The organism is Rhodococcus sp. NPDC019647, from assembly GCF_044389235.1.
In the GTDB taxonomy this organism is placed as follows: Bacteria; Actinomycetota; Actinomycetes; order Mycobacteriales; family Mycobacteriaceae; genus Rhodococcus_F; species Rhodococcus_F oxybenzonivorans.
Genome location: NZ_JBIRXS010000008.1, coordinates 111,998 through 169,668, shown reverse-complemented (window position 1 = coordinate 169,668; position 57,671 = coordinate 111,998). Strand labels below are relative to the sequence as shown.

Below are 57,671 nucleotides of genomic sequence, written 5' to 3'. Positions count from 1 at the left end.
AGGTGACTGCTCCGACGTGACGTCACCAGCGGTAGTGGGCGAATGCCTTGTTGGCTTCAGCCATCTTGTGAGTGTCCTCACGGCGCTTCACAGCGGCACCGAGGCCGTTGCTGGCGTCGAGGAGCTCATTGGCGAGACGCTCGACCATCGTCTTCTCACGGCGCTGCCGCGAGAAGGTCACGAGCCAGCGGAGCGCGAGGGTGGTGGAACGGCCCGGACGGACCTCGACCGGCACCTGGTAGGTGGCGCCACCGACACGGCGGCTGCGAACCTCGAGGGCAGGCTTGACGTTGTCCAGAGCGCGCTTGAGGGTGACGACCGGATCGGTGCCGGTCTTCTCGCGTGCCTGCTCGAGCGCCTGGTAGACGATGCGCTCGGCGGTGGACTTCTTGCCGTCCAGGAGGATCTTGTTGACGAGCTGCGTCACCAGGGGCGAACCGTAGACCGGGTCGTTGATGAGCGGGCGCTTCGGAGCGGGGCCCTTACGTGGCATTAGCTCTTCTCCTTCTTGGCGCCGTAGCGGCTGCGTGCCTGCTTGCGGCCCTTGACACCCTGGGTGTCGAGGGAGCCGCGGATGATCTTGTAGCGCACACCGGGGAGGTCCTTCACACGACCACCGCGGACGAGCACCATGGAGTGCTCCTGCAGGTTGTGGCCCTCACCCGGGATGTAAGCGGTGACCTCGACGGAGCTGGTCAAGCGCACACGCGCGACCTTACGGAGCGCCGAGTTCGGCTTCTTCGGGGTGGTGGTGTACACGCGGGTGCACACGCCACGACGCTGCGGGCTGCCCTTCAGAGCTGCCGTCTTGACCTTGGCGGTCTTGTCGCGGCGGCCCTTGCGGACCAACTGATTGATGGTTGGCATTTACCGGCTTTCTTCGTGTTGAACAGACTGCTCTGGACAAGCAACCTTGGCTGTTCTGAAATTAGGGATCTAGCAGTTGGGGCAAGGAAGCTACTGCCCCGCACTCGATCGACGGTGCGTGACGTGCACGCACCCCACGGTCGGGTGTGTCGCATACCCCCACACAGGCAGCCGGATGCTCGTTCCATGCAGCAAATCTGCACGAACGCGCGCACGGCAATACCTCGCTAGGCACACAGATCGGCCCGGGCATGCCGGACACGACCCACAACGATACCCGGCGGCGCGCCGGAAGGTCAAAGCGGGCGGGCGGTGGTAAGGGCTGTGAGGTGAGAGGAAGGGCTTTCGGTTCGAGTGCCAGCACACTAGCTGCTCAGGTTGAGCGTCAGATCGGCGAGGGTGGACGCCGCCTCACACGGATCCGCCGCGGCAGCGGTGAACTGCACCCACCAGCCGACCACACCCGAGGACGGCGATCCCACGCTCACCCCGCAGGCTCCGGGATCGTTCGGTGGCCGCATCACCACGGCTCTGCGGCCCTGGATGGTCGACGCCTCCACCTTGTAGCCCAGCTCCTCGCCCGTCTCCTTCTCGGTGTCGAGCGACCCTGTCTCGAACCAGTTGAAGGTGATCTTCACCGGACCATTGGCGCCGACGGCATCCCAGCGGCAGATCGCGCCGAAGAAGCCACGCTCGATGGCGTCGGCCGCGACGGATTCGGCGATCTGCTCGTCGGTGACTGCGTCACACTCCTCGAGGAGGGCGGTGAACCTCTCCGTGTCACCGGTGACAGAGGCACCTTCGGGTCGGGCCGAACCGTCGATCGACGACCCGCATCCCGCGATCAGCCCGGCCACCGACACGATCGCGGCCGTAACCTCTGCCGCGCGGCGACGTCCGCCGCTCATCACTCCTCCGCTCATCATCTGGCCCCCGCTCACTTCGCCCTCGACACGCTGAGTTCGGCGAGGTCCCGCGCAACCTTGCAGGGGTCGGCGGCCGGCCGGGCGTCGGCATACATCACCGACCAGTGAATGAAATCGCCGCCGAACTCCACACCGAGTTCGCACAGGATCCCCTCCGAGGAGGCGATGAAGCCGGGGTTTCCCTGGACGTCGATGTCGGTGGCCGGTCGGCCGATCAGTTCCGATCCCGCCCGTTCGCGGCCGATCGGACTGCCGCGGTACCAGGAGAACGTCACGCTGGGCCCGCCGATTCCCGCGGTTTCCCATTCACAGCCGACGGAGTTGCGGGTGACGCCGGTGAAGGAGGGCATACCGAATGCCGTCGACACTTCATCGTCCGTGACGGAGCCACACTGACCGAAGAACGGTCCCGGTTCGGTGATCTGCCCGGTGGCGGGTGGGGCGGCAGAATCGGTCCCGGCGTCGTCGCCGCCCCCGCAGCCGGCCAGGGCAGCCACGACACCGACCGCGGCGAGCACTCCCCATTTCCTGCCCATGAACGCTGACTCTACCGATCCGGCCGGGGTGTGCCCGGTTCAGTCGACTGCCACCGCGTCGAGTGTCCGTTCGGCGCCGTCAGTGCCCCGTGGGAGCGCGGCGTCGAGTTGCGCAGCCCATTGACGAACCACCTCGGCGCGGCGTTTCGAGTCGTCGGTGAGAACGTCGGCGAGGCCGAGCCCGCGGGCCAGGTCGAGAGTGGCCTGCACGAGGCGGTGTGCCACCGGGTCGGAGTCGTCGAAGCCGAAATGCTCGACGGCGGTGCGGTGGGCGACCCGTCCGAAGCGTTCTTCGAGCGGCACGATCCGCGCCCGCAGCTCCGGGTCGGCCGCGGCTGCGGTCCACACCTGCAGGGCGGCTTTGAAGAGAGTGCCCGTGTAGTAGTCGACGAGCCGCGACACCACGGCCTCGGTGCGGCCCGCCCCCGACGGCAGGTCGGTGGCCTCCCGCCGGGCCTGCTCCATCCGGGCGTCGAACATGACCTCGAGGGCGGCGGTGATCAGATCTTCCCGGGTCGGGAAATGGTGCTGAGTGGCACCACGCGACACCCCGGCGCGTTGCGCCACCAGGCTGACGGTGGTGGCGCCCCACCCCAGTTCGGCGAGGCAGTCGATGGTGACCTCTAGCAGATGCTCACGCGTGACCCGGCTACGGTCCTGCTTCGGTTCGCGGGTCATGCAGTCACTTCCTCTCGTTGCGCTGTTCGCCCGTGCGCGGTCAACCGCGCACGGGGCCGGAGGCCCAGGTGGGCGGCCGCTTCTGCAGGAACGCCATCATGCCTTCCCGGGCTTCCTCGGACTCGAAGAGCCTCGCGGACTGCGCTGTCAGCTCGTCGGCGTAGCGGTCGAAATCGGCGAGCAGTGCCTTCGTGATCAGGGCCTTGCTCTCCGCCAGCCCCTGTGGTGACGCCTGCCGGAACTGGTCGAGAATTTCCTCGACGGTGTCGTCCGGGTCCTGCGCCGACTCACTGATCAGTCCGATCGCCTCGGCCTCGTGCGCGCCGAACTTCTCCCCCGTGAGGAAGTACCGGCCTGCCGCGCGTGCGTCGATGCGGGGAAGGACGGTCAACGAGATGATCGAGGCGGCGAGCCCCAGTCGCACCTCGGTGAGGGCGAAGGTGCTCCGAGGTCCGGCGACCGCGATGTCGCAGGCACCCACCAAACCCATGCCTCCCGCTCGGACGTGACCGTCGATCCGCGCCACCACCGGTTTGGGCAGCTCGACGATGGCGCGCAGTAGTTCCGCCATCTGACGGGTCCGGGACCCGACATCTCCACCGGTCTCACTGAGATCGGCCCCGGCGCAGAACGTGCCACCGGTGTGGGTCAGAACGACGCCGCGGACGTCGTTGTCCGCAGCGGCGTCCCGCAATCCCTGCAGGAGCTGCTCGACCAGCCTCCCGGAGATCGCGTTCCTGTTGTGCGGCGAGTCCAGGGTGAGAGTGGCGAACCCGCGACTCACCTCGTAGCGGACGTACCGGTCGGCGTGTACTTCGGTCATGTGCTGTCCGTTCGACATCAGTACGACTTCGGCAACCCGAGCGAGTGCTGGGAGACGAAGTTCAGGACCATTTCCCGGCTGACCGGCGCCACCCGGGCGATGCGGGCCGCACCGAGCATCGCTGCCAGGCCGTATTCCTTGGTCAGGCCTGCCCCACCGTGCGTCTGGATGGCCTGGTCGAGGGCTTTGATGCTCGCCTCTGCGGCGGCGTACTTGGCCATATTCGCGGCCTCCGCGGCACCGAAGTCGTCGCCGCTGTCGTAGAGCACCGCGGCCTTCTGCATCATCAGCTTGGCGAGTTCGAGCTCGATCTTTATTTGAGCAAGCGGGTGCGAGATCCCCTGGTGGGCGCCGATCGGCGTCTTCCATACCGTGCGCTCGTTCGCAAACTTCACGGCCGCGTCGAGCGCGTACCGTCCCATGCCCACGGCCATGGCCGCACCCAGGATGCGTTCGGGATTCAGGCCCGCGAACAATTGCATCAACGCGGCGTCGGCCTCGCCGACGAGTGCGTCCGCCGGAAGCCGCACGTTGTCGAGGAACAGCATGAACTGGTGGTCGGGCTCGACGATGTCCATCTCCATCGGCGTCTTGACAAAATTCTCGGCGTCGGTGGGGACGATGAACAGCGCAGGCTTCAGCTTGCCGGTCTTCGAGTCCTCTGTCCGCGCGACGATCAGAACGGCATCGGCCTGATCGACCCCGGAAATGTAGATCTTGTTCCCCGACAGCACCCAGCCCTCGGCTTGATCATCATCCCTCGCTCCGCTCGACCGGTCCCGCCGCGCGGTGGTCGTGATCTGGTGCGAGTTCGAACCCGCATCGGCCTCGGTGATGCCGAATGCCATGATCTTCGACCCGTCGGCGAGTCCTGGGAGCCACTTCTGCTTCTGCTCCTCGGTGCCGTACTTGCCGATGATGGTGCCGCAGATGGCGGGCGACACCACCACGAGCAGCAGCCCGGCACCGTGCGCGGCAAGTTCTTCCTGGACCAGCGCCAGTTCGTAGATGCCCGCTCCCCCGCCACCGTATTCCTCGGGGAGGTTGACGCCGAGGAAACCGAGCTTGCCCGCCTCGTTCCACAACTCCGTCAGTGGTTCACCGCGCCGCGCCCGAGGGAGCACGTAATCGACGTAGTTGAAGCGCTCCCCGAGCCTCGACACGGAGGCACGGAGTTCTTTCTGTTCTTCGGTCTCGATGAAGCTCATGATTCTCCTTCAGCCTGCGCTGCTTCGACTACTGCCAGTACCGTTCCCACGTCGACCTGCTGACCGACGGTCACCGACAGTTCGGTGACCACACCGGATGCCGGTGCCTTGATCGTGTGTTCCATCTTCATCGCCTCGAGCCACACGATCGGCTGGCCGACGGTCACGGAATCGCCGACCTCGGCGCCGAGGCGGATGACCGAACCGGGCATCGGGGCGAGGAGGGACCCCTCCGCCACCACGGTGCTCGGATCGGTGAATCGCGGCTCTGCGCGCAGGCTCACCGGCCCGAGCGCGGAGTCGACGAACACGTCTTCGCCGTAGCGCGCCACCTCGAACGATCTGCGCAGCCCGGCAACGTCCAGCACGACCCTGCGTGCGGTCGCCGCGACGAGGGTGACATCGTCGAAGCCGTCCGCCTTCAGCCCGTACCGGCCGAGCAGGTACCGGACCTCGATCTCTCGGTCACCTGTCGTGAACGTCTTGCTTTGCGGAGCGGACGGCAGGTTCCTCCACCCACTGGGGAGCGTGGCGTTCACCGCCGCGACCTCGCGGTTGTGCGCCGCGTCCGCCAGTGCGGCGGCGAGCGCCGACAACCTGTGGGTGTCGGCCGACGCGAGCGGCCGCGACAACACCTCGAGGTCGTGGGTCGCGAGGAAGGCGGTGTCCGTGTCGCCGGCAAGGAACGCCGGGTGCCGGAGGACATTGACCAACAGGTCCCGGTTGGTGCGCAGCCCGTGGATCTGTGCACGGCCGAGGGCCGACGCCAGCCGGGTAGCCGCCTGGGACCGCGTCGCCGCGAACGAAATCACCTTCGCGAGCATGGGGTCGTAGTGCACGCCCACCACCGAGCCGTCGACCACACCGGAATCGAGGCGGACGCCGGGCGAGCGCAGAACGTCGAACTCGGTGGTCGTGCCCGGCACGTCGAAGTGGTGGACGGTGCCGCTCTGGGGTTGCCAGTTCAGAGCCGGATCCTCGGCGTACAGCCGAACCTCGATGGAGTGGCCCGACACGGTGGGATGCTCCGCGTCGAGAGGAACACCCGACGCCACCTGCAGTTGCAGTTCCACGAGGTCGAGCCCCGTGGTGCATTCGGTGACCGGATGCTCCACCTGCAGGCGGGTATTCATCTCGAGGAAGAAGAACTCTCCCACCTGATCGGCAAGAAATTCGACCGTGCCGGCACCCTCGTAGTCGATGGCTTTCGCGGCGAGCCGGGCCGCCTCGAAAAGCCGCTCCCGCATCCCGGGTGTGGCCTCGACCAACGGGGACGGCGCCTCTTCGATCACTTTCTGGTGACGACGCTGGATGGAGCATTCACGCTCCCCCACCGCCCACACCGTTCCATGACGGTCGGCCATCACCTGCACTTCGATGTGCCTGCCCGTTTCCAGGTAGCGCTCGCAGAACACCGTCGGGTCACCGAAGGCCGACTGTGCTTCGCGGCGTGCACCTTCCAGTTGTTCCGCCAGGTCCGCGAGCTCGCGTACGACGCGCATACCACGCCCGCCGCCGCCCGCGGACGCCTTGACGAGTACGGGCAGATCGGCCTCGGTGACCGCGTCGGGGTCGAGTTCGGCCAGGACGGGGACCCCGGCGGAGGCCATCAGCTTCTTGGACTCCACCTTCGAGCCCATCATCTCGATGGCGGGCGAGGGTGGCCCGATCCAGGTGAGTCCCGCGTCGTGGACGGCGCGCGCGAAAACGGCATTCTCCGAGAGGAACCCGTAGCCCGGGTGAATGGCGTCGGCGCCGGCCCGGCGGGCAGCCTCGATGACGAGGTCGCCGCGCAGGTACGTGTCGGCGGGGCTGTTGCCGGGCAACCGGACCGCGGCGTCGGCCTCGGCGACGTGCGGGCTCGATGCGTCGGCGTCGGAAAACACGGCGACGGTACCGATTCCCGCCCGCCGGCAGGTGGCGAAGATGCGACGAGCGATCTCACCACGGTTGGCGACGAGGACGGACCGGATCAGGTGTGGGGCGTCGAGGGTTGTCATGTGCTGCCTCACATCCGGAAGACGCCGAAGTTCTCGGCGCCTTCGATCGGGGCGTTGGCAATGGCCGACAGGCACATTCCCACCACGGTTCGGGTGTCGCGGGGATCGATCACACCGTCGTCGTACAGGCGGCCGGACAGGAACATCGGGATCGATTCGGCCTCGATCTGGTTCTCGATCATGGCCCGCATGCCGGCGTCGGCCTCTTCGTCGAAGGCCTGGCCGCGCGCTTCGGCCGACGCCCGGCTGACGATGGAGATGACGCCCGCCAACTGCGCACCGCCCATGACGGCCGACTTGGAACTGGGCCAGGCGAACAGGAATCGCGGGTCGAATGCGCGTCCGCACATGCCGTAGTGCCCGGCCCCGTACGACGCCCCGAGGAGGATCGAGATGTGCGGGACGGTGGAGTTGGAGACCGCGTTGATCATCATCGAACCGTGCTTGATCATCCCGCCCTCCTCGTACTCCCTACCCACCATGTATCCGGTGGTGTTGTGCAGGAACAGCAGCGGGGTGTTCGAGCGGTTGGCCAGCTGGATGAACTGGGTGGCCTTCTGCGACTCCTCGCTGAAGAGAACACCGCGCGCGTTGGCGAGGATGCCGATCGGATACCCGTGCAGTTCGGCCCAGCCGGTGACGAGTGACGATCCGTACATCGGCTTGAACTCGTCGAAGTCGGAGCCGTCGACGATGCGGGCGATCACCTCTCGGGGATCGAACGGGATCTTGAGGTCGGCGGGGACGATGCCGAGCAGCTCCTCCGGGTCCGCGAGCGGTTCGATGACGTCGGCCCGGGGCGCGGGACCCTGCTTCTTCCAGTTCAGTCGCTTGACGATGCTGCGGCCGATCCGGATCGCGTCCTGCTCGTCGACGGCGAAGTAGTCGGCGAGACCGGACTTGCGGGCGTGCATTTCGGCGCCGCCGAGGGTTTCGTCGTCCGACTCCTCACCGGTGGCCATCTTCACGAGGGGCGGTCCGGCGAGGAACACCTTGGACCGTTCCTTGATCATCACGACGTGGTCGGACATGCCCGGGATGTACGCGCCACCGGCGGTCGAGTTCCCGAAGACGAGGGCGATGGTCGGGATGCCCGCCGCGGACAGCTGGGTGAGGTCGCGGAACATGCGACCGCCGGGAATGAACACTTCCTTCTGGGTGGGGAGGTCGGCGCCGCCCGACTCCACCAGTGAAATGACCGGGAGCCGGTTCTGCCGCGCGATGTCGTTGGCGCGGAACCCTTTCCGAAGTGTCCATGGGTTGCTCGTGCCGCCGCGGACCGTCGGGTCGTTGGCCACGATCAGGCACTCGACACCCTCGACTACCCCGATCCCAACTACGGTGCTGGCACCGACCGGGAACTCGCTGCCCCACGCCGCCAGCGGGCACAACTCGAGGAAGGGCGAGTCGGGGTCCAGCAGCAATTCGATGCGCTCGCGGGCGAGAAGCTTTCCGCGCTTCTTGTGCCGTTCGGTGTACTTCTCCCCGCCACCGGCGAGCGCCTTGGCGTGTTCGGTGTCGATCTCGGCGAGTTTGTCGGTCATGGCTTTCGCCGCGGCCGCGTACTCGTCCGAGCCGGTGTCGAGAGTCGACTTCAGCGTCGTCATGCCTGATACCCCAATCGCTTGGCGGCAAGCCCGGTCAGTATCTCCGTGGTGCCCCCGCCGATTCCCAGAATCCGCATGTCGCGGTACTGCCGCTCCACTTCGCTCTCACGCATGTAACCGAGCCCGCCGAACAGCTGAACAGCCTGGTTGGCCACCCATTCGCCCGACTCCACCGCGGTGTTCTTCGCGAAACACACCTCCGCGATGAAGTCCTCGTTCGACTCGAGCGACCGCTCGACCAGAGTCCGGGTGTACACCCGGGCAACATCGATCTTCCGGGCCATTTCCGTGACCGTGTTCTGCACTGCCTGCCTGCTGATCAGTGGCCGCCCGAATGTTTCGCGGTCGCGGACCCACGCCAATGTGAGATCCAGGCACCGCTGCGCACTCGAATACGCCTGGGCGGCAAGCGCGATGCGTTCGGTGAGAAATGCCTGGGCGATCTGTGAGAACCCGCTGTTCTCGGCGCCGACGAGGTTGGCGACCGGCACACGCGCGTCGACGAACGACAACTCCGCGGTGTCGGAGGCGCGCCATCCCATCTTGTCGAGCTTGCGGGCCACCTCGAAACCGGGTGTTCCCTTCTCGATCACGAGGAGGGACACACCGGCGGCGCCGGGTCCGCCGGTGCGTACCGCGGTGACCACGAAGTCGGCGCGGCACGCGGAGGTGATGAAGGTTTTGGAACCGTTGACGACGAAGTGGTCGCCGTCGCGCACCGCGGTGGTCCGCAGGTGTCCGACGTCGGAGCCGCCGCCCGGTTCCGTGATGGCGAGCGAGCCGATGAGGTCACCGCGCAGGGTGGGCCGCACCCACTTCTCGATCTGCTCCGGGTCACCGGCCGCTACCAGGTGCGGCAGGGCGATGCCCGAGGTGAACAGAGACGCGAACAGACCACCCGACGCGCCGGCCTGGTGCATCTCCTCGCAGATGAGGACCGCGTCTACCAGATCCCCGCCCTCGCCGCCGACGGACTCCGGGAATCCGGCGCCCATCAGCCCCAGTTCGGCTGCCTCACGGTGCAGTGCGCGCGGAATCTCACCGTCACGCTCCCAGTCCGCGAGGTGCGGAAGTATCTGTCTCTCGACGAAACCGCGCACGGTCTTGCGCAGCTCCTGCCGTTCCGGTGTGTCCCACACGTTCACGAACTTGTCCCTTCGGGGAGGAGTGCCTTCGGAATATCGACGTGCCTCGATCGCAGCCATTCACCGAGACCCTTGGCCTGCGGGTCGAATCGGGCCTGGGACGCCACGCCCTGCCCGAGAATTCCCTCGATGACGAAGTTGACGGCGCGCAATTTCGGCAGCACGTACCGCGTGACGGGGAGGTCGGTAGCCTCCGGAAGGAGTCGTTTCACTTCGTCGACTGTCAGGGTGTGGACCAGCCACCGCCACTGTTCGTCGGTACGGACCCACACACCGACGTTGGCGTTCCCGCCCTTGTCGCCGCTGCGGGCACCGGCAATGGTGCCGAGGGGGCAGCGCGTCGTCGGGCCACCGGCCGGTGGCCCCGGAAGTACCGGATCGTCGACGTCCTCGAGTTCACGCACCTCGGGAGACGGCTCGATGTCGACGCGGGCGCCGTCCGGCAGTACCGCGACGTGCGGAACTTCCTTGGCGTGCACGTACCCGGGCGTGAACACCCCATAGGGCTGCCCCTGCCCGGGTGGAGCGGTGAGCGTGAAGCCGGGATAGCTGGCGAGTGCGAGTTCGACTGCGAGCGAGGAGAAGCTGCGACCCACCGCGGCGGCGTCGGAATCGCGAACCACACACCGCAGCAGCGCGCTCGCGGCTTCCTCGGTATCAGCGTCCGGGTGGTCGGTGCGAGCGAGCGACCACTCCAGTTCGGCCGGACGGGTGGTCATCCCACTCTCGAGTTGTCTCCGCACCAGCGCCGCCTTGGCCTCGATGTCGAGGCCGGTCAGGACGAACACTGCCTCGTTCCGGAATCCGGCCAGCGTGTTCAACGAGACTTTCAGCCGAGGCGGCGGCGGCTCACCCGTGACCCCGCTGATGCGGACACGATCGGCACCGTCGTCGGACAGCTCGGCGGTGTCGATGCGGGCCGTCACGTCGGGTCCGGCGTACCGGCCGCCCGTGATCTCGTACAGCAGCTGCGCGGTCACGGTTCCGGCAGTCACCGCCCCGCCCGTTCCGGGGTGCTTGGTGATGACCGAGGATCCGTCCGCGTCGATCTCGGCGATCGGAAACCCGGGCCGGTCGAGGTCGGCGATCTCGGTGAAGAATGCGTAGTTGCCCCCGGTGGCCTGGGTGCCGCACTCGATGACGTGACCCGCCACCACCGCACCCGCCAGCTGATCGAAGTCGCCCCGTTGCCACCCGAAGTGCGCAGCCGCCGGTCCCACGATCACCGAGGCGTCGGTGACACGGCCGGTGACCACCACGTCGGCCCCGGCGTTCAGGCATTCGACGATTCCCCACGCTCCGAGGTAGGCATTGGCGGTCAGCGGACTGCCCAGTCCGAGTTCCGCGGCCCGCCCGATCAAGTCGTCACCCTCGACGTGAGCGATCCTTGCCTGCAGCCCCAGCGTGTCGTTCACTGCGCGCAGCGCCGCGGCCAGACCTGCGGGATTGAGGCCACCTGCGTTGGCGACGATGCGGACGCCCTTGTCCAGGGCCAGTCCGAGGCAGTCTTCAGCTTGGCGGAGAAACGTTTTGGCGTATCCCCGGTCGGGGTCCTTCATGCGGTCACGGCCGAGGATCAACATGGTCAGCTCGGCGAGATAGTCACCGGTCAGGTAGTCGAGTTCGCCGTCCTCGAGCATCTCGCGCATCGCCGACAGGCGGTCACCGTAGAAGCCGGAACAGTTGCCGATCCGCACCGTCATCGCGACCCCGCCTCCCGTCCCCCGCCGGCGGGTCCCGCGAAAGCCTGTGCGATGTTCAGCCATTGGTCGGCGTCCGGCCCGGTCGCGACGAGCTCGAGGTCTGCCCGATTCGCACGCTGGGTGACGAGCAAGCAGAAGTCTTCCGCCGGTCCGGTCACCCGCTGGGCGGCGTCCTCGGGTCCCCATGTCCACGAAGACGAACCACCGGGCGGGGTTAGTTCGACGCGGAATTCCTCGGACGGCGCAGGAAGCTCGTTGACGGCGTAGGCGAAGTCACGGGTGCGAACACCGAGGTGGGCGATGCTTCTCAGCCTCGCCGTGGGTGTCCGTGTCACTCCTAGAGCGTCGGCCACGTCCTGGCCGTGCGCCCAGGTCTCCATCAAGCGGGCCGTCGCCATGGACGCCGCCTTCATCGGCGGTCCGTACCACAGGATTTTCTGGTCGGGCGGCACCGCGGCCAGAGCGTCGGCGAGCTGTGCACGGGTCGTCCGCCAGTCCTCGAGGAGCCGCGCCGGCGGGAGGCTCGCGAATTCGCGGGCACCGGCGTCGACGAAACCTGCCGGGTCTGCCGCGGCGACCGCCAGCTGCGTGGTGAAGGCGTCGGGGTCGGTGATCGCCAGCAGAGCGGCTCGGTCGGTCCAGAGCAGATGCCCGATCTGGTGGGCGATCGTCCATCCCTCCGCGGGTGTGGGGTCTGCCCATCGGGAGTCCGGGAGGTCTGCGACCAGCGCATCCAACGCTTCGCTCTCGGCACACACGTCATCGATGAACCTCTGCAGTTCGGCCATGCGACCAGCATCACACCAGCCCCATTAAAAAGCAAGCACGATTGATTGTTTTCGTCCTTGCCGTGTCGCCGGGTGCATTGCGGGCAGTCTGCTGCCACGCTGGGGACGTGATCCGACAGTTGCTCACCCAGGCGGCACTGAATCCTCTCCCCTCGCCGCGGACACTCGCGACGCGCCTCGTACCGAAGTCGGGACATCGGGTAGCCGGGAAGCGCATCCTGGTCACCGGGGGTTCGTCGGGTGTCGGCGAGGCCGCGGCACGCCGACTGGCACATCTCGGGGCGGAGGTCGTGCTCGTCGCCCGAGGCGCCGAAGCCCTCGAAGCCGTCCGCGACGACATCCTGCGTGCAGGGTGCGACGCGCACGCCGTTCCCTGCGATCTGACCGACCCCGACTCGATCGACGCCATGGTGTCCCGGGTGCTCGGCGATATCGGCCCTGTCGACGTCCTCGTCAACAACGCCGGACGCTCGATCCGGCGGACGGTCGAAGATTCGCTCGACCGCTTCCACGACTACGAGCGCACCATGGCGATCAACTACTTCGGTTCGACCCGGCTCACTCTCGCGTTGCTTCCGTCGATGCTCGAGCGCCGCGACGGCCACATCATCAACGTGGCCACGTGGGGCGTGCCCGCGGGTGTGATGCCCAAGTTCTCCGCCTACCACGCGTCGAAGGCGGCGGTCGGCGCGTTCGGCCGCAGCCTCGGGGCCGAACTTCGCGATCGCGGCATCGCCGTGACCACCCTCGACCTGCCTCTGGTGCGGACGCCGATGATCGCCCCGACCGCGGACTACGACTCGATGGCGGCGTTGTCCCCGGAGCAGGCGGCCGAATGGTTCGTCACCGCCGTCCGGACGCGGCCGGTGGAGTTGCTTCCGGGGTACGGGGAGCTGTTCCGAGTTCTGGGCTTCTTCGCGCCGACCCTCACCGACGCGTTGGTGCGGCGGGCCGGCATCTAGCCGGAATGCAAGACTTGGCTCTGATCCGAAACCCGCACACCCAGAGGGAGCCGTACATGACCGACGCTGTGCTCACCACCCGCGATGGCGACATCATCACGTGGACGCTCAATCGTCCCGAGGCCCGCAACCCGATTTCCGAGCCCGACGTGATCGAGGCGCTCGAGAACGCGGTGGCCGAGGTCAACGGTGACCCCAGCGTGCGCGCCGCCATCATCACCGGTTCCGGTTCGGCGTTCTCTTCCGGCGGCAACGTCAAGCACATGCAGAACCGCGAAGGAATGTTCGGCGGCTCCCCCGCCGAAATCAGGCAGGGCTACCGCCACGGTATCCAGCGCATCCCCCTCGCCCTGTATCACTGCGAGGTACCGACCATTGCCGCCGTCAACGGGCCGGCAATCGGTGCGGGTTGCGACCTCTCGTTGATGTGTGACATGCGGATCGCCTCCACCGCCGCCGTCTTCGCGGAGAGCTTCGTCAAGGTCGGCCTCGTTCCGGGCGACGGGGGCGCCTGGTTTCTTCCGCAGGCCATCGGCATGGCGCGCGCCAGCGAGATGGCGTTCACCGGTGACGCGATCGACGCCGCCAAAGCCCTCGAGTGGGGACTCGTCTCCCAGGTGACCGAGCCCGACCAGTTGCTGCCGGCGGCGCGCGCGCTGGCCGACCGGGTGGCGGTCAACCCACCTCAGGTGCTCCGGATGACCAAGAAGCTGCTCCGCGAGGGACGTCAACACAGCCTCGAAAGCCTGCTCGAACTCTCGGCGGCGATGCAAGCGCTCGCACACCACACTGCCGACCACCACGAAGCCGTCGGGGCGATGCTCGATCGCCGGACACCGAACTTCACGGGGCAGTGAATCGGTTCCGCCCCGGCCGTAAGACAGGTTCACCGCACCGCTGCGGCGGAAACACAGCGCCCGTGACCGGAACGTCCCCCAGCCGGCTCGTCCCTGTCCTGTCGGTCCTCGGATCGGTGTTGTCCGTCCAGTTCGGCGCCGCCTTCGGGAGCACCTTGTTCGACACGGTGGGCGCGTCGGGCGCCGTGGCACTGCGGCTCACCGTCGCCGCGCTCATCCTCGGCATTCTGGTCCGTCCACGATGGCATCGGTGGACGCGACCGCAACGAGAGGGCATTATCGCCCTGGGACTTGCTCTCGCAGTGATGAATTCGGCCTTCTACGAGGCGCTGGCGCGGCTACCGTTGGGCACCACCGTCACCATCGAGTTCCTGGGGCCGCTCACCCTGGCCGCCGTCTTGTCGCGACGACTCCGCGACGGCGTGTGGGTGCTGGCGGCTCTCGCGGGAGTGTCGATCCTCGGATTGCGGGACACGGGCACCGAGGCGCTGGACGCCGTCGGTGTTGCGTTCGCCCTCATTGCGGGGGCGGCGTGGGCGGGCTACATCATCGCCGGTTCCCACTTGGCGGCGACGGTTCCGAGCGCTGACGGCCTGGCCGGTGCCAGCATCGTCGCTGCGGTGCTCACGCTGCCTCTCGGTGTGATTTCAGGCGGGACAGCACTGTTCGATCCCCGCACTCTGGCGGTGGGCGCCGCGGTGGCTCTGCTGTCTTCGGTCATTCCGTACACTCTCGAACTGCGGGCGCTACAGGTGATGAGCAAGAAGGTGTTCGCCATCCTCATCGCGCTCGAGCCGGCTGCTGCCACGCTCGCCGGGGTTCTCGTCCTCGGGCAGGTACTGGGACTGCAGACGCTGGCCGCGATCGCGCTCGTCGTCGCCGCCGGCATCGGGTCGGTGCTGAGTAACAGGTAGTTCCTCTCCGCGTCCAGTTCATATCAGGGTCCCGACGTCGGCAGCGACAATGCGGTCCAATGCGCGCTCGGCCACAGCGGCGATCGTCATCGACGGGTTGCACGCGGCGGTGTTGCCGGGCATCAGGGCACCGTCGAGCACGTACAGCCCGCGCTGGCCGTGCACGCGGCCTTCGAGGTCGCACACCGCGCCCATGCAGGCACCGCCCAGCGGATGCCAGGTGGAGGGGAATCCCGAATTTGTATCCGTGAGTATGCTTCCCGGTCCGGCGATTCTTCGCACGGTCGGATCGATATGACCCTGCTGAATGACTGCGTCACCTTCCTTCGGCCAACGCAATACAGCGCCGTCATTCGCCGAGTCGTAGGCAATGCTGCCACGGCCCTCACTGACGCCGTACCCGACGAGCATGGTGCTGCGGGCGTCGAAGGAGAGCGGTGGTATCGACGCCTGGATGACCGTGTGAGCGGACGAGGGGTCGTCCCAGTTCAGACTGCCGTAGACCACCGGGCCGCCCTGCGGAGCGCCGAATTCCTCTTCGAGGCTTGTCCACACATAGATTCGGTCGGCATTGGTACCCCAACCGGCGCCCAATTGGTCGGGTAGGTCCGGAATCTGTCCCTTTGCCGACGCCCGCACCAGCAGCTTGGTGGTGTTCACACTGCCGGCGGCCATCACCAGAGCGGTCGTCATGAGTATCTTCTTCTCGAGGACTCTGCCGGACGAGTCGATCCGGTCGACGTGCACGATCCATCGGCCATCCTTGGCCCGCTCGACGTCGGTGACCTGGTGCAGGATCTCCACTGTCACGCGCCCGGTCGCCTCGGCGGCGGCGATGTACGTGACGTCGACCGAGTGTTTACCGCCGTTGTTCACGCCGAGAGCGCCGTCGCCATTGGTATACGACGCTTTCACGCGCCCGTGGACCTCGTCGAGGGCGTAGTTCCAGTCGATCGGCATCGGAATTTTCGCCACGGGAAGACCGGCGCGCGTGACGTTCTGCTCGAATACCCTTGCAGCTCGGTAGTTCGGGCTGGCGACCAGTTCGTCGGGAGCGACCGCGAGTTTCAGCATGCGAGCGACCCGCGGATAGTGAATCCTGTCCATGCTCACCCAGTCGAGCGCCTCCGGGAAATGAGTGTTGAAGACGGCCTCGGCCGGCTGCAGCGTCATCCCTTGATATACCAAGGATCCGCCGCCGACTCCCGCAGCGCACAGTGCGGTCATGTTCTCACCGAGCACCGCCTCGAGGAGACCTGCGTGCGGCTCCATCGCCACCGGCGTGCCGAAGAGCTGTGGGCTGGATTCGTACCAGAGGATCCGTTTGTCCGGAGCTGTAGCCCGCGGAAAAGTCTCCGCATTGGGCCCTGTGGGCCAACGCATTCCGCGTTCGAGCACGAGTACCGGCACGCCCGCCTCGGCAAGACGAAGAGCTGCGACACCACCCCCGAATCCGGATCCGACGACGATGACCCGATGACTTTCGCGGGTGACCGAGGTTCGCGCACCACGGTCCTCGCGACCGACGCCGGCCTGGGCAACACGCGGGCTCGCCAACGCAATTCCCGCGGCGGCCGCGCCCGTCAGAAAGGACCGGCGATTGAGTGCAGACACAGCTTTCCCCCAGCTCTCGGTGAAGACGTACTCGGCGAGATGACAAGACAGGTCGACGTGGTCACATCACGCGTGAGCCGGCCAACCGGACGCACTTTGCGGGCAGAGCGCCCGAAGCAATCCCTCAGGCGAGGTCAAAACTAGACACTCGATCGAAGATGTGTCAAGAAACTCGTTTGTTCGAAAGGCGGAACCTGGGGCGCACACCGCGCCGGGTCGTCACGAGCCGAAGGGCATCGCCGGCAGTAGCCAGCGGGTGAGAAACCTGCGCAGGTCGTCGTCGGCGTGAACGGCTTCGTCGTCGAACATGATGACCGAGAGTCCCAGGCGAACCAGAATTTCGACGATGTCGTCCAGGTACGTCTGCGTGTCGGGGTAGCGATCAACGAGGGGTGAGAGCAACTCGCGTGCAACGGGTTTGGCGCGACGCATCATTCCCGCGTCGAAAAGAGGGTTTCCCTGCTCGGCCTGGAGCAGTGCCGCGAGGACCGGGTCCGCGTGCACCGCAGCCCGACTGGCGACGACAAGCTCGACGACGAGCTCGAAGGGCGTGTCGGTGGCGTCCAAGCGGGAACGGATGCCGCCCACCACCTCCACCGCAAGACCGGCGATCGCCTGCGACACCAGTTCCTCGCGTGACCCGAAGATGGAGTAGACGGTTTGCCGCGTGACGCCCGCGGCCTGAGCCACCGCCGCGATGGTGACCCCGTCGAAGCCGTCACTTCTGATCAACTCGAGCGTGGCATCCAGGATCTTCCTCCGCGACCGCATGGGGCCATTATCGGGTACCGCCCTCACGTGGTCGCCCGGCCGTCGCACCGTCTCTCTCCGCGAGCCCTCTCCGCCTGGCAGTATCGACGCCGTGAGTACCGCGAACCTGTCCCGGGCCGAAACAGCTGAACGCAGCCGGTCGATCGAGGTGCTCCGGTACCGAGTGGAGCTCGACCTACTCGCCGCCGTCGACCCCGGCGTGGACACCTTCAGCACCACCACCACGGTGGAATTCACCTCGCACTCCCCCGAGACCTGGCTCGACTTCATCGGTGCCCGGGTGGAGTCGGTGACCGTCGACGGAACCGCAGTGGATGTGCAGTACGACGGTGCACGTATCGCATTGACCGGACTACGGGAATCCTCTGTCGTGACCGTGGTCGCACAGGGCGACTACTCGCGCAGCGGGGAGGGTCTGCACCGGTTCGTCGACCCGTCCGACGGACAGACGTACCTGTACACCCAGTACGAGCCGGCAGACGCCCGCCGGGTTTTCCCGTGCTTCGAACAACCCGACCTCAAGGCTTCGTTCACCTTCGTCGTCACCGCACCCCGGGGCTGGGAGGTGATCTCCAACCAGCACGTCGACCGTCGCGACACCGTGAGCGACGGCCAGGTCGTCACCTTCGCAGCTACCTTGCCCCTGTCCACCTACATCACCGCGGTCGTGGCCGGTCCGTACCACAGGGTCGAATCCTCCTGGCAGAGAGGAAACCTCACAGTTCCGCTGAGCGTCCTGTGCCGGGCATCCCTGGCACGATATCTGGACGCCGACACGATTTTCGACATCACTCAGCAGGGCTTGGACTTCTTCGCCGACGCCTTCGACTTCCCGTATCCGTGGGGTAAGTACGACCAGGTCTTCGTGCCCGAGTACAACCTCGGGGCCATGGAGAATCCGGGCTGCGTCACCTTCACCGAGGCGTACGTGTTCCGTGGGTCGGCGACCGATGCCCAGTACGAGGGCCGGGCCAACACGATCCTCCACGAGATGGCGCACATGTGGTTCGGTGACCTCGTCACCATGGTGTGGTGGGACGATTTGTGGCTCAAGGAGTCGTTTGCCGACTACATGGGGTCACTCGCGAGTGCCGAGGCGACGCGGTGGACACAGGCGTGGGTGGCGTTCGCCAACCGGCGCAAGGCCTGGGCTTATCTCCAGGACCAGCTCCCGACGACCCATCCCATCGTGGCCGACATCGTCGACCTCGAAGCCGCGAAGCTCAATTTCGACGGCATCACCTACGCCAAGGGCGCCAGTGTGCTGAAGCAGCTCGCGGCCTACGTGGGTCGGGACGCCTTCTTCGAGGGCGCTCGCCGCTACTTCCGCGCCCATGCCTTCGGGAACACCACCTTGGCCGATCTGCTGACCGAGCTGTCCGGCACATCCGGTCGCGACTTGACCAGCTGGGCCGCCGCCTGGTTGCAGACCAGCGGAGTATCGACTCTGGCCCTGGAGCGCAATGACGGGGGCGGCGCGACTCTTTCGCAGACCGATCCCCGACCGCACCGGCTGGCGATCGGCATGTACGACTTCGATGAAGCCGGCGACCTGGTGTGCACCGAGCGATCCGAAATCGACATCATGACGTCGCGGACTCCCGTCGACCTCTCAAATGCCCCGCTGGTGCTACCGAACGACGCCGATCTGACGTATGCGAAGGTCCGCCTCGACACTCGCTCGCTGACCACGGTGGAGAACTCCCTCGACCGGGTTCGCGACCCGTTGGCACGCGGGCTGATCTGGTCGTCCCTCTGGAATGCGACGCGGGACAGTGAACTGGAGGCAGCCCGCTATCTTGCCATGGCGCAGCGGTTCTCGCCTACGGAGTCCAACCCGGCTCTCCTGACCTCGGTGCTGTCGAATGCGCCCTTCGCGATCGAGCACTACCTACCCGAATCCGCCCGAGCGGACGCCCGCAGGCGATGGCTCGAGCACACCTGGAACGAAATGTTCGTCAGTGATTCCGGTGCCCAGCTCACCTGGGCGCGCGCTGTCGCCGCCGTTGCGACAACCGACGGAGGCCGGGCGGCGGATATTCGATCGATTCTCGATGGCAGTGCACCGCCGCCGTCCGGACTGTCTCTCGACCCCGACCTGCGGTGGGCGTTCTGGCTCGCTCTCGCCGCCAACGGTCATGCTGATGACACCGACCTGCACGCCGAATGGCAGCGGGACGACACCGGGTCCGGTCGCACCGCATACCTGCGTGCGATGTCGGCCCGTCCGGACGCTGCGGTCAAGGCGGAGGCCTGGGCGTCCATCTTCCACGACCACTCACTGTCGAACGATCACCTCGACGCCACCATCAGCGGATTCCTCGCGGGAGCACGCCGTGACCTCGTCGCGCCGTTCGCGGCGGATTACTTCGCCGCAGTGCATTCGACTTGGCGGGACCGGAGCATCGAGATGGCACGCCGGGTGGTGACCGGCTTGTTCCCCCGGGACACGACCCTCGACGCGGCCGACGCCTGGCTCGCAGCGAACGCCGACGCACCGGGCGCCCTGCGGAGACTGATCGTCGAGCAACGTGATCACCTCGCGCGCGATCTCCGGGCGCAGGAGTTCAACTTCGAATTCGGGACGCGCACGCCCTCGGAACCCTGACGCGCGGGCGAGGAACCCATATCATCGAGACGGGACCGGCATTCGCCCGCGGAAGTACCAGGAAAGGACACTCGTGGACCAGCACAGTTTCGAGGTCGAACTCCCGTCGGATACGTCGTTCGAGTCGGCGGAGGAACACGTCCTGCAGGAAATCGTCGGTCCCCGAATGCTCCGCGAGGGCAAGGATGGTTACGCCGACCTGCACGTGCACACCAAGGTCGAGAGTCGAAAGCCGGGAATCTCGATTTTCGCGGGTCCTACAAGCTCTAGCGGACCCTTCAGCCTGTGGCTGCCGGCTGGCTCGCACCACATGTGGTCGAAGCATCAGCTTCGAGCGAAGCGGGCAATGTCCACAGTGAACGCATCGAGCATTTCCGGGGTCAGGGTCGGACGCATCGCACCGATCACCCCCAGATAGTCCTCGGTATCGGCGTGACAACGTTCCCCTGTATCGATACTGCACTCGAACGTCGTCTGCGCGACCATACGTGCCGCATGCGCAACATCCGCGGGAGTAAAATCTGCCGACGCGGCCACCAACGCCGGAACATTCACCTCCTCCCCCACCAGATACCGCTCCCACAATGCATGCCGGGCCTGCTCATCCGGTGCCCCGATCGGCAACACGTAATCGAACCGCCCATGCCGCAAGAATGCGTCATCGAGGTCACGCACCGAGTTCGTCGCGCACACCAGAAGCCGCCCCGCCCGCTCCCGGAAACCCACGATCGACTTCAACAACTCGTTCACCACTCCCACCGAATCCGACCCCGGCCGGCGCCGGGCCGCCACCTCCTCCACCTCGTCAATGAAGACGACCACATGATCGAGTTCGGCCATCGACCCGAACATCTCCCCGATTCCCGCCGCCAAACCGCCCCCATTCGACGCCAACCGTGACGGAAACAACTCCACGAACGGCCACCCCAACCGGCTCGCGATCGCCCGCGCAAATGTGGTCTTCCCCGTCCCCGGCGGCCCGAACAGCACCACCGCCCGCGGCGGCACCACCCCATGCTCGGCGGCGAGCACCGACCGCGACAACGGCAGCACGATACGCCGCTCGATCAAGGTCTTCTCCCTGGTCATCCCGGCGACCTGCCGCCACAACCCCGCAGGTGGGACCGCCCCACCGAGCCGGGCCAGTACTCCCGCAGTCCGTGGGGACACCGTTCCGACCTTCTCGTAATAGGTAATGCCCGCGCGCGCAGTGAACCCAGAGTTGGTCAAGGCGCCCGCACCGGTCTCCCCGTCCGGCAGCAGAGCACTCACCCGCCGCACCCCCTTCGCCAGCAACCGGTACTCGAGTTCGGCGATCAGTGCACTCCCCAACCCCAGCCCCCGCCATTCCGGATCCAGAGAGATCCGCAGAATCCAGGCACGATCCTCATCCACCCGGCTGACCGCGGCGCCGATCACCCGATCACCGGCCACCGCCACCACCGCCGGATGCCGCCCCAACAGACCGGTCACCATGTCCGACATCGCGAACACCGGACGCTCAGCGGTCGACGGAGAGGTCGCATCCAGCCGCACAACCGATTCCAGATCCTCACGCACGAAATCGCGAATAGCCCAACCATCCATCGACGGCCTCCCGACACTCGTCAGCCAGCGCGCGTCATTGGACTACGTCACCACACCGAAATTCGGTCCGCACTGGTCAACGAGCATAAACCCCGAACGCGCAGCGGTCACCACCCGACACCGACACCGACACAAAGCTGGGCGGATCTGCGAGGCGTTGATCGCCGAACCCGCCATCGTCCCGCCGTCGTGGATGAGCGATCTCAGCGCATCTCTCGGTGGACGACAGGTGCAGCTTCTGCTGCACCGATCGGTCCGGGTGATTGCCGCAATTGTTATCCGAGCGTTCGAGCACCAGCCACCGCCAAGGATCTTTCACGTATATCTCGCGGACAGTGTCGGACGGTCAGCCATCTGGGTCGCCGGTTTCTTGGAGGGCATTCGTTCGCCAGGTTACGTACGTCACCTCGTGCACAGCTCACTTCGGGGAGCAGCTCCACAATTGCAGGAGGCGCGCCGCTCGACCGAAAACGCATGGCTGCGCTGGTGTGGAATTTCCAAGCTGGGTCGCCCGCAGCCTCCACTACGCAGCCGGTGATACCCGGGACTAATAACAATCCGGAGACTACGCCCGGACCGGGAACCATGACCTCCGATCTGGCGCCGGAGTAAACTGCTCGAGATGGGCAAGCAGGGACCTCGGGCTCGAACACTGGGGCCACCACCGACCGAATTGTTCGGGCGCCAACGCGAGCTGGCGAGCGCACGCGAACTGCTTTCTTCCAGTCGCCTCGTGACACTTACCGGACCCGGCGGTGTCGGCAAAACCGCACTGTCCGCCGCGTTGTCCGCCACGCTCGACCGGGCATTCCAGGACGGCGTATGGCTCGTCGAGCTTGCCGCGCAACGCAGTTCGGATACCGTCGCCGAAGCCGTGGTGACGCAGATCGGCCTGAGCGCCCTGGCCAATGTGGATGCCGAAGAACAGCTCGGTCGGCATGTGGCCGACCGCTCGATGCTGCTGATACTGGACAATTGTGAGCACGTCTTGCCCGGATGCCGACGACTGGTGTCCGCGCTCCTCGCCGCTTCCAGTGAGCTGCGGGTATTGGCAACAAGCAGGGAAGCGTTGGGAATCCGGGGCGAACGCGTGGTCGTCGTCCGCCCGTTGGAGATTCCCCCGATCCATCGCGGACTGACCGCGGACGAACTGTCCGAGTATCCGGCAGCGGCCATGCTGGAAGCCCGGGCCAGAGCCGTCAATGATCAGTTCGAAATCACGGAGGGCACTGCGGCGGCGATCGCGAAGCTGTGCACCTATCTGGATGGAATGCCGTTGGCCATCGAGCTCGCCGCAGTGCGACTGCGGTCACTGTCGGTGCACGAACTGCTGGGCCACATCGACGACCGGTTCGCGCTGCTGACATCCGGCGACCCCACCGCCGTACCGCACCATCGATCCCTGGACGCGCTGGTGCGGTGGAGTTACGACCTGTGCTCCCCGACAGAGCGACTGCTGTGGGAAAGAATGGCGGTATTCAGCGGCAGCTCCGATCTCCCGGCGATCCGCGCCGTGTGCGGGCTTTCGCCCCTGCAAGGGACCATTTTGCTCGACGCGCTCGACGGCCTGGTGTCCAAGTCGATCGTCCTCACCGAGACAGTGCAGGGTGACATGCGCTATCGGTTCCTGGAAACGCTGCGCGAGTTCGCGCGGGGACAAGCCGGGACAAGCGAAGACTTCGGTCGCGCCCGGCGTGCTCACACGGAGTACTACCAAAGGTGGGCGGCCCAGGCCGCCGAGAACTTCTTCGGCCCGCGCCAACCCGACATCGTCCGGCAGTGGGAGTCCGATTTCACCAACCTCGAGTTGGCCTTCGACAATCTGCTTCAGGCGGTTCCGGACTCTCATGGCGCCCTCGCGCTTGCCGCTGACCTCCGTATTTTCTGGATGAGCGGCCATCTCCGCGAAGGTCGACGCTGGTTGGAGCGAGCCCTTGCCAGCGACACGGGCGCCGGCACCGAGCGCGGCAACGCACTGTGGGCGGCGGGGTGGATTGAGGCGCTACACGGTGAAACGCGCATTGCGCGGGAGTTTCTCGACGAAGCCGACACGATCGCCGGGAAGATCGGCGATCCGCGCATACGAGCACGCGCCGCGACATGGAAAGGTTTGACCGCCATGGTCGCCGGGGACTTGGCGGTCTGCCGCACATCTCTGGAGGTGGCCTACAGCCGACACCGGGAGCACTCGGATGCCGAGGGTCTGCTGATGACCTTGTTTCTACTCGGATTCGTCAGGAGCCTTTCCGGAGACCATGAGGGCGCCACCGACGCCGGCCGGGAAGCCGTCGAACGAAGCGAGGCCCTGGGCGAAACATGGGGCCGCTCCTATTCGCTGTGGATGATGGGCTTCGACGCGTGGATGCGCCAGGACCTCGAGGGCGCAGAGGAGTACGCCAAGCAGAGCCTGACATTGCGATGGGACTATCACGACGACTTCGGCGGTGCGGTTGTCCTCTACCTGATGGCCGGCATCGCGCTCGACGAGGGCGATCCCAAGAAGGCGGCGAAGCTGCTGGGCGTCGTCGGGGAACTGCTGGCCATTGTCGATACCGAGGTTCCGGGCATGCTGGGCGCACGCTATCAGGTGATCAGATCCGCCGTCGAGAATCGACTCGGGGAAGAACTGTTCGCCCGCCACTACGACGCAGGCCGGCGACTGAATCGCGGCCAGCGGATGCGCTTGGCGCTGGGCGGGGCCGCAGCCGTTCCATTGGACCAGACGGACACGGTGGCGTCGGTCGACTTGTTGACGCCACGGGAGAAGGAGGTCGCGGCACTGCTGGCGAAGGGTCTGAGCAATCGTGCAATCGCCGGCAAGCTGGTCCTCTCGCCACGCACGGTGGAGGCTCATGTCGAGCACATTCTGGCCAAGCTGAGCGTCAACTCACGCACCGAGGCTGGTCTGTGGGCCGCCGCAGCGCTCGGCAACAACTCGTGACGCACGTCCCCGGCCTGGTGTCCCATATCACAGAGTACGTAGTCGACTAGTTACGTAGCCCGTAGGTATTCACCCGCTGTTGCGGACCTGCCGCTCGCGGGAAGGTGGAGTTCTCCATCCCAAGCACCTCAGGTTGGAGGGATAGTCCCAACTATTGGCTCGGGATTCAGCGCTGGACACCCGGTATATATGCGCCAGCGACGGCGTCCCTTCCCACGATAGGTTCACCATGCAATTGCGCGAGCTCGAGTGGTTTACAACGCTGGCCGAAACCGAGCACATCACGGAGGCGTCGATCCGCTTGCACATCAGCCAACCCACACTGTCGCGGGCTTTGGGCCGAATCGAGCGCAAACTCGGAGTGCAGCTTTTCGATCGCCATCAGAACCGGCTGCGCCTTAATAAGTACGGTGAGCTCTTCCAGGCCCACGCGTTGCGGGCGCTGAGCGAGATCGACCGTGGGGAGCAGCGGATCGCCGCACTGATCGATCCCGATCGAGGCTCGGTGTCGCTCGGGTTCGCGCATTCCTTCGGCGCGTGGCTGATACCAGACCTACTCAAACGGTATCGGGAGGTCGGATCGAGCACGTCCTTCGAACTGCACGGACAAGCTTGCCGTTCCGTGATCGAGAGCGTGCGAAAAGGACAATTCGACATCGGCTTCGTGGCTCCCGAGCCGACTGCGGATGATCTCGAGTGGATACCGCTCGGACATGAGGCACTGTGTGTAGCGGTTCCCGCGGGCCATGAGTTCGAAGGCCGCGACGACATCGCGATCGCGGACTTGGCGGACGAACCAATGGTCGCGCTTCAGGCCGGGCACGGCCTACGCGAGGCCACGGACCGTCTATACCGGGAGGCTGGGATCAGCCCCCGCATCGCGATGGAGGCCACCGAACTGCCCACACTCCAAGCACTGGTCGCGGCCGGAATGGGCGTGGCGGTCGTGCCCGCAGCCCCACCGGGACATGCGTCCGCGACCGGTACCGTCCCGCTCAGCGACCCGACCGCCTTCCGGTGCTACGGAGCGGTCGTCCGCCCACATGGTCCGAGCTGCGAGGCCGCACGGCGCTTCCTCAATTTCGTCGCTGGTGTCTCGTCGCTCCCGAAGCGATCCGACCGCTCGCCGTTCGAACGAGGCTCGAAACACGAGCCACAAACTACACCACCTGTTGCCTGGCCGGTGTCGGCTTAGCACCGGCGAACGCCACGGAGGACTGCAATGAGAGGCGCGCAGGAAAATTCCCACACCAGGTCGCCGTCAAGTCGAATCGGCCAGATCCTGCCTGGGTTCACTATTCATCTGAGGCATATCCATCGAACAAACATGAGGCCGGCAACTCGATGAAACCCTGCGATAGTGAACGCATGTCGCTCATCTCGAATGCGGCATCGCATGGGGAACAGTTCCTCGCCCAGATGCCCGACATGATTCACCACTCCGCTCCCCCGTCTGCGGTCCGCCAGCGGCGCTTGCGCGTCGCGGTTGATCTCGTCGAAGGTGGCCATCACCCGGCCTTCGGGCACGAATGCAGCCACACCTATCCCGATGTCGCATCCGGATCCGTGACACCCGGCGACGAGCGAACGGAGCGATTCCGCGCCCTCGACCTGCAATTGGCCACGGCCGCGTACTGCAGGCGGCTCGACGAGGCTGAGTACGAGTCCGCACGTCGGCCCGCGGCGCTGCTCGATGTCGAGATCCTGATCGCCCCCACCGCGCGGGCGGCGCGTCTGGCGCTTCGAGAATTGGAATTGGCGACCCCCTCCTCTCCGACAACCCTGCGATACGTGGGCACGCCGGCAGGTCTCGCCTGCTTGGCTGCGGATATACGAGCAGCGGGTGTCGCTGATGGGGTTACGCTCCTCCCACTCGCGAACGCCGGCACGGTGGAGCTTCTTGCCGAAGTGACGGTCCCGGCGTTGCACCGAGCCGGTCTCGTCGGCTCGGACGCCGCGAGCAGTCTCGTTGCCGCCATGGACGGAATCGCCGCAGCGTAGGAGCTGCCCAACCCCACGATCGCGTGGATCACCAACTGTTCACCGACACCGAGTACGCCTCCGGGCGCACACGAGAGGAAGTGCGTTTCATCCATGGAAGTCCGTGAGCTGGAATGGTTCGTCGTCCTGGCACGAACCGAGAACGTGACCAACGCCGCCACACAGCTCCATGTCAGCCAACCGACATTGTCGCGCGCGCTGGCGCGAATCGAACGCCAATTGGGCGTCAAACTCTTCGACAGAAATCAGAACCGGCTCCGGCTGAACAAATACGGTGAGATCTACCATGCGCACGCGGTGAGAGCGATGAAGGAACTCACCCAAGGTGAGGAAAAGATCCGAACGCTGGTGGACCCCGAGCGCGGAGTGGTTTCGCTCGGATTCCTCCATTCGTTCGGATCATGGCTCGTTCCTACCCTTTTGGATCGGTATCACCAGGTGGCGCCGCACACCTCGTTCGAACTGGAAGGGGGCGCCGCGGACGCTGTTGTCGATGCCGTGCGCACTGGACGGATCGACGTCGGCTTCGTCGCGCCCCGGCCCAACGCGGATGACCTCGCCTGGGTGCCGTTGGGCCGAGAATTACTGTGCCTCGAAGTGCCGCCCGGTGACGAATTCGTCGATCGCGAGTCCATCACCATTGCCGACATTGCTGCGCGGCCGATGCTCGCCCTCGGCCCTAGCTACGGGCTGCGCCAGGTCGTCGACCACCTCTTCGAGGACGCCGACCTCACTCCCACCATCAGTATCGAAGCAACCGAATTGTCCACGCTTCGCGCTCTGGTCCGGCACGGCAACGGCATCGCCATCGTGCCGGCACCTCGAGCCGAGCAGCAGTCACCGACGATCAAGATACCGATCGGTGACGTCAACGCGTTCCGGTTATACGGTGCGATCACGCGGGGTTCCGGGCCGACGGGGAGTGCGGCGAAAGCATTTCTGGAATTCTTGACGGGCCACTTCGCCACCTCGCGCATCGATCGAGGGGACGAGTGATCTCACCGTCATACGTCGGGGGCGAGGACTATGTCGAACGCAACCTCGCTCCACGGACCGCTCACCGCGCGCCCGTCCGGTGTGGGCCCCGAGGGGTGCCGCTCGAACGTTTTGATGAGCGACTGCTTGACCCCGAACACGGCATCCCTCCAACCGATTTCGTCACCGTCGACGAAGATGTGGGTCACCAAGCGCCGATACTCCGGCGCGGTCACCATGAAGTGCAGGTGGCTGGCCCGCATCGGCGAGCGACCGACCGCCGCCAGCATCCGCCCCACCGGACCATCGTGCGGGATCGGGTAGGGAGTCGGAGTCAGACCCCAGAACCGGAATTCGCCGTTGCCGTCCGCGAAGAAATGCGCACGAGCGGCGACGCGATCGTCTCCGTACTGCACGTCGTACTGCCCGTCCTCGTCCGCCTCCCACACCTCGATACGGGCGCCGGGAACGGGGTTGCCGTGAATATCGCGCACACCCCCGGTCACCCAGCACGGCTCCCCCGAAGCGCCGAACGACATGTCCTGGCCGAGTTCGATCCTGGGTGAGCCTTCCACGAAGAACGGGCCGAACACCGTCGCCTCGGTGGCATTCGCGATCGACGGGTTGTTCATTCCGATCACCTGCATGGACAGGCCGAGCACGTCGGACAGCAGGATGAACTCCTGCCGGGTGTCGGTACACCTTTGTCCCGTTTCGGTGAGGAGCGCGATCATAGTGTTCCATTCGGCCTCAGTGAGTCTCACTTCCCGGGCTGCGGCGTGAAGGTGCTGAACTACCGCTTTCATGATCTCTTTCAGCCGGGTATTCGGCGATTCGTCGAACGACGCCAGGACGGTGTCGACCAGTGCCTGCTCACGGGCGGCCTGGTCAGTCGACGGGTTCGCTCGCTCCTGCGGGGTCGTCATGCTCGGTCCTGTTCGTCGATCGGTTCGCCCGCCCACGCGGCGGCGAGAAGAATACGCAGATCATCGAGGGCGACGGGCCGCGGGTTCGATGCAGGAACCGCTGCGAGTATGCGCTCCGCGGCGGTGTCTATCCCGTGCTCGGGCATGCCCAGCTCTGCGAGGGAATCGACGACACCCAGATCCCGCCGGAGTTCGTAGAGGCCGCGGGCGGCCGGCGCGCCACCGAGCGCGTCGGACACCCGGTGTGCAGCGTTCGGCGCGGCTGGGCCGTTGAAGTCCACCACGTAGGGCAGCACCACGGCATGCGTGTCGGCGTGTGAAAGCCCGTATGCACCGCCCAGAACGTGGCAGATCTTGTGATGCAGCCCGCTGCCCGCCGACGCGAACGCAACGGCCGCGAGGTAGGCCCCGTAGAGCGTGGCTTCGCGCGCATCGAGATCGTTGGGGTTTTCCGACATCGCTCGCAAGCCGGGAATGAGCGCGCGGAGGCCCTCGGTGGCGAGTGCCGTGTCGATCGGGTCGGCTCGCGGTGCCCAGAATGCGTCCACCGCATGGGCGACGGCGTTGAGCCCGGATGCAACCGCTAGTCGGGAAGGCAGCGAGACGAAGAGATCGACGTCGTAGACCACGATCCGGGGCAGGACCTTCGGATCGGATCCCGTGGTCTTACGGTCGCCGTTCGTCTGTCCCCACACGTCGGTCGCTTCCGAGCCGGCGAACGTGGTGGGAACCGCAACGATCGGAATTTCCGTGTCACGGGCGACAAACTTGGCAAGCCCCGTCGACGAACCACCCCCGATGCACACGACCGCGTCGACACCCTCCGAACGAGCGAGATCGACAGCAGTACTGCCGTTCTCCACCGGCACGTGCTGGATGACGTCGTCGATGCGTGCCACGACCGGCACTCGGTGAGCCACCTCGTCAGCGAGGCCAGACACGAACGAATCAGCGATGAGCAGAACGCGCGACGCGGACAGGTCCCCCACGGCAGCGGCGATGTTGTCCACCGCCCGCCCGCGGGCGAAGAGTACCCGTTGCCCGAGTGTCGAGTGGTCGAACTCGATCACAGTCGTATCCTCGAAGAGATGACCTGGCGCGACAGCCAGGACAGCAGGTGTGAAGCCACGGCGCCGGGCGCTTCGAGCGTCGAAAGGTGACCGACCCCGGGGAGGACGACCAGTTCCGCACCCGGCACCGAGTCGGCGACCTCGGATCCGAGCGCGACCGGGGTGATCGTGTCGTGCTCACCCGCGATTACCAGCGTGGGCACGTCGAGCGTGGCCAGTTCGACGCGTCGATCGCGTCGATTCGACACCGCCGTCTGCTGTGCGATGAACACCTCGTCACCGAGATCGCGGGCCATCGTGGCCGCGAGTTCGGCGACATCGGGCCGCTGCGGGGCTACAGCGTCCGAAATCATCGTCACTGCTTGGTCGAATTCCCCTGCTCGTACTTTCTCGACGAGGCGGCGGGAATTTGCGCGTCGATCGGAATCGGCGGCGATTGCGGACGAGTTCAGGAGTGCCAGGCCTCGCACGCGACCGGTCCTCCGGAGCGCGATCTCGAGCGAAACGTACCCGCCCATGGAATTGCCCACGAGGAAGAAGTCCTGCGGAGTCTGCTCGAGCACGCGATCGGCCATGGCCTCGATCGAACTGCCGTCCGCGCGCACCACGACACTCGAGACCTTGTCGCCGAGGATGTCGGCTACCGGTCGCCACAGGCGGGCGTCCGACCCGAGCGCCGGAACGAACACGACAGGAATGCCGAGTACGTCACTCATGATGCAGCTCCGTCCACCGCGAGGATGCAGCCCGACGTGAAGCCGGCGTGTTCGGACACCAGGTATCCGACCGCAGCCGCGATCTCGGTCCCGGTTCCGGTGCGACCCAACGGGATGGCCGTGCGTGTCACATCCTGCACGTCGTCCGGGAGCGCCTCGAAGATCGTCCGCACCCGGCCCGCGGTCGGCAGCACCAGACCGGGCGACACTGCATTGACGGTGATGCCCGTGGTACCGAGGTCTTTCGCCAACTGCTTCGTGAAGCCGTTGATCGCAGCCTTCGATGCGGCGTACGGCAACCGGGCACCGACGGTGCCCGAGGGACCCGCCAGGCCGTTGGCGACCGCCGACGAGAAGTTCACGATTCGACCGTAGCCGTGTCGCAGCATCAGGGATACTGCCTGTCTGCTGCAGAGGAACGCGCTGGTGACGTTGTTGTCGAGTACCCGACGCCAGACATCAACGCTGAGGTCGTCGAGCGAGCGCACCGGATCCGTTCCGCTACCTCCGGCGGTGTTGACCAATGCGTCGAGACGGCCGAACCGCTGGTCGATCTCAGCGAACGCAGCGACGACGGCCGCCTCGTCCGCCAGGTCGACCACGAGCGTGAGCAGCTCAATGCCGGATACGACGCTCTCGATCTGTTTTTTCGATATCTCGAGCCCGTCCTTCTGGATGTCCAGAAGGACAACGGAGAATCCGTCTTCGGCGAGGTGCTGCGCGATGTCGGCGCCGAGTCCTTGCGCTGCGCCGGTGACCGCTGCGACTCGCCTCTCGGTGTTGTGCTCAGGCAAGTACTTTCCTCACTTCGTGGTGACGATGAATGGTGATCGTCGGATTCGTCGTCATCCGAGCGGTCCCCAGAACGTTTCGCCGCCATAGGTATCGGACATGGGTTCGAGCGTCTCGGGCCAGACTCCGGGTTCGACGCGGCGTCGGTTGTCGGGTGAGCGCACGGTGCCGTCCCACCCGACCTGCTCCATGTAGTAGTAGAGCTGCATCACGTGCCCGTCCGGCGCGACCGCGTGGATGGCGTAGTCGATGCCGGGGTGAATTTCTTGCGGTAGATCGATCAGCTTGACGCCGCGTTCTTCGAGGAAGGTCTTCGCGTCCCGCAACTGCTCGTAGGAACCCAACTGGACGCCGAAGGACAGCAGTGTCGTGCTGTCGCTCAGTCCCAGTGCACTCCGGACCTCGAGCGGGAAGAGCGCGATGCTGTGGTGTTCGGTGTTGGCGCGCAGGAAGAGCACGCGGTGACCCTCGACGGTCGACTCCTCGCTCTTCACCAGTCCGAGCGTCTCGATGTAGAAGTGTTCTGCCGCATCGAGGTCGGCGACGAAGATGCTGACCGGACCGATGCGGACCGGCTTGAACGGACGGGAGAGCAACACTCCGCCGACGTCGTAAGTCTTGGGCAGCGTGTCGACCCAACGGTGTCCCGAGGTGAGGTCGATACCCTTCGCCTCGGCCTCCTCGAGCTCGCTCGCCTCCGACTTGGTGGGTAGCTCGGGATGCTCGTTTGCCCACGGCCACATCACTTCGGGCTTGCTGACGCCGTCCCAGCCCACCTGCTCGATACCGTACTCGAGCTCGTTGGTGTGACCGGTGGGATCCGGAAAGTAGGTGTGCCAGTTGGAACCCGGGTCGCGGCCGTACCGCTCGATCGTGGAGCCTTGCTCCTCGAGCCACAACCGGGCCTGCACCACCTCGCGCAATGAACCCACCTGCCAGGTGATCTGGTTGACCGTAATGTCGTCCCGAGCCGGGTTGTCGTTCTTGTCCACCCACGGACGGGGCATCAGTACCAGCGTGTGGTGGTCACTGTTGTGCCGCAGGAAGTAGATCCTGGTGTCGGACAGCCCGTCCAACCACACACCGGGATCGTACTTCTGCAGATCGAGCATGTCCGCGACCACGAACCCGAGGACGTCACGGTAGAATCGGACCGCTTCGCCGGTATCGGTGACGCTGATACCGAAATGGTTGAGACGACGAATTTTGAATGGCCGGTCGTACGAGACACCACCGACCGAGAATTTTTTCGCGGCCATGACTACTTCTGCCCTCCGCGCGTTCCGGCGATCGTGTTGGTGATGGAGCCCAGTGCGGTGGAGCTGATCTCCACGACGTCACCTGGGTTCAGGAAGAGCGAATCGTCTGCGAACTTGCCCTCGGCGTCGCGGGTGCTGGAATCCACGGCCGTACCCTTGGGGGTGCCACCGCTGATCAGATCGCCGGGGAACAGCGTGGAGTCCCTGGACAGATACTCACCGAGCGACGCGAAGCTGTGGATCATCGACTTGGTGTTCCCGCTTTGCCGAACCTCGCCGTTGATGCGCGCTTCCACCGGGATGTCCTGCGGATCCAAACCCTCGTCGACGACGATCCACGGACCCACCGTTGCGGCGCCGTCGAAGTTCTTCGAGTATTGGAAGTCCGGTCCGAATGAGACGTTGTCCCTGATGGACCAGTCGTTGACCAGCGTGTAACCCCAGATGTACGCACCGAAGTCGTCGGCCGCGATGTCCTTCGCGCGCTTTCCGATCACGACGGCCACTTCTGCCTCGTAGTCGAGCAGGTTGGTCCGGCGCGGGTAGGTCAGGTCGTCACCGTCGGCAGAGACGACGCGCGGGTCCTTGATGAAGTATTTCGGACCACCGGACACCAGCCGGTCGAGGGTGGACTTGTCGCTCCCGTTGGAAGTGTTGTCGGCAGCGGCCTGCATATGGTCGGCGAAGTTGGCCAGTGCCGCGAAGATTCGTGACTGGCCTTCGATCGGCGCGTGCAGCGTGACTGCGTCCAGGGGGAACACCAGTTGTTCACCGTCGACCCCCATGTCGACGCTGCTCTCCGACAGGAAGTCGAGTGCCGCGCGTGCACCGGCGAGCGCGGCATCCCCCTGCTCGATGAAGGAATTCAGATCGGCCGGCACCTCGTGGGCTGCCCGCGCCGCCGGACGCACGCTGTCCGTGCGCTCGGTGAGATATTTGGTGTACGCGCCGTTGACGTCGACGACGTCATCGCCGACGACAACGCCGACTCGTCGATTCGGACCGAAAACTGCGACCTTCATGATGCTCCCTGTAATCGTTGATGCTTGGTGTGGTGGTGTCGACAGACCGGGTCGTCGCCACCGGTTACGAACGGCGGCTGGACGGATCGACACCCACGTCCTCGAGCAGGCGACCACCGTTCGGGGTGAGACTGTAGATCGCGAGTCGAGTGATCTTGCCGTTTCGGACGGTGAAGAAATCTCCCAGCACGACCTGCGAACCGTTGGCATTCAGGTCGATCTCCACTGCCACGTTGTCGCCGTCGACGACGAGCTTGCCGGGCGAGGGAATCATCTTCCCTGCCTTCAATCCGCCGTCGTACATGCGTCTGATTGCGTCCGCACCCGAGAGCGTGCCGGCTGCGTTGTGCAGCACGGCATCCGTGGCGAAGAGGTCCGCCACCGCGGTGGCGTCGCCTGCGGCGACACCGGCGAAGTACGCGGCGACGACCTCGGCGGGGCTGGACGCCGTTGTGTTCCGGGCAGACCCGGCCGGTGTGGTCACGACTCGAGGTAGCGGGTCGAGGCGTACACGGATTGGTACTCGAGGTAGGGATCGATGCCCTCGGGACCGAGTTCGCGTCCGAGCCCGGAGTCCTTGAACCCTCCGAACGGTGCGCCGAGGTCGAGGGTGTAGTAGTTCAGGCCGATCGTGCCGGTGCGGACCCGGCGAGCCACCCCCAGGGCCCGATCCTCGTCCGCGCTCCACACGGATCCTCCGAGGCCGTAATTGCTGTCGTTCGCCATTCGGACCGCATCGTCGTCTCCCTCGAATGGGATCAAAGCCATGACCGGGCCGAACACCTCTTCGCGCGCCAGGCGGTCGGAGTTATCGACGTCGGCGAACACCGTGGGCTGCACGAACCACCCTTGATCGAGACCGTCAGGCCGACCACCCCCCGTCACCAAGCGCGCGTTCGAATTCTTCGCGATCTCCACGTAGCCGAGCACCTTGTCCCGGTGGGTGCTTGTCGCCATCGGCCCCATGGTCACCGACGGATCCAGCGGGTCACCCAGAGTGTAGGAATCGGCAAAGCTCGCGACTGCATTCACGACCTCGTCGTAGCGGGAGCGGGCAATCAATATTCGTGACTGCGTGGTACAGGTCTGGCTGTTGTTCAGGAACGACGCGTTGTCCAATCCGGCGAGGAACGTCTCGATGTTCGCGTCCTCCAGCACGATCGCCGCGGACTTTCCGCCCAGTTCCAGAGTGGAACGACGGAGCAAGCGGCCGCACTCCTGGCCGATGATGCGGCCTGCCTCGGTGGACCCGGTGAACGCGATCTTGTCCACGAGCGGGTGCGAGACCAGTGCGGCGCCGGCGTCGCGGTCGCCGAGAACGATGTTGAGGACTCCGGCCGGCACACCGGCCTCCTGGGCCGCGTCGGCGAAAACATAGGAGTCCAAGGCGGTTTCCGGTGAGGGCTTCAGAACGACGGTGCACCCGGCAGCGAGGGCCGGCGCGATCTTGAACATTGCCAGGGCCTGTGGGAAGTTCCACGGGGCGATGGCGCCGACGACGCCCACGGGCAGGCGGCGGACGATGGTGGATCCGGCCTGGCTCGGGCGAACCGATTCGAGCGGCAGGTTCTCGACGATGTCCGCGTACATGCGCAGGAGAGCCCCCGGGGCTCCCCCGTTCAGTGCCTGCGACAACCCGAGAATCATCCCGTTTTCGCGGCTGACGAGCGCAGCCGTATCACTCGCGCGGGCGTCGAGAGCGTCGGCGAATGCCCGGAGCACGGTGGCGCGCTCGGCGGGAGTCGTTCGGCCCCAGGGGCCCTCGTCCAGGGCCCGGCAGGCGGCGCGAACGGCTGCGTCGATGTCGGCCTCGCTCCCGAGCGCGGCCACCCCGATGCGCTCGCCGGTGGCAGCCTCGATCTGGTCCCGGAGTTCTGTGCGGACCGGGTCGATCCAGGTGCCGTCGATGAAGAAGCGGGTGCGGTCGAGGTTGCTCGGCCGGTCGACGGTGATGGACATAAGTTCTCCTTGCTGCGAGGTCAAGCGTGATCCCGAACTTCGGTGTCGGCTCGTCGCCTGCACCGGTGAGATCCCGATCACTGTCGATCCTGTGCTGACGTGCCCGTCATCGCAATGCCAGGATTTTCCCCGTCCTCATACTCTGGACGCATTGTCGCTGGTTGAGCGATATGGGAGGACACACCGAGACCTGACCGCCGGTTATTGTCGAGACATGACGGCTGAGAGAAGACGTTACGTGCAATGTCCGTGTGGGGAGCTCATGGAAGGGCTCACCGCCGACCTTCTGGTCGACGAGGTTCAGCACCATCTGCGCGAGCAGCATCCGCATCTCCTCTACAACCGCGACCAAATCCTGTCTATGTCGTACTGACCGGCGTCGTACCGACCAGCATCGTCTCAGTCGACGTGGGGGTCAGGACGCCCGCAGCGCGCAGAACCGCGTGGGCGCGGGCCAACACCGGCGCGTCGACCATGAAGCCGTCCACGCGCACCGCCGCACCCGACGCAGCGGCGTCTACGATCTTCTGTGCGTGAGCGACGGCGATATCGCTGGGGTGGAAGGCCAGACGGCTCGGCGCAACCTGTGAAGGGTGGATCAGCAGCTTCCCGGCCATACCCAGTTCGATGGCATGGCGGAGTTCGTCGGCGAGAACCGCACCGTCGTTCAGTGCCGTCGTCACCCCGTCCACCGGTCCCGGCTTGTTCGCCACTCGTGACGCGAGCACCAGTTGTGACCGAGCGTGGAGCATCGCGATACGCGTTGGTTCCGCGCCGAGATCCACGGCGTAGTCCAGATGGCCGAACGCCAGCCGCGCGACGCCCGGGTCGGCGGCAATCATTCCCGACCGGTCCACACCGACCGCGGATTCAATCAGCGCGATGACGGGGCACCGGAGTCGCTGGCGGAGATCGATATACCGGACGGAATCGTCCGCCTTGGGGACCATGACAGCGGTGAGTCCCGGCAGATCCGACAGGGCATCCACGTCACCGATGTGCTCGGGGTCGCCCACCGAGTTCACGCGCACGCATGCGCGTCCGCCCTCGGACAACCACCGAACGACCTCGGTTCGCGCTGTGGCCTTGTCTCCTCGTGCCACCGCGTCCTCGAGATCGAGGACTATGACGTCCGCCCCGGTGGCGAGCGCCTTATCGAACCGGTCGCTGCGGTTCCCAGGAACGAACAGAAACGTCGTGGCCTCCTGCACTCGCGCCGTGGTCTCGGCGAGCGTGGAGACACTTGTCGACACGGTCAGAACCCCGCCAGGACCGTGGATTCGGGTGCGATCCCGAATTCCGCCAGAATTGCCTCGGTGTGCTGCCCAACGTCCGGGATCGGCCCCATGACGGGGGTCGAATCGGACATGGTGACGGGCGGAATCAGGGCGCGCAGCTCCCCGACCGGCGACTGGTAGGTCCGCCACCTGCCCCGCGCTTCGAGCTGCGGATGCTCCGCGAGACCGTCCATGGTGCGCAGCAGAGCGTTGGCGATTCCCGACACTTCCAGTAGCTCGGCCACCCGCTCGGCTGTGAAGGCGTGGAAGACCCCCTCGATTACGGCGCGCAACTCCGCGTTGTGCTCGACACGCAGGGAGTTGCGCACGAAGCGCTCGTCTCGCGCCAGCTCCGGCGATCCGAGGAAGGTGCAGAACGTCGCCCATTCCCGTTCGTTCTGAATACCAAGGAAGACCTGTTCGCCGTCGCCGCACGTGAAGGGACCGTATGGAGCGATCGCCGCATGCCGGGCCCCCGTTCGGGAGGGGGACGCCCCGCCGTACATCGCGTAGTTCAGCGGAAAGCCCATCCATTCCGACAACGCTTCGAGCATCGACACCTCGATCGTGGCGCCCTCACCGGTCCGCTCCCGTTTGATCACGGCAGTGAGCACACCCGAGTACGCGTACATCCCCGAGGCGATATCAGCGATGGAGATACCGACCTTGGACGGTTCGTCCTCGGTACCGGTGATGGATACCAGGCCGGCCTCGCACTGAACGAGCAGGTCGTACGCCTTCTTCGCCGAGTACGGCCCACCGGTTCCGTACCCCGAGATGGAAACGTGGATCAACCGCGGATTCCGGGCACGGAGTTCCTCGGCGCCCAAGCCCAGCCGATCCGCCGCCCCGGGGGCCAGATTCTGAACGAAGACGTCGGCCCGGTCGACCAGGGCCTGCACCACTTCTCTGCCCTGCTCACTCTTGAGATCCAGGGCCACAGACTCTTTGGATCGGTTCAACCACACGAAATGACTGGCAAGACCGTTGACGGTCTCATCGTAGCCTCGCGCGAAATCGCCGACGACCGGTCGTTCGATCTTGATGACACGGGCGCCGAGGTCGGCCAATTGTCGAGTGGCGAAGGGGGCGGCCACCGCCTGCTCCAACGACACGACCGTGAGCCCATCGAGGGGATTCATATGCTTGTTCTTTCGTTTCGAGTAGCGTCCGAGGTGACGCCTCCTACACGGAGGAGAGCAGAGACGGACTTTCGAGCGTCTTGGTGAAATAGAGAACTTCCGCGGCGAATTCCGGGTCACGGGACATGCGCCGGAACATCTCGAGGTCGTGATCGCGCTTGACCGGATCCGACGAGTGAAAGAGCAGCTTCTTGTTCGCCGACGCGCGCGGACTTGCCTTCTCGACGAATGCGGCCCGACGCTGGTCTGCGTATGCGGTCAGCACCTTCTCGTCGGCGCGGCGCTGCGCCACAGCCCCGAGACACTCGATGAGCGCGTACGAATCGAACAAGCCCATGGTCAGCCCGAGCCCGCCCGTCGGATTGGTTGCGTGCGCGGCGTCACCGGCGAGAAGCACCCTGCCCACCCGGAACGAGGACGCGGAACGCTGGTGCATCCGATACGGCGACGACGCGACCACCTCGGTCCGGGCAGCCACGTCGGGTCCGAACACGGCGGACAGGAACCGCGGCATGCGTTCATCGATGGAGTCGGCGGGAAGCGAGGCATCCTCCATATAGGTGTAACGCCACATTCCGTGATCACCGGACTCGTCGATCTTCGCGATAATGGCCCCGTAGACGTCGTCGACGTAGAACGTGGACTGGGCCCAGCCGGCGCGGTCGTCCGGGAAGCGGACATTCGTGGCCACGAAGCGTTCGGGCCAGGTCATACCTTCGAAGTCCAGGTCGAGCGTGCGACGCACGGTCGAGCTTGCGCCGTCCGCTCCGACCAGCCACTGCGACCGCAGAACCGTGTCTCCGTCCGCTCCGCGCACGGAGACTGTCACGTCGGACTCGTCCTGATGGATGCCAGTGACCTCGTGGCCCCACAGCACCCGTGCGTTGTCGAGCGTGTCGAGTTCCTCGAGGATAACCTTGGCCAGCGCACCCTGCCCCAGATGGAGGTTGTACGGCAGCCGGACTCTGCCGTTCAGGGCAGCCAGTCCGTACGGGATGATCTCTCCGGTGTCTCGAACCCGATACGCATAGTCCTGCTTGAGGAAGCCTGCCTTACTTGCCTTCTCGAACAAGCCGAGTCGTGTCAGGCCGTCCAGGGTCGACCAGTGGTAGACGATCGCCCGCGGCGTGTCCTGCAACGCCGCTGCACGCTCGACCACCGATACGCTGATTCCCTGCTGAGCCAAACCCAGTGCGATCAGCAAACCGGCCGGTCCGGCTCCGACGACTGTCACCTGCTGCTCTGTGTGCACGATTCCTCCGTACTGCGTTCACGACAACTTCGAGTTATCGCTCCGGTATTTACAATCCTTCACTCGGCCTCGGAAGGCCAATACCAATGCGGCACCGTTGCCATACACTCGGCGCATGGACATCCGGAGCGTCAAGTACTTTCTGGCCGTGGCGGAGGCCGGGTCCATCACCGAGGCGGCACGCATTCTGCATCTCTCGCAACCTCCTCTCAGCAGCGCAATGACGAAGCTGGAGAACGAACTCGGCGTTCGCCTGCTGGACCGGCACCCTCGCGGCATCGCCCTGACCGATGCCGGCCGCTATCTGCAGAGCGCCGGCCGGCGCCTCGTCGCCGAGGAACACAGAATCACCGCCGCCCTTCGGTCGATGGGACAGGGCCTCGAAGGTGATCTTCGGATCGGCGCGGAGCCGATAGGGATGTGGCGCATCGTCGGTGCCGCCGTTGCCGCCTTCCTCTCCGAACACCCGCGCGTCACTCTGCACCTGACCGATGCCAATCCCCAAGTGCTGCTGGGTAATTTGTCGAACGGCCTCCTCGACCTCACTGTCGTCCCCGTTCTCGTCGAGGAGCCGCTGCCGAGTGTCAACGATGTCGCGTTCTCCACGACGATCATCGCCCACTCGTCGCTGACTCTTGTCGTGCCGCACTCGTCATGGCTCGCAACGCAGGACCGAGTGCACCTGTCCGACCTCCGACGCGAACGGTGGGTCCTTCCGTCACGGCTACCGGGTGCACGGAGCTTGTCCCGGTTGCTCGACGACCGCTTCGCGGCAGCAGGAGGAAGCCCGGCGTCGGTGGTGTCGGTGCCGACCGTGGAAACGGCCGCCAGCCTCGTCACTGCCGGTGTCGGGGTGTCCGTCCTCAGCCGAGAGCTGGCCGAACAGCATCCCGGTGTGGCACAAGTTCCCGTCGAAGGAGGATGGCCAGATCTACCACTCGGCGTGGTGAGGCGCCGCGACGGCGTCATCACACCCGTCGCCGAGCGGTTCTTCGACGTTCTCCGGACGCTCGACCTTGCCGACCCCGCAAACCCGGATCAGACGAGTGAAGATCCGACGGGGAGCATGTCCTGAACTGCATCCCAGGGAGTTTCGTGTCGCAGCATCCCTCGAAGTTTGACGAATTCGGCGCGACGTTCGAATGCCAGCACTCCGGTCACTGTCTCTCCGAGCTTGTATACGAATATCGAGCCGCCCGGCGTCCTGCTCTCGACGATGTCCTCGGCGCCGGTCAGATATCCCGAGAACTGAATGCGGACACCATGTTGATCCGACCAGAAGTAGGGAACCGTGGCGCATTCCACGGGCGGCAGACCGGACACCGCATTGGCAGCATTGGTTCCCGCGACACGTCCCTGTTCCGCGGCGTTGGTCCAGTGCTCGACTCGCATCGAGGTACCGAACCGGCCGTTCGGCCAGCACACCACGTCACCGGCCGCGTACACACGATCCGCCGCCCGCAGGTGCGCGTCGCACACGACACCGTTGTTCAAGGTTACTCCGGAATTGTCGAGCCATTCGGTCGACGGGCGCACACCGATGCCGACGAGGATGACGTCGGCCGCTACGGTGTCCCCATCGGCGAGGCGAAGCACGCGGCCAGCCGCACTGTTCTCGACGCCGACGCCGACGACCGCGTCACCGAGGCGCAATGTCACACCCGAATCCCGGTGCAGGTCTGCGTACACGGCCGCAGCCTGAGCACCGAAGCGCCCGAGGGGTTTCTCCGCGAGGTCCACAATGGTGACGTCCCGGCCGTCCTTGGCCAGGGTGGACGCGAACTCTCCGCCGATGAAACCGGCGCCGATCACAGCCACCGAGGTGGTGCGGTCGGACACCGCGGCACGCAGAGCTTCCGCGTCGGAGTACCGCCTGAGCGTGAACACATCCGGTAGTCCGCGGAACATGTCCGGGAAGATGGGTTCGCACCCGGTGGTGACGACGACGGCGCCGTACTCGATGTCGCCGTTCGACGTGACAACGCGGCGGCCGTTCACATCCAGCGCGGTGGCACGCGTGTCGAGAGCGAACTCCACCCCACGTGCGTGCAGATCCGCCACGGATGGATATGTCAGGGTCTCGAGATCCAGGTTGTCACCGAGCCCCACCTTCGACAGTGGAGGCCGCTCGTACGGGGCGTGTGCTTCGTCGCTGACAATGGTGACGGTGAGGTCAGGTGCACGACGAGCAACAGTTTCGGCCGCTCGGATTGCCGCCACCGATCCCCCGACGATGAGGACGTCCGTTGTGGTGGACATGGCGGTCAGCTTCCGGTCACCGTGCTGGTGGCGCACACGATGCCGGCGGCGCTGCGTGCTTCGGCGCCGTGTGCCAAGCCCTCGGCCTGCGGGACCACGGTGAACGTCTGCGGGCGCGTCATCGGCGACACCAGGCGGTAGCCGAATGTTTTACCCTGCAACGACAATTCCTGCCGTCGCATGTGCTCGGCCATCATGAAGGCCAGCAACGGTCCATGAATCACCAGTCCGTCGTAGCCCTCTCGACGGCACCAGTCGAGATCATAGTGAATGCGATGCGCGTTGTAGGTCAGCGCCGAGAAGCGGAACAGTAGTTTTTCGTCGACGGCGAGGGACAGCGTCGGGCCGTCGATCGTGTCGGTCGCCGGAGCGGGCGTGGGAAGCGGAGTCGATCCGCCCTCGCGGTACACGATGTCCTGCTCTTCGCGGATGATCAGTTCACCGGCCTGCGTGATCTCCTGAAGAACGGTGACCAGTGTCAAGGCGCCGGTGCGTCCCACCTTGTCCACGGACTTGGCGATGGACGTCACCTTGGTAGCCGGCTCGCCGATACGCAGGCTACCGAAGGTGGTGACGCGGCCACCGCCGAACATCCGGCGACGCCCGACGCCGGGGGGCGCGGGGATTCCGACCATGGAGTGGCCGTCCTCACCGAGGTCGCTCTCGGCGTCGCGGGGAAGCAGGTGGAGCCAATGCCAGATCGGTGGCACCTCGTCACCGATCGCGTGGGGCACGTCGATGTCCAGCAGGGCCGCCATCGCCTCGATCGGTTCGGCCGAGATGACCTCCGTGCGTTCGATCTTTTCTGGGGAAGTCATGGTGTCGGCACCCTTTCGGCGGCGAGAACGGACAGCAGTTCGGAAAGATTGGGCGCGTCGTCGAGAAATTCGACGGCGGACACGAGCCGGGCGGCGATGTCGCCTCCGAGCGGTTCGAGCAAGAGCGTTGCCTTCGCGACCACCTCGTCGTGTGTCATCGGATTGTGCGCGGACCCACGGGCATAAGTCGGGTTGCCGGCCTCGAGCACGAGGGATTCACCGTTGGTCAACTCGATATCCAGCCGGGGGCCGTCTTCGATGTCGATGGAGTCGTTGACGCGCATGGAGACCTTGTCGAATGTCGCCGCGATCCGCGGATCGTTCAGCCGCGGCGGGTCGTAGTCGTCGAGGCCCAGAGCGCGTCCGCACAGCGCGAGGCTCACCGCGTAGGGAAGGCTGAACTGGGCGTCGAACACCGTATCGATCGGGTACACCGACAGCATATTCACCGCGGTCGTGCCCGCAGTGATCACTACGGAGGACACATCTTCCGGCGTCAGCCCCCTCGCCGACATCAGATCCTTCACCACGTCGACGCTCGAATGACAGCCGCGGCAACACGCGTAGGGCTTGAGATAGGACGACGCGACGTTGAAGTCGGTTCCCAGCCCCTGCAAAGCCCGACTGGAATGCCCGGTTCCGCCGGCGAGAACAGAGTAGAGACCGCCCCACTTCGCCTCGAATATTCGCCGGGGACCGGTGATGCCCCCGGCTGCCAGCACCGCGGCGTCGACACCCGTCTCACCGGCCTTCCCGGGATGCAGACGCTTGGTCAAGGCACCGTCGTCGATGAACGCCCACACGCCACCGGTGAACGATCCGGCGATGCCGAGCGCGTCGGCGAAAGCATTCTCGTCCGCCCCCAGGCATTTCGCCGCCGCGGCTGCGGCAGCGAAGCTGCCCATCGTACCGCTGGAATGCCATCCCCGATCCGTGTGCGCCCCGAATCCACCGACCGCCTGCAGGGTTCGGTACCCGACGTCGTAGCCGGCGACCGTGGCGGCGATGAGCTCCCGACCGGTACTCCCGGTCCTTTCGGCTACCGCGAGCGCCGCGGGTAGCACGGTCGACCCGGCGTGGCCGGGGCCACCTCCGTCGTCGAAGTCCCGTGCATGAGCGGATGTTCCGTTGACCAGCGCTGCCTGCGCCGGGGCGAGGCGTGTACCGGTTCCCCACACCAGGCTGCCGTCGTCGCCGGCCGAGAAACGCGACAGCGCGTCGGTGACTCTCCGTACTTCGGGCTTCGTCGTGCCCACCAGTGCAACGGCGAGAGTGTCGAGGATGTGGTCCTTGATTCCGGCGACGACATCGTGCGGCAGATCGTCATAGCGGGTTCGAGTCCAGAACGCGGCGAGCTGCTCGGTCAGCGACGGGAAGTCGTTGGTCACGACATTGCCGCCGTCGTCGAGGGGTCGAGGTCCACGGCGAGGGATCCGACCAGCCACCTGCCACCGGCGTGTCCGATATCGGTCCCGCCGTCTACGACGACGGCGTTGGGGTAGCGGTCCGCAAGGTAGCGCACCACTTCCTCCATCTCTACCTTCGCCAGACTCTGACCCAGGCATCCGTGCAGGCCGGTGCTGAATGTCAAGGGCTGGTTCCGCTCTCGGTCGAGGTCGAACGCGTCGGGCTGCTCGAAGCGCTTCGGATCACGGTTCGCCGACCAGACGGCGACATGCACGTCGGACCCGGCGGGAATGGTCGTGCCGTCGAGTTCGATGTCAATCGACGCGATCTTGCTGACGATGCCGGGGCGGGGGTACAGCCTGCACGCCTCGACAACGGCGGCGGGGATCAGCGACTGGTCCTCGATCAGCCTTGCCCACGCCGCCCTGTCGCGGAGCAGCGTCCACACCACGAGACCGGTCTGATGCGCCGTGTTCACGGAACTGGCCTCGAGCATCGCTGTCGCTTCGCTGAGCAGTTCATCATCGGTCAGCTTTCCTTCGTCACTCTGACGGATGAGGAAGGACAGCATGTCGTCACCGAGTCCGGCCTGTCGCTTGCGCGTGATCAGGCCGTCAAGGTAGGCGAACAACTCGTCGTACGCCTCCAGGATCGACGCGGTGAGACTCGGATCGCGCTGTAGGAGAGCGAGTGTCCGCGCCGACAGACTGGCCACGACGGGGGCGTCCTCGGCCGGTGCGCCCGCCAGATGGCAGTACACCCTCGCGGGGATCTTCTGGTCGACGGCGGCGTGGAAATCGACGGGTCCTGTGGCGCCCTTTCCCGGATCGATGTCTTCGATGATGCCGCGCAGGACTGTGCGGATGTCCTCTACCGTCGTGGGTCCCATGAATCGCGCCAACGGGGTACGGAGCCGCATGTGGCGGGGGCCTTCAGCCATGATCAGACTCTTGGCACGGAAATCGTGGACGGGTCCGTCGGTGATGCCGAACTGCTCCATCAAGGTCAGTGCGGCATTGGTGAAGCGGTTGTCCCGCAGAACCTTTGTCGCAAGGTCGAAGTCGAGGACGGCGTATCCGTAGTCGCCTTGTACGAGCGACGCGCCGTCCGCGGCGCCACCAATGTGGGTGGGCGAGTCGGGTGCAAAGGGATCGAATGCGTGGAGTGTGCTCATGCGCGCGAGATCGCCCCCATCGGGCAGCAGAGGATGACCTCGTCGAGGTCCTGGTCCCGATCGTCCGCCACGGTCGTCGCGAGCTGCTCGAGAAGTCCGTTGTCGGCGATCTGGAACACGTCGGGCATGAGGGCGGCGCAGGTGCCGTTGGCGTCACACCGCGCGAAATCTATTTTGACCTCGATCATGACGAGAATCCTTCGTGGGTCGGGGTGGTTGCGAACCGTTGCGTCCAGGGCTAGTGGGGGGCGGTCGCTATGTCCTACACAACAGTGTCGACCCCATCGGTCTATTCGGCAAATATAAATCTGTCGCCCCAGTAATAGCTTTCGCGTATGCCTCGTGGCGACACGGGATCGCCACGACGACGTGACGACTTCAGTGCTCGTAGTGGGTAACCCGTGGTGCGGCGGAGCACAGCGGCTGGATCAGCTTGCGGACGCGCGTTCCGGCAGGCGACACGGCGAATACCTCCGTGTGATCCTCGAGCCGGTTCCACAGCGCCCGAAGGAGATACGTCTCGGCTCGATCCACACTCCGGGACAGAGTGGCCTCCGTGCATCCGGGCGCTGCCAGAAGCAACGCCCGGATCTCGTCGAATGCTGCCTCGAGATCCCTGCCGGCTCCCGGTTCGAGCTGAATCTCGACGTGTTCGGAGATCACGCATCCACCGCCCGTCCCGCGATCGCTGACATGTCGACGAAACCGCCCCGCAGAAAGATCAACGGTTCGTCGATGCTCTGCTGAATCAGGTCTTCTACTTCGCCCACCACCTGTAGGTGGTCGCCGATGCGGTCGACTCGGTGCGGCGAGCACTCCACCGTGACGATCGCGTCCTCGAGGAGGGGCACGCCCCGCTCGGATGGTTTCCACGCCACACCGGCGAAGCGATCCTGCCCGCGTCGCGAGAACGCCCGACACACCTCTCCGCACCCCGACCCCAGGATGTTGATCCCGAAGTATTCGGCCTCGGCCAGCACCGGCCAGGTTGTCGAACCCAAGTCCACGTAGAAGGCCACCAACGGCGGGTCGAGCGAGACGGAAGTGAAGGTACCGACGGTCATTCCGGCGGGCTCCCCACCAGTCGTCGCGGTGATGACCGCGACGCTGGTAGGGACGTGACTCATGACCCGTCTGTAGTCGGCTGGACTCAGCACCCGGGACACCTTCCTCTCGGCTGCCGATGTCATCGTCATCTCACAATCCGATGGTGGGATCATCGTTTCCGAGAAGCTGGCGTCCGTACGCTTCGCGACCGATCTCGGGAGTAACGAGTGCGTGCCGCGCCGCGGTCTCGCTGTCGCGCCACACCCGTCCGAGCACGTTGACATCGGCGAACGACCCGGCACCGTTGGCGGTGAGGAGGTAGTCGATTTCTTCCTTGACCAGCTCCGCGATCACCCCCGTGTCGTTACGGATTCGCGCGAGCACCTCCAGATTGGGCAGCTGGTGGCTGTCGGCGGCTGTGTCGATGTCGTCGCACATGCCGGTCATCAGCATCTCGGCGAGACGCAGCTTGGTGGCGGCCTTTGCGACACCGATCTGGTGTGTCGGTGACTCCTTGGCATGTGGGTAGGCCGTGTACGCAACGGGCTTGTTCGGGAGTTTCGCACGTGTCAGCTCGAGAGCATGACGTCCGAGTCCGATCTGCGGAGCAACCAGAATGCCGGCGGCCACGGCGTTGAACGGCACCGACGCCATCCGCTCTTCGGTGAACGGGGAACGGAAGTTCGATGCGAACATGTCCTTCACTCGCTGCACGCGGTACTCCGGAAGGAAGTGGTCCTCGAGCACGATGGTGTCGCTTCCCGTTCCCTGCATGCCGGCGACGAACCAGGTCGGTTCGATGGTGAAGGCTTCTGCGGGGACGAGCGCCATTCCTTGCTCGCCGTCCTCCAGCGTGATCGTCACGCTCGCCCACTGGGCCGCGAAGGATCCCGAAGCGTACGGCCAACGGCCACTCACCAGGTAACCGCCCTCGACGGGTTCGCTGCGGTCGCCCGGAGAGAAGATGCCGCAGATTTTCGCGTTCGGGTTCGCCCCGAACACGTCTTCCTGAGCCTGCATGGAGAATGTGCTGCCGAAGCCGGTCGCAATCATCATGAGTGCGGTGACCCATCCGGTCGAGCCGTCGCCGCGCGCGATCTCGGCTGTCACGTCCACGGCAGTCTTGAACGACGCTCCCTGGCCGCCCCAGCGTGTGGGGACCAAGAGATGGAACAAGCCGGCGTCAGCGATTGCGTCGATCACCTCCGGCGCAATGCGGCGATCCTTGGTCCCCTGCTCCGCGTACTCCCTGACGAGCGGTACGAGGGCCGTCGCGCGGGCGACGAGGTCGGCCTCCGGCACCTGGGTCTTGTCGCGTTCCGGCAGTTCCGTGCTGGCGAGCTGCGTCATGTCATGTCTCTCTTCACTCGGTAGAACGCGATCAGACTGCTGCACATGATCGCGATCGCGTCGGACCCCACAAGCATGTGACGACGGGGGCCTCGTCACAACGACACAAAATTGGTCGACCCCATACGTCCCACACATGGATCGCAGACAATGCTCGCCGCGCATGGCCAGGCTGACAAACGTGGGTGTGTACCGTTGCCACCAGACAGTGTTCCGATGTAGCCCGCGTCACAATTCGTGTCGCGAAGACGGCCCAGAGCGACGGGCCGTGCATCACAAGGAGCGCACATGAGTCGAATCGTCATCAGTGGAGCATCGGGCGACCTGGGCCGGCGGGTCACGAGCCTGTTGCTCGCCGCCGATCCGCACCGAGAACTGATACTCACCACCCGTACACCGGAGAAGCTGTCCGGTCTCGAATCCGACACCATTCAGATCCGGCACAGCGACTACCAGTACCCCGCCACTGTCCAGAAAGCCTACGCCGACGGCGACACGCTGTTCCTGATCAGCGGCCTCAACCTCGGTCGCCGGATTTCGGAGCACCGCAGCGCAATTGATGCCGCCCGCACAGCGGGCGTCAGGCACATTGTCTACACCTCCGTGGGCGGTGTGCAGCCGGGCAATCCTGCGCTGTCGGCGATCGATCACTATCAGACGGAACTGGATCTGCGCGCCTGCGGACTCGAGTACACCATCCTGCGGAATGCCCTCTACTCGGAGATCGTCAGCAACATCCTGGTGGCGCCGGCCGCGCACTCCGGCGTCTTGTCTCAGGCAACCGGGGACGGGTTCCTGGCTCCCGTTGCGAAAGACGACGTCGCACGGAGCGCTGCCGCATGCCTGATGGATCCCGCCCGGCACGCCGGCGCGGTGTACGAGATCACCGGCCCGGAGTTGTTGGATCTTCATCAGATCGCGGCGCTCGGCGCTGAGGTTCACTCGACGCCGATCGACTATCAGCGGATCACCGAGTCGGAGCGGCTTGCGTTCTATGATTCGATCGGCATTCCTCGCACCTATGATCCGAAGATGCCCCCCAGCCCGGACGGCCACCTGTGGGCAAGCGACGAATTGGTGTCCGCCGAAGTCGCTGTTGCGCAGGGCTATCAGGCGCTCCTGAGCCATCACGTCAAGCAGATCACCGGGCGCGATCCCGAGCCGCTTCGGTCGGTGATGAAACGGGTGCGCGAGGTGCGGTACGACAAGATCGGCGCCACCACCACCTGAAATCGTCGGCTTTCAACGCCGGTGGCCAGATGAATTCCCCACCCGCGTTCGCCCGTGCCGATTGTGACTTGCGACCCGGGTGGTGCAGGTGCAGGTGCAAACCACACACCGCACCACCCGGGGGCTGATCCCGTGCCCACCGCCCATGACATCACCTCGGATCGGCATGGATATTCACTTCCAGGCCCCTACGAACAAAAAAGTGCCTCATTGTCGTTCGAATGTGACGCACGTAACGTGATCGTCGTTCTGATCCGGTTACCGAAAGGCGGGTAAATGCGCACTCTCGACAGCAAGATAGGTGCAGAGGAAACTACAGGTGAGGCAGATCCGCTGTTTTCGCCGCTGCTACTCAATACGGCTTCGGTTCGAAATAGATTTGTACTTCCTGCTATGCAGCGGGGCTCACGGGATTACAAACCCACCACGGGGATGGCGGACACGCTGCGAAATACCGCCAACGACGGTCCGGGGATTATCATTTCCGAAGGGGCGGCTCCAGATCATCCGGCGGGATATTGGCAGCCGGCATTCAGCATTATCGGACGTGACACGGTCGACGAATGGGGACATGTCGCCCGCGAGGTGCTTGATACAGGCGACGTGACGTTTCTGATGCAGCTGTGGCATCCGGGGGCACTGAGGCTCATTGTCGATGGTGTTCCGAATCCATACCCCGATCATCCTGCGCTGAGCCCATCAGGTCTCGTTCAAGAGGGCCGGACCAATGGGATTGCGATGACCAAGCAAGATCTCGAAGACACCAAGAATGCGTATGTGGACAGCGCGATTATCGCCCAGAAGCTCGGCGCGCACGGGATCGAGGTGCACTGTGCCCATGGCTACCTTCTAGATCTCTTTCTATGGCATGAAACCAACCGACGCAAGGATGAGTACGGCGGCGACACATTAGTTGATCGCGCTGCATACCCCGCTGAAATCATCTCTGCTATCCGTGCGGCGACGGGTCCGGATTTCATTATTTCGGTTCGGTTCTCCCAATGGAAGGAGGTCGATTACGGTGCGAGAATTGCCCAGAGTCCTGACGACCTGGAGCCGTTTCTCGTCCGGATGCAGGAGTCGGGTGCAGACCTCTTCCATGTATCTACTCGTAGATTCGACGCGATCGCGTGGCCGGAACTGGACTCTCGGCGGAGCCTGGCGGCCTGGGTGAAGACAATGACCGACCGTCCGGTCATCTCCATTGGCAGCGTCGGATTGTCTACCGACCTGGCAAGTGACGTCTTCGACAATCAGGATCCAAAGTTGCAGGTGGAAGATGATATCGAGCGTGTTCGACAAGGGCTGAAAGAGGGCGATTTCGACTTGATCGGAGTCGGTAGAGCACAGATCTCGAATCCCGACTTCGTCGACCGGGTGCGTAATTCCGAGTACACCAACCTTCGAGAATTCCGGAAGTATCGGGACCTGGCTGAGGCGTATGAAAGCTATTCACACGAGGGGCAACTCGTCGACCAGTCACGCAAAACCGGATAGCCGCCGTACCGGACTACGTGCCAATCGGGTTCGGTGAGTTCGATGTGCTGCCGTCGGCGAAGCAATAGCGGAGCCCCAATGCCAGACCGGATCGGCTCGAGGGAAGTGACCCATGGACGCGGAGGAAGCAATCGACCGAATTTCGGCCGTAGATCGAATGATGACCAACGTACGTGGCATCTTCGAACGCGCCGCCACCGTATCGAACGGTTATGAAGAGCTGTTCGAGTACTTGGCGGGACAGCTTGTCGAGTTCGCGTGGGATCGCCATGCTCCGGTCGTCGGTGTCACCAGCCACATCGGAAACTACTGGCGAAACTGGCTTTTGGTCATCTTACGCACCGGGCCGATCCGTCCGTCGACGATCCGACGGCTACTCGACGCGATGGACCCGTCGCATCCGCTGTCGCAGCGAATACTTACGCAGAATCTTCGTATGCTCGAACGTGACGGACTGCTCGAGCGGGCAGTTGTCGTCGACACCCGCAAGCACGTCGAGTACAGTCTCACGCCGCTGGGCCGCGATCTGTCGGACCACATCATGCGCGTCATCGACTGGGGATACGCACATTCGGACCACATCAACGACGCACGCCGCCGCTTCGATGCAAACGACGCATAACGAGGACCGAGCTACGGTCCCTCCAGCATCGCTTTCGATGGTGACCCGCCCCTCTCAGAGAGAGGCCGTGGACGTTCTAATCTGGTACTGATCCCACCTTTCGGGGTGACACGAAGGAATGTCACACCGATGCGGCTGCCATGCGAGGCCCCGCTCCACCTCCGGTGCCCGTGCCTCAACCTCGGGTCCGGTGCGGACAACTGGCTGGTCGCCAACTCTACGGCCGGCACGGTCGCGATCCGGGCGAAGGTGGCCACCATCGAGCAGAGCCGACAGCGTTCCTCGGTGCTGACACAGTCGCGTGATTGTCGAGCGGCGGATCTCATCTAGAACCTGACCGCACTCGGTCACCGCGCAGCGCGGCACTGTCCGTGCCGCGCGACTGCACCAATGGCGGCGCTTCGAAGTAGGGAACAAGGACCTATCCCACCGCGCAATGTCCCCCAAGGTGTCTCTCTCGGACGAATGCCACTCTCCGCCTGCATCTTTCGATGTCTATCGAAGGAAGCAGGCCAGCCGGCGGCCACCCAGATCCCGGCCGGCAGCCAGGTCGTTGCGCCAACCAAGCCCGTGTGCCTACTCAGGCGACGGATCTGCGGCCGATCGCGAAGAGTTCTCGAGGCGAATCGATGCCCTTCAGCCTGTGGCTGCCGGCCGGTTCGCACCAGAAGTCGTCGGTGTCCAGTTCGTCGTAGAACTCGCCGGTGACCACCACCTCGTGGGCGGGTGCGACGGCCACCACACGGGACGCCATGTTGACCGGTCGACCGAACCAGTCGCCCGCGCTCGGCACTGCGGTTCCCCAGTCGATGCCGGCCCGAAGTGGTGGCAACCCTTCGAGACGGGCGGCATCGACGAGGTCGAGTGCGGCGCCCGCGAGCGCGGAGGCATCCCACGAGACCAGCATGACCGCGTCCCCGATCGTCTTCACCAATCGCACAGGCGAGACCACCAGGTCAGTGGCCAGCCGGTCGAGCCGTTCCGCGACCCGGCTCAGATCGTCCGCCGCGCCCTGCTCGCCGAGCAGCGTGAACCCGACGAGATCGGCGAAACACACCCCGATCTGCTGAGAACCCCGGATGTGCAGGTTCGAGTCACCGGCGATGCCGACCGCGTCCGAACGCAGTTGCTCACGCAGGCTCGTCGCAAGAATATGCGCGAGTATCTGTGCCTGGAAATCTGCGATGCGGCGCACCTCCACCGCATACTGCAGGGCAACTTCCGGGTGATCACCCGCTGCCGCGAGACGGTCCTGGAGGAGGGCCTCCGCGGCATCGGCCAACGTCCAGATATTGCGGCCCATGACACGTGCGGCCGCGAACATTCCACCTTCGTCGAGACCCAGAACTCGGTACTGCTTCAATCCTCGCGCAAGGCTCACATCACCGTCGTTGTAGTACGCCCCGTCCTCGGACGCTCCCCTGCCGATGGCGCGAAACCAACGGCGGGCATCCTCGACGGTGAGACCGGCCAGCTGCGAGATTTCCTCGATGCTGTACGTGCCTTTCGGCGACAAGGCATGCTCGAGCAACAGGTGAGCGAGCCGGTTGCTCTGAGTCGCGGCGCGTAGTTCGTCGATCGTCACGTTCTCCGCGACCAGCGTGTCGAGCACGCCGATCCGGGCAGCACGGTCCGAACCCGAGAGCCCCTCCAGGAGACCGGCACGTTCGAAATTCTCGATCTGAACACGATGCGGAACCGGACGGCGCAGTAAACGAGGCGCCGGGGACACCAGCCCTCCCGGCCGCGGCACGAGCCGCACGCCGACTCGCCGCGGAAGCCGCCGTTTCGCCCGGGAATTGAGCACGTCCTCATCGTCGCAGGCATCACGGCCTTGATCGCGGAGATTACGGGAAGTGCTTTCCACGGACTTCTCGTTCTGCGCGCTCAGCGACTGCCGATATCAGGCTCTGGGCGCACTGTCCTGGCACGGGGCATTCCGCGTCCGGGATGTTCCGACAGTGACGACGCGATGCTGTGTCACGACCTAACTATCGACACCGTAGATAGTTGGTATGTGCCAGACCCTGTTCCCCTTTCGGCTCGGTGACCCGACACTGGTGATCCACACCACAGTCACCCGACCGTTGAGAAGGATCAAATCGTGCCCCACCTGTTGTCCCACCTCAGTCATGTCGAGATCACCACCCCGGATGTCGCCGCATCGGCGCGCTTTTATGTCGAGCAGTTCGGGATGCGAGCTATCCACGAGAACGATGGCTGCGTGTATCTGCGTTGCTGGGGCGACTACTACACGTACAGCCTCGTCCTCGTCGAAGGCCCCGAGCCCACCCTGCGCACGATGGCGTGGCGCACCACCAGTGCCGAGGCCCTCGAGCAGGCCGCCGAACGGGTCGAGGCAGCTGGGATCACCGGTGAGTGGACGGCCGGGACGTTCGGCTTCGGCAAGGCCTACGAGTTCACCGGACCGCACGGCCACCCGATGCGCCTGTTCTACGAGGTGGACAAGTTCGACGCGGACCCGGAGTTCAGGTCGATCTACCCGGACCGGCCCGAGAAGCGCTCCGCACATGCCGGCGCTCCCCGCTTTCTCGACCACGTCACGATCGCCGCAACCGACGTGCGCGCCTTCTGCGCCTGGTACTCGGATGTGCTCGGATTCCGCACGATGGCCTTCACCGATCTCGAGGAAGCGCCGATAACCGTCTTCGGTGTCTTGACGACCAACGAGAAGTCGCACGATCTCGGCGTAGTTCTCGACACCTCCGATCGGGCCGGCCGGATCAATCACGTGGCGTTCTGGGTGGACACGTATCAGGAGCTGCTGCTGTGCGCGGACGTGCTGATGGAACGCGGCACAGGCATGGAATACGGGCCCTCCATCCACGGCATCGGGGAGCAGAACTACCTGTACTTCCGAGAGCCCAGTTCGATGCGCATCGAACTGAATTCGGGCGGATATCGGAACTATGTCCCGGACTGGGAACCGCATACGTGGAAGCCGTCCGAGGGCTCGAACAACCTGTACCGCAATGGCGCCATGCCGCATTCGATGACCGAATCCTTCCCCGCCGCCGACGGTTTCACCGCGACCGAGGAGGGGGCGTCGGAGGAGATGAAAACGGAGCTGCTCAACCCCTACGCGGTTCCCGGTCAGGGCTGACTTCCGCCCGGCTCTGTTCGATATCACTGCGTTGCGAAGGACTGAAGCGAATGAAGATTGCACGTCGGCACACCGACGACGGACCCACCCTGGCGGTGCTCGCGGAGGGCAGCCTGCTCGTCGACCTCGCGCCGGGAGCGGAGCTGGCCGCCCTGCTCGGCGACCCCGGCCGCGTTCACGATGTCGCCGACCGCGCCCTGGCGCAACGGAAGTCGGTGACCAGCCTGAACGATGCGGTGCTGCTGGCCCCGCTGGATCCGCCGACATTCCGGGACTTCTCGACATTCCCCGAGCACACTGAGGGGGTGGTGAAATTGCTCGATCCGCACGCCACGGTGCCCCCGGAGTTCTGGGAAATTCCGACGTTCTATTTTTCCAACCCCTACGCCACCACCGGACCGTATGCGGACGTGCCCATCGCACCCGGTTCAGTCGACTTCGACTTCGAACTCGAGGTCGGCGCGGTGGTCGGCGCCGCCGGCCGCGATCTGAGCGTCGACGAGGCCGCCGATCACATCGCCGGTTACGTGGTGATCAATGACTTCTCGGCTCGCGACGTCCAGTTCCACGAGATGCGGATGCGGCTGGGTCCGGCGAAGGGCAAGGACACGGCCACCGCACTCGGTGCGTTCTTCGTCACCGCCGACGAACTCGCCACCCGGGGGTCGGGCCCGTCCTTCGACCTGCGAATGGAGGTTGCGGTCAACGGTGAGACGGTCGGAAAGGACACCCTCGATCACATGGCGTGGAGCTTCCCGTCCCTCGCCGCGTATGCCTCCCGGGGCACCGAAATCCGTCCGGGTGACCTGCTCGGTTCAGGAACCTGCCGCGGGGGGTGTCTGGCCGAGTTGTGGGGCAGGCACGGCCGGGGATCTCGTCCGGCGCTGCGGCCGGGGGATGTGGTGACCACGACCGTCGACGTCCTCGGCGGCACCCGAAACCGCATCGTCGAACCGGTCGCGCCGCAACCGATTCGTCCATGGGGGTCGGCGTGACGTACCGGGTGCTGATCACCGATCATCCCGCGGCCACCGTCGACGTCGAGCGGGCGGTACTCGATTCGGCAGGTGTGGAACTGGTGGTCGCCGACGCCACCGACCCGGCATCCCTTGCGACCCTTGCCGCGGACGTCGACGCCATCGCCACCTGCTTCGCGAAGATCACCGCCGGGGTGCTCGACAACGCACCACGATGCCGGACGGTGGCACGATTCGGAGTGGGTGTGGACAACATCGACGTGGCACGGGCGAGCGAGCTGGGCATCGTCGTGACGAACGTCCCGGTGTACTGCACAGACGAGGTCGCCGACCACACCTTGATGCTGCTGCTGGCGGTGGCCCGCCGCCTGTTGCCGTTCGCAGCCGATACCGCCGCCGGCGGCTGGAACCGCACCATCGCCTCCACCCCGGTCCGCCTGCGCGGCAAAACCTTCGGAGCCATCGGGGCCGGTGCGATCGGTACCGCCCTGACCCCGCGGGTGAAGGCGTTGGGCATGGAGATGGTCACCCTCCGCCGCCATGGCGACAATGCCGCGGGCGTCCGGGCGGTGCACTCACTGGACGAGCTGCTCGCGGTCGCCGACGTCGTCTCGCTGCACCTGCCGCTGAACCCTTCGACTCGTCATCTGATCGGCTCCCGCGAGCTCGACCTGATGAAATCGACATCGATGCTGCTCAACACTTCTCGAGGCGGCTTGGTCGACACTGCCGCGCTGACAGTAGCCTTGTCGGAGGGCCGACTGGCCGGTGCCGGGCTCGACGTCACCGAACCCGAACCGCTACCGGCAGATCATCCCCTGCGCGCGATGGCGAACGTGGTGCTGACCCCGCACTACGCGTTCAGCTCCGACGGGTCGATGGCCGATCTGTCCCGCACCGCGGCGCACCACGTCCTCGATGTGCTCACCGGCCGGCGCCCGGCGTCGGTGGTCAATGCCGAGGTACTCACCTCCGCGGCCCTGCGCACCCCGGAGCTGGCGCGATGACCACCGAGTTTGTGGACCTGACCGATGCCGTCACCGAGCACCTGCGCGGTCGCGGTCTGGCGACCGCAGGGGCCGACCTGACCGTGCACTCGCTCACCGGCGGCGTCTCCAACGACGTCGTCGCGGTCACCGGCGACGGTGTCGACGTGGTGGTCAAGAGGGCGCTGAGCCGGCTGCGGGTACAGCAGGAGTGGGCAGCCGATGTGGGCAGACTGACGACTGAGGGCCTCGCGCTTCGCCTCGCCGCGACGATCGCGCCGGACTCGGTCCCACCCGTGCTGGACCTGTCCGATGGATTCCTCGTCATCGGCCGGGCCCCCGACCACTGGCACACCTGGAAGACCGACCTGATGGCCGGGGTGATCGATGTGCACGTCGCCGGCCGGCTCGGTGAGATCCTCGCCCAGCTGCAACGCAGCACAGCGGACCGGCTCCCGGAACTGGCGGACGAGTTCGGGTCGCGTACCGCATTCGAGCAACTCCGGGTCGATCCGTTCCACCGGCAGATCCGCGGCCGCCACCCCGACCTTGTGCCACAGATCGATCGAACGATCGCTGTCATGGCCGAGGCCGGTCCGTGTCTGGTGCACGGGGACTACTCACCGAAGAACGTGCTCGTCGGCGACTCCGATGCGGAAATGTGGGTCATCGACTGGGAAGTGGCCCATCTGGGTGACCCCACCTTCGATCCGGCCTGGATCGTCGGTCACCTTCTGCTCAAGAGCATCCGCCGACCCGACTACGCGGACCTCTACCGTGCCGCCGCGGCGACCTTCCTCGATGCATGGAACGCCGCCGACCCCGAGCTGGGATCACAGCTGATCCGCCAGACCGGTGCGCTGGTGCTGGCCCGGGTGGACGGGCGCAGCCCGGTCGATTACCTCGACGACCCCGGCCGGGCGGCAGCGCGCTCACTCGGGCGCCGACTGCTCGGCGATTTCCCTCATTCACTTCTGGACGCCTGGAGGCACCTGCTATGACCGACACCGCTATACATGAGATCACCGCATGGGAAGGTCTCGACTCGCGCGGTAAACCCACCGTGGGCTGTGAGGTGCGGCTGGCGGGCGGTGCGCGTGGGCAGGCGTACGTGCCCTCCGGAGCATCGACCGGCCGGCACGAAGCGCGCGAACTGCGTGACGGCGACACCCGATACGAGGGACAGGGCGTGCACCGGGCCGTGACGAATGCCGCGACCGTCCTCGCCGACGCAGTCCACGGTCTGGACGCCATCGACCGCGCCGCGGTCGATGCGGCACTGCGAGCAGCCGACGGCACCCCCGACCTGTCCAGGGTGGGTGCCAACGCCGTTCTGGCGGTGTCGATCGCTACCGCATTGGCGGCGGCCGACGCGCAGCGCATCCCGCTGTACCGCCTCGTCGCGGCGGACGGGGACGCACCGCTGCTGCCGCTGCCGATGGTCAACATCATCTCCGGCGGGGCCCACGCCGGTCGCTCGATCGATGTGCAGGATTTCCTCGCTGTCCCGGTCGGGGCGCGGTCGTTCTCCGAGGCCATTGAATACTGTGCCCGAGTCCGCCGCGGCACAGCAGAGGTGTTGGTCGACAACGGACACTCGGTCGCTCTGGTCGCCGACGAAGGCGGCCTCGGCCCGGTACTGCCGACGAACCGCTCCGCGTTGGACATGCTGGTCGCCGGAATCGAGCGCGCCGGGCTCCAACCCGGATCTCAGGTTGCAATCGCGGTCGATGTGGCCGCCACACAGTTCCTCACACAGGACGGGCACTACGTCCTCGCGGCCGAAGGCAATCGCCGACTGAGCGCGGCCGAACTGGTCGGCGAGCTCGCCGCGTGGTGCGAGCACTATCCCATCATCTCCCTCGAAGACGCACTGGGCGAGGACGACTGGGATGGGTGGGCGGCGGCGACCGAACGCCTCGGCAACCGACAACTGCTCGGTGACGACTTCTTCGTCACCGACGCCAAACGCCTGCGCCGTGGCATCCGGGAGAACGCCGCCAACGCAGTGCTGGTCAAGCCTAACCAGACGGGCACCCTCTCCGACGCCCACACGGTGGTGCGGTTGGCTCAGGACAACGGGTACCGCACCGTTCTCTCCGCACGGTCGGGCGAAACCGAAGACGCGTGGCTCGCCGATCTGGCACTGGGCTGGCGGACCGGGCAGATCAAGGTCGGATCAACCATGCGCTCCGAGCGCACCGCCAAGTGGAACCGCCTCCTGCAGATCGAGGCCCAGCTCGGTGCGGACATC

54 protein-coding genes (1 of these 54 cut by a window edge) are annotated in these 57,671 nt (G+C 65.5%); 19 read left to right on the top strand and 35 right to left on the bottom strand.

Features of this window, described 5'->3' with window-relative positions; all coding sequences use genetic code 11:
* Positions 1–22 precede the first annotated feature (22 nt).
* The 12 genes from rpsG to ACH49N_RS17795 form a co-directional block, all read right to left on the bottom strand.
* Positions 23–493 (bottom strand): 30S ribosomal protein S7, encoded by a 471-nt coding sequence (gene rpsG / locus ACH49N_RS17850; protein WP_072738343.1) that lies wholly within the window; start codon positions 491–493, stop codon positions 23–25.
* Positions 493–867: a 30S ribosomal protein S12 gene (gene rpsL, locus ACH49N_RS17845; RefSeq protein ID WP_005252198.1), complete on the bottom strand. Its 375-nt coding sequence runs from the start codon at positions 865–867 to the stop codon at positions 493–495. Before rpsL ends, rpsG begins: the two co-directional genes overlap by 1 nt.
* Positions 868–1,232: 365 nt before the next feature.
* Positions 1,233–1,775 carry a DUF3558 domain-containing protein gene (locus tag ACH49N_RS17840; protein ID WP_358273364.1) on the bottom strand — a complete coding sequence of 181 codons (543 nt, stop codon included), beginning with the start codon at positions 1,773–1,775 and terminating at the stop codon, positions 1,233–1,235.
* A gap of 29 nt (positions 1,776–1,804) precedes the next feature.
* Positions 1,805–2,329, bottom strand: coding sequence for a DUF3558 domain-containing protein (locus tag ACH49N_RS17835; protein WP_358273365.1), 525 nt, complete (start codon positions 2,327–2,329; stop codon positions 1,805–1,807).
* A 39-nt stretch (positions 2,330–2,368) separates the two neighbouring features.
* Positions 2,369–3,007 carry a TetR/AcrR family transcriptional regulator gene (locus tag ACH49N_RS17830; protein ID WP_159920443.1) on the bottom strand — a complete coding sequence of 213 codons (639 nt, stop codon included), beginning with the start codon at positions 3,005–3,007 and terminating at the stop codon, positions 2,369–2,371.
* 40 nt (positions 3,008–3,047) lie between these two features.
* The gene (locus ACH49N_RS17825; protein ID WP_358273367.1) at positions 3,048–3,848 is read right to left on the bottom strand and encodes an enoyl-CoA hydratase family protein; all 801 of its coding nucleotides are present in this window, start codon (positions 3,846–3,848) and stop codon (positions 3,048–3,050) included.
* Positions 3,848–5,038, bottom strand: a complete 1,191-nt coding sequence (locus ACH49N_RS17820; RefSeq protein ID WP_358273369.1) for an acyl-CoA dehydrogenase family protein — start codon at positions 5,036–5,038, stop codon at positions 3,848–3,850. Before ACH49N_RS17820 ends, ACH49N_RS17825 begins: the two co-directional genes overlap by 1 nt.
* A complete protein-coding gene (locus ACH49N_RS17815) occupies positions 5,035–7,038 on the bottom strand; it encodes a biotin carboxylase N-terminal domain-containing protein (RefSeq protein WP_358273370.1) in 2,004 nt (667 codons plus the stop codon). The genes ACH49N_RS17820 and ACH49N_RS17815 overlap by 4 nt, the downstream gene beginning before the upstream one ends.
* 8 nt (positions 7,039–7,046) lie before the next feature.
* A complete protein-coding gene (locus ACH49N_RS17810; protein WP_358273371.1) occupies positions 7,047–8,645 on the bottom strand; it encodes a carboxyl transferase domain-containing protein in 1,599 nt (532 codons plus the stop codon).
* Positions 8,642–9,790: an acyl-CoA dehydrogenase family protein gene (locus ACH49N_RS17805; RefSeq protein ID WP_358273373.1), complete on the bottom strand. Its 1,149-nt coding sequence runs from the start codon at positions 9,788–9,790 to the stop codon at positions 8,642–8,644. Before ACH49N_RS17805 ends, ACH49N_RS17810 begins: the two co-directional genes overlap by 4 nt.
* Positions 9,787–11,493, bottom strand: a complete 1,707-nt coding sequence (locus tag ACH49N_RS17800; protein ID WP_358273375.1) for an acyclic terpene utilization AtuA family protein — start codon at positions 11,491–11,493, stop codon at positions 9,787–9,789. Before ACH49N_RS17800 ends, ACH49N_RS17805 begins: the two co-directional genes overlap by 4 nt.
* Positions 11,490–12,281: a TIGR03084 family metal-binding protein gene (locus ACH49N_RS17795; RefSeq protein WP_358273377.1), complete on the bottom strand. Its 792-nt coding sequence runs from the start codon at positions 12,279–12,281 to the stop codon at positions 11,490–11,492. The genes ACH49N_RS17800 and ACH49N_RS17795 overlap by 4 nt, the downstream gene beginning before the upstream one ends.
* Positions 12,282–12,400: 119 nt before the next feature.
* On the opposite strand from ACH49N_RS17795, the gene ACH49N_RS17790 reads away from it, so the two are divergent.
* The 3 genes from ACH49N_RS17790 (at position 12,401) to ACH49N_RS17780 (ending at position 15,014) form a co-directional block, all read left to right on the top strand.
* The gene (locus ACH49N_RS17790) at positions 12,401–13,243 is read left to right on the top strand and encodes an SDR family oxidoreductase (RefSeq protein WP_159926986.1); all 843 of its coding nucleotides are present in this window, start codon (positions 12,401–12,403) and stop codon (positions 13,241–13,243) included.
* 56 nt (positions 13,244–13,299) lie between these two features.
* Positions 13,300–14,100, top strand: a complete 801-nt coding sequence (locus ACH49N_RS17785) for a crotonase/enoyl-CoA hydratase family protein (protein WP_159920429.1) — start codon at positions 13,300–13,302, stop codon at positions 14,098–14,100.
* 62 nt (positions 14,101–14,162) lie between these two features.
* On the top strand, positions 14,163–15,014 hold the full coding sequence (locus tag ACH49N_RS17780; RefSeq protein WP_358273379.1) for an EamA family transporter: 852 nt from the start codon (positions 14,163–14,165) through the stop codon (positions 15,012–15,014).
* A gap of 18 nt (positions 15,015–15,032) precedes the next feature.
* Here ACH49N_RS17780 and ACH49N_RS17775 read toward each other — a convergent pair whose 3' ends face one another.
* Complete coding sequence (locus ACH49N_RS17775; RefSeq protein WP_358273381.1) at positions 15,033–16,628, bottom strand: GMC oxidoreductase; 1,596 nt, start codon at positions 16,626–16,628, stop codon at positions 15,033–15,035.
* Between the two features lie 219 nt (positions 16,629–16,847).
* Complete coding sequence (locus ACH49N_RS17770; RefSeq protein WP_159920423.1) at positions 16,848–17,399, bottom strand: TetR/AcrR family transcriptional regulator; 552 nt, start codon at positions 17,397–17,399, stop codon at positions 16,848–16,850.
* Positions 17,400–17,490: 91 nt separating this feature from the next.
* Between ACH49N_RS17770 and pepN the strand changes: the two genes are divergently transcribed.
* Positions 17,491–20,007 (top strand): aminopeptidase N, encoded by a 2,517-nt coding sequence (gene pepN / locus ACH49N_RS17765; protein ID WP_358273382.1) that lies wholly within the window; start codon positions 17,491–17,493, stop codon positions 20,005–20,007.
* 324 nt (positions 20,008–20,331) lie between these two features.
* On the opposite strand, the gene ACH49N_RS17760 is transcribed toward pepN, so the two are convergent.
* Positions 20,332–21,594: a GNAT family N-acetyltransferase gene (locus ACH49N_RS17760; protein WP_358273383.1), complete on the bottom strand. Its 1,263-nt coding sequence runs from the start codon at positions 21,592–21,594 to the stop codon at positions 20,332–20,334.
* Between the two features lie 733 nt (positions 21,595–22,327).
* Between ACH49N_RS17760 and ACH49N_RS17755 the strand changes: the two genes are divergently transcribed.
* From ACH49N_RS17755 to ACH49N_RS17740, 4 genes are all read left to right on the top strand, one after another.
* Positions 22,328–24,535 carry a LuxR C-terminal-related transcriptional regulator gene (locus ACH49N_RS17755; RefSeq protein WP_358273385.1) on the top strand — a complete coding sequence of 736 codons (2,208 nt, stop codon included), beginning with the start codon at positions 22,328–22,330 and terminating at the stop codon, positions 24,533–24,535.
* Between the two features lie 229 nt (positions 24,536–24,764).
* A complete protein-coding gene (locus ACH49N_RS17750; RefSeq protein WP_358273387.1) occupies positions 24,765–25,730 on the top strand; it encodes a LysR family transcriptional regulator in 966 nt (321 codons plus the stop codon).
* A gap of 173 nt (positions 25,731–25,903) precedes the next feature.
* Entirely contained in the window at positions 25,904–26,536 is a 633-nt protein-coding gene (locus ACH49N_RS17745; protein WP_358273388.1) for a hypothetical protein, read from the top strand.
* 93 nt (positions 26,537–26,629) lie between these two features.
* Positions 26,630–27,532 (top strand): LysR family transcriptional regulator, encoded by a 903-nt coding sequence (locus ACH49N_RS17740; protein WP_358273389.1) that lies wholly within the window; start codon positions 26,630–26,632, stop codon positions 27,530–27,532.
* An 8-nt stretch (positions 27,533–27,540) separates the two neighbouring features.
* On the opposite strand, the gene ACH49N_RS17735 is transcribed toward ACH49N_RS17740, so the two are convergent.
* From ACH49N_RS17735 to ACH49N_RS17700, 8 genes are all read right to left on the bottom strand, one after another.
* On the bottom strand, positions 27,541–28,437 hold the full coding sequence (locus ACH49N_RS17735; protein ID WP_358273391.1) for a dioxygenase: 897 nt from the start codon (positions 28,435–28,437) through the stop codon (positions 27,541–27,543).
* Entirely contained in the window at positions 28,434–29,507 is a 1,074-nt protein-coding gene (locus ACH49N_RS17730) for a maleylacetate reductase (RefSeq protein ID WP_358273393.1), read from the bottom strand. Before ACH49N_RS17730 ends, ACH49N_RS17735 begins: the two co-directional genes overlap by 4 nt.
* The gene (locus tag ACH49N_RS17725) at positions 29,504–30,223 is read right to left on the bottom strand and encodes an alpha/beta fold hydrolase (RefSeq protein WP_358273394.1); all 720 of its coding nucleotides are present in this window, start codon (positions 30,221–30,223) and stop codon (positions 29,504–29,506) included. The genes ACH49N_RS17730 and ACH49N_RS17725 overlap by 4 nt, the downstream gene beginning before the upstream one ends.
* Positions 30,220–31,017 carry an SDR family NAD(P)-dependent oxidoreductase gene (locus tag ACH49N_RS17720; RefSeq protein ID WP_358273395.1) on the bottom strand — a complete coding sequence of 266 codons (798 nt, stop codon included), beginning with the start codon at positions 31,015–31,017 and terminating at the stop codon, positions 30,220–30,222. The genes ACH49N_RS17725 and ACH49N_RS17720 overlap by 4 nt, the downstream gene beginning before the upstream one ends.
* Positions 31,018–31,068: 51 nt before the next feature.
* Positions 31,069–32,274 (bottom strand): VOC family protein, encoded by a 1,206-nt coding sequence (locus tag ACH49N_RS17715; RefSeq protein ID WP_358273396.1) that lies wholly within the window; start codon positions 32,272–32,274, stop codon positions 31,069–31,071.
* Positions 32,275–32,276: 2 nt separating this feature from the next.
* Complete coding sequence (locus tag ACH49N_RS17710; RefSeq protein ID WP_358273398.1) at positions 32,277–33,296, bottom strand: fumarylacetoacetate hydrolase family protein; 1,020 nt, start codon at positions 33,294–33,296, stop codon at positions 32,277–32,279.
* 64 nt (positions 33,297–33,360) lie between these two features.
* Positions 33,361–33,780 carry a nuclear transport factor 2 family protein gene (locus ACH49N_RS17705; RefSeq protein ID WP_358273400.1) on the bottom strand — a complete coding sequence of 140 codons (420 nt, stop codon included), beginning with the start codon at positions 33,778–33,780 and terminating at the stop codon, positions 33,361–33,363.
* Positions 33,777–35,255, bottom strand: a complete 1,479-nt coding sequence (locus ACH49N_RS17700) for an aldehyde dehydrogenase (RefSeq protein WP_358273401.1) — start codon at positions 35,253–35,255, stop codon at positions 33,777–33,779. The genes ACH49N_RS17705 and ACH49N_RS17700 overlap by 4 nt, the downstream gene beginning before the upstream one ends.
* 214 nt (positions 35,256–35,469) lie before the next feature.
* Between ACH49N_RS17700 and ACH49N_RS17695 the strand changes: the two genes are divergently transcribed.
* Positions 35,470–35,628: a DUF1059 domain-containing protein gene (locus ACH49N_RS17695; protein ID WP_358273403.1), complete on the top strand. Its 159-nt coding sequence runs from the start codon at positions 35,470–35,472 to the stop codon at positions 35,626–35,628.
* On the opposite strand, the gene ACH49N_RS17690 is transcribed toward ACH49N_RS17695, so the two are convergent.
* From ACH49N_RS17690 to ACH49N_RS17680, 3 genes are read right to left on the bottom strand one after another with little or no spacing between them, the layout of a single operon-like run.
* A complete protein-coding gene (locus tag ACH49N_RS17690; protein ID WP_358273405.1) occupies positions 35,615–36,508 on the bottom strand; it encodes a CoA ester lyase in 894 nt (297 codons plus the stop codon). The genes ACH49N_RS17695 and ACH49N_RS17690 overlap by 14 nt on opposite strands.
* A 2-nt stretch (positions 36,509–36,510) precedes the next feature.
* Positions 36,511–37,674, bottom strand: a complete 1,164-nt coding sequence (locus tag ACH49N_RS17685) for a CaiB/BaiF CoA-transferase family protein (RefSeq protein WP_358273407.1) — start codon at positions 37,672–37,674, stop codon at positions 36,511–36,513.
* A 43-nt stretch (positions 37,675–37,717) separates the two neighbouring features.
* Entirely contained in the window at positions 37,718–38,926 is a 1,209-nt protein-coding gene (locus ACH49N_RS17680; RefSeq protein WP_358273408.1) for an NAD(P)/FAD-dependent oxidoreductase, read from the bottom strand.
* Between the two features lie 115 nt (positions 38,927–39,041).
* Between ACH49N_RS17680 and ACH49N_RS17675 the strand changes: the two genes are divergently transcribed.
* Entirely contained in the window at positions 39,042–40,001 is a 960-nt protein-coding gene (locus ACH49N_RS17675) for a LysR family transcriptional regulator (RefSeq protein WP_358273410.1), read from the top strand.
* Here ACH49N_RS17675 and ACH49N_RS17670 read toward each other — a convergent pair.
* The 8 genes from ACH49N_RS17670 to ACH49N_RS17635 form a co-directional block, all read right to left on the bottom strand.
* Positions 39,965–41,185: an FAD-dependent oxidoreductase gene (locus ACH49N_RS17670; protein ID WP_358273412.1), complete on the bottom strand. Its 1,221-nt coding sequence runs from the start codon at positions 41,183–41,185 to the stop codon at positions 39,965–39,967. The genes ACH49N_RS17675 and ACH49N_RS17670 overlap by 37 nt on opposite strands.
* Before the next feature lie 5 nt (positions 41,186–41,190).
* The gene (locus ACH49N_RS17665; protein ID WP_358273413.1) at positions 41,191–42,003 is read right to left on the bottom strand and encodes a MaoC family dehydratase N-terminal domain-containing protein; all 813 of its coding nucleotides are present in this window, start codon (positions 42,001–42,003) and stop codon (positions 41,191–41,193) included.
* On the bottom strand, positions 42,000–43,391 hold the full coding sequence (locus tag ACH49N_RS17660; protein WP_358273414.1) for an MmgE/PrpD family protein: 1,392 nt from the start codon (positions 43,389–43,391) through the stop codon (positions 42,000–42,002). The genes ACH49N_RS17665 and ACH49N_RS17660 overlap by 4 nt, the downstream gene beginning before the upstream one ends.
* A complete protein-coding gene (locus ACH49N_RS17655; protein WP_358273416.1) occupies positions 43,388–44,584 on the bottom strand; it encodes a cytochrome P450 in 1,197 nt (398 codons plus the stop codon). The genes ACH49N_RS17660 and ACH49N_RS17655 overlap by 4 nt, the downstream gene beginning before the upstream one ends.
* The gene (locus ACH49N_RS17650; protein ID WP_358273418.1) at positions 44,581–44,772 is read right to left on the bottom strand and encodes a ferredoxin; all 192 of its coding nucleotides are present in this window, start codon (positions 44,770–44,772) and stop codon (positions 44,581–44,583) included. The genes ACH49N_RS17655 and ACH49N_RS17650 overlap by 4 nt, the downstream gene beginning before the upstream one ends.
* A gap of 190 nt (positions 44,773–44,962) precedes the next feature.
* Positions 44,963–45,247: an antibiotic biosynthesis monooxygenase gene (locus ACH49N_RS17645; RefSeq protein ID WP_358273420.1), complete on the bottom strand. Its 285-nt coding sequence runs from the start codon at positions 45,245–45,247 to the stop codon at positions 44,963–44,965.
* Positions 45,244–45,711: a flavin reductase family protein gene (locus tag ACH49N_RS17640; protein WP_358273422.1), complete on the bottom strand. Its 468-nt coding sequence runs from the start codon at positions 45,709–45,711 to the stop codon at positions 45,244–45,246. Before ACH49N_RS17640 ends, ACH49N_RS17645 begins: the two co-directional genes overlap by 4 nt.
* Positions 45,712–45,781: 70 nt before the next feature.
* Entirely contained in the window at positions 45,782–46,981 is a 1,200-nt protein-coding gene (locus ACH49N_RS17635) for an acyl-CoA dehydrogenase family protein (protein ID WP_358273423.1), read from the bottom strand.
* A gap of 288 nt (positions 46,982–47,269) precedes the next feature.
* Between ACH49N_RS17635 and ACH49N_RS17630 the strand changes: the two genes are divergently transcribed.
* The 4 genes from ACH49N_RS17630 (at position 47,270) to ACH49N_RS17615 (ending at position 50,660) form a co-directional block, all read left to right on the top strand.
* The gene (locus ACH49N_RS17630) at positions 47,270–48,211 is read left to right on the top strand and encodes an NAD(P)H-binding protein (protein WP_358273425.1); all 942 of its coding nucleotides are present in this window, start codon (positions 47,270–47,272) and stop codon (positions 48,209–48,211) included.
* A gap of 276 nt (positions 48,212–48,487) precedes the next feature.
* Complete coding sequence (locus ACH49N_RS17625; protein WP_358273426.1) at positions 48,488–49,708, top strand: 12-oxophytodienoate reductase; 1,221 nt, start codon at positions 48,488–48,490, stop codon at positions 49,706–49,708.
* Between the two features lie 112 nt (positions 49,709–49,820).
* Positions 49,821–50,330: a helix-turn-helix domain-containing protein gene (locus ACH49N_RS17620; RefSeq protein ID WP_358273428.1), complete on the top strand. Its 510-nt coding sequence runs from the start codon at positions 49,821–49,823 to the stop codon at positions 50,328–50,330.
* A gap of 129 nt (positions 50,331–50,459) precedes the next feature.
* A complete protein-coding gene (locus tag ACH49N_RS17615) occupies positions 50,460–50,660 on the top strand; it encodes a hypothetical protein (RefSeq protein WP_358273429.1) in 201 nt (66 codons plus the stop codon).
* A 250-nt stretch (positions 50,661–50,910) separates the two neighbouring features.
* Here the strand turns inward: ACH49N_RS17615 and ACH49N_RS17610 are convergent, their stop codons facing one another.
* Positions 50,911–52,062: an adenylate cyclase regulatory domain-containing protein gene (locus ACH49N_RS17610; protein WP_358273590.1), complete on the bottom strand. Its 1,152-nt coding sequence runs from the start codon at positions 52,060–52,062 to the stop codon at positions 50,911–50,913.
* A 372-nt stretch (positions 52,063–52,434) separates the two neighbouring features.
* On the opposite strand from ACH49N_RS17610, the gene ACH49N_RS17605 reads away from it, so the two are divergent.
* The 5 genes in view from ACH49N_RS17605 to eno are tightly spaced (at most 50 nt apart) and all read left to right on the top strand, a layout consistent with a single transcriptional unit that may run on beyond the window.
* Complete coding sequence (locus ACH49N_RS17605; RefSeq protein ID WP_358273430.1) at positions 52,435–53,454, top strand: VOC family protein; 1,020 nt, start codon at positions 52,435–52,437, stop codon at positions 53,452–53,454.
* A 50-nt stretch (positions 53,455–53,504) separates the two neighbouring features.
* Positions 53,505–54,449 carry a fumarylacetoacetate hydrolase family protein gene (locus ACH49N_RS17600; RefSeq protein ID WP_358273431.1) on the top strand — a complete coding sequence of 315 codons (945 nt, stop codon included), beginning with the start codon at positions 53,505–53,507 and terminating at the stop codon, positions 54,447–54,449.
* The gene (locus ACH49N_RS17595) at positions 54,434–55,438 is read left to right on the top strand and encodes a C-terminal binding protein (protein ID WP_358273432.1); all 1,005 of its coding nucleotides are present in this window, start codon (positions 54,434–54,436) and stop codon (positions 55,436–55,438) included. Before ACH49N_RS17600 ends, ACH49N_RS17595 begins: the two co-directional genes overlap by 16 nt.
* A complete protein-coding gene (locus ACH49N_RS17590) occupies positions 55,435–56,418 on the top strand; it encodes a phosphotransferase (protein ID WP_358273434.1) in 984 nt (327 codons plus the stop codon). The genes ACH49N_RS17595 and ACH49N_RS17590 overlap by 4 nt, the downstream gene beginning before the upstream one ends.
* Positions 56,415–57,671: the 5' portion of a phosphopyruvate hydratase gene (gene eno, locus ACH49N_RS17585; protein ID WP_358273436.1), read on the top strand. Its footprint extends 57 nt past the window's final position; 1,257 of the gene's 1,314 nt are visible here — the first part of the coding sequence; it begins with the start codon at positions 56,415–56,417; its stop codon lies off the right edge, out of view. Before ACH49N_RS17590 ends, eno begins: the two co-directional genes overlap by 4 nt.

Coding starts and splice junctions, on each gene's coding strand:
- rpsG (WP_072738343.1), bottom strand. CDS start 493: ATGCCACGTAAGGGCCCCGCTCCGAAGCGCCCGCTCATCAACGACCCG.
- rpsL (WP_005252198.1), bottom strand. CDS start 867: ATGCCAACCATCAATCAGTTGGTCCGCAAGGGCCGCCGCGACAAGACC.
- ACH49N_RS17840 (WP_358273364.1), bottom strand. CDS start 1,775: ATGAGCGGCGGACGTCGCCGCGCGGCAGAGGTTACGGCCGCGATCGTG.
- ACH49N_RS17835 (WP_358273365.1), bottom strand. CDS start 2,329: ATGGGCAGGAAATGGGGAGTGCTCGCCGCGGTCGGTGTCGTGGCTGCC.
- ACH49N_RS17830 (WP_159920443.1), bottom strand. CDS start 3,007: ATGACCCGCGAACCGAAGCAGGACCGTAGCCGGGTCACGCGTGAGCAT.
- ACH49N_RS17825 (WP_358273367.1), bottom strand. CDS start 3,848: ATGTCGAACGGACAGCACATGACCGAAGTACACGCCGACCGGTACGTC.
- ACH49N_RS17820 (WP_358273369.1), bottom strand. CDS start 5,038: ATGAGCTTCATCGAGACCGAAGAACAGAAAGAACTCCGTGCCTCCGTG.
- ACH49N_RS17815 (WP_358273370.1), bottom strand. CDS start 7,038: ATGACAACCCTCGACGCCCCACACCTGATCCGGTCCGTCCTCGTCGCC.
- ACH49N_RS17810 (WP_358273371.1), bottom strand. CDS start 8,645: ATGACGACGCTGAAGTCGACTCTCGACACCGGCTCGGACGAGTACGCG.
- ACH49N_RS17800 (WP_358273375.1), bottom strand. CDS start 11,493: ATGACGGTGCGGATCGGCAACTGTTCCGGCTTCTACGGTGACCGCCTG.
- ACH49N_RS17795 (WP_358273377.1), bottom strand. CDS start 12,281: ATGGCCGAACTGCAGAGGTTCATCGATGACGTGTGTGCCGAGAGCGAA.
- ACH49N_RS17785 (WP_159920429.1), top strand. CDS start 13,300: ATGACCGACGCTGTGCTCACCACCCGCGATGGCGACATCATCACGTGG.
- ACH49N_RS17770 (WP_159920423.1), bottom strand. CDS start 17,399: ATGCGGTCGCGGAGGAAGATCCTGGATGCCACGCTCGAGTTGATCAGA.
- ACH49N_RS17760 (WP_358273383.1), bottom strand. CDS start 21,594: ATGGATGGTTGGGCTATTCGCGATTTCGTGCGTGAGGATCTGGAATCG.
- ACH49N_RS17750 (WP_358273387.1), top strand. CDS start 24,765: ATGCAATTGCGCGAGCTCGAGTGGTTTACAACGCTGGCCGAAACCGAG.
- ACH49N_RS17745 (WP_358273388.1), top strand. CDS start 25,904: ATGTCGCTCATCTCGAATGCGGCATCGCATGGGGAACAGTTCCTCGCC.
- ACH49N_RS17740 (WP_358273389.1), top strand. CDS start 26,630: ATGGAAGTCCGTGAGCTGGAATGGTTCGTCGTCCTGGCACGAACCGAG.
- ACH49N_RS17735 (WP_358273391.1), bottom strand. CDS start 28,437: ATGACGACCCCGCAGGAGCGAGCGAACCCGTCGACTGACCAGGCCGCC.
- ACH49N_RS17725 (WP_358273394.1), bottom strand. CDS start 30,223: ATGAGTGACGTACTCGGCATTCCTGTCGTGTTCGTTCCGGCGCTCGGG.
- ACH49N_RS17715 (WP_358273396.1), bottom strand. CDS start 32,274: ATGGCCGCGAAAAAATTCTCGGTCGGTGGTGTCTCGTACGACCGGCCA.
- ACH49N_RS17710 (WP_358273398.1), bottom strand. CDS start 33,296: ATGAAGGTCGCAGTTTTCGGTCCGAATCGACGAGTCGGCGTTGTCGTC.
- ACH49N_RS17700 (WP_358273401.1), bottom strand. CDS start 35,255: ATGTCCATCACCGTCGACCGGCCGAGCAACCTCGACCGCACCCGCTTC.
- ACH49N_RS17695 (WP_358273403.1), top strand. CDS start 35,470: ATGACGGCTGAGAGAAGACGTTACGTGCAATGTCCGTGTGGGGAGCTC.
- ACH49N_RS17685 (WP_358273407.1), bottom strand. CDS start 37,674: ATGAATCCCCTCGATGGGCTCACGGTCGTGTCGTTGGAGCAGGCGGTG.
- ACH49N_RS17675 (WP_358273410.1), top strand. CDS start 39,042: ATGGACATCCGGAGCGTCAAGTACTTTCTGGCCGTGGCGGAGGCCGGG.
- ACH49N_RS17670 (WP_358273412.1), bottom strand. CDS start 41,185: ATGTCCACCACAACGGACGTCCTCATCGTCGGGGGATCGGTGGCGGCA.
- ACH49N_RS17665 (WP_358273413.1), bottom strand. CDS start 42,003: ATGACTTCCCCAGAAAAGATCGAACGCACGGAGGTCATCTCGGCCGAA.
- ACH49N_RS17655 (WP_358273416.1), bottom strand. CDS start 44,584: ATGAGCACACTCCACGCATTCGATCCCTTTGCACCCGACTCGCCCACC.
- ACH49N_RS17650 (WP_358273418.1), bottom strand. CDS start 44,772: ATGATCGAGGTCAAAATAGATTTCGCGCGGTGTGACGCCAACGGCACC.
- ACH49N_RS17640 (WP_358273422.1), bottom strand. CDS start 45,711: ATGAGTCACGTCCCTACCAGCGTCGCGGTCATCACCGCGACGACTGGT.
- ACH49N_RS17635 (WP_358273423.1), bottom strand. CDS start 46,981: ATGACGCAGCTCGCCAGCACGGAACTGCCGGAACGCGACAAGACCCAG.
- ACH49N_RS17630 (WP_358273425.1), top strand. CDS start 47,270: ATGAGTCGAATCGTCATCAGTGGAGCATCGGGCGACCTGGGCCGGCGG.
- ACH49N_RS17625 (WP_358273426.1), top strand. CDS start 48,488: ATGCGCACTCTCGACAGCAAGATAGGTGCAGAGGAAACTACAGGTGAG.
- ACH49N_RS17620 (WP_358273428.1), top strand. CDS start 49,821: ATGGACGCGGAGGAAGCAATCGACCGAATTTCGGCCGTAGATCGAATG.
- ACH49N_RS17615 (WP_358273429.1), top strand. CDS start 50,460: ATGCGGCTGCCATGCGAGGCCCCGCTCCACCTCCGGTGCCCGTGCCTC.
- ACH49N_RS17600 (WP_358273431.1), top strand. CDS start 53,505: ATGAAGATTGCACGTCGGCACACCGACGACGGACCCACCCTGGCGGTG.
- ACH49N_RS17595 (WP_358273432.1), top strand. CDS start 54,434: ATGGGGGTCGGCGTGACGTACCGGGTGCTGATCACCGATCATCCCGCG.
- ACH49N_RS17590 (WP_358273434.1), top strand. CDS start 55,435: ATGACCACCGAGTTTGTGGACCTGACCGATGCCGTCACCGAGCACCTG.